This is a genomic window from Bradyrhizobium sp. LTSPM299 (assembly GCF_000938235.1).
Classification (GTDB): Bacteria; Pseudomonadota; Alphaproteobacteria; order Rhizobiales; family Xanthobacteraceae; genus Bradyrhizobium.
In genome coordinates this window covers 1-56,268 of record NZ_JYMU01000030.1, presented here as the reverse complement: position 1 = coordinate 56,268, position 56,268 = coordinate 1, and the positions used below count along the sequence as shown (strand labels likewise).

Annotated in this window: 53 protein-coding genes and 1 pseudogene; 9 read left to right on the top strand and 45 right to left on the bottom strand. The window is 61.2% G+C overall.

What is annotated here, in order from left to right; translation table 11 throughout:
* The 3 genes from UP10_RS45290 to UP10_RS17540 form a co-directional block, all read left to right on the top strand.
* The coding region (locus tag UP10_RS45290; RefSeq protein ID WP_044588569.1) for a hypothetical protein at window positions 1–209 on the top strand (209 nt) is incomplete at its 5' end.
* Between the two features lie 650 nt (window positions 210–859).
* A complete protein-coding gene (locus tag UP10_RS42100) occupies window positions 860–1,099 on the top strand; it encodes a hypothetical protein (RefSeq protein ID WP_156180085.1) in 240 nt (79 codons plus the stop codon).
* A gap of 18 nt (window positions 1,100–1,117) precedes the next feature.
* A complete protein-coding gene (locus tag UP10_RS17540; RefSeq protein ID WP_050043715.1) occupies window positions 1,118–1,948 on the top strand; it encodes a tetratricopeptide repeat protein in 831 nt (276 codons plus the stop codon).
* Here UP10_RS17540 and UP10_RS44340 read toward each other — a convergent pair.
* On the bottom strand, window positions 1,850–2,725 hold the full coding sequence (locus UP10_RS44340) for a zinc-binding metallopeptidase family protein (protein ID WP_156180083.1): 876 nt from the start codon (window positions 2,723–2,725) through the stop codon (window positions 1,850–1,852). The two genes, UP10_RS17540 and UP10_RS44340, sit on opposite strands and share 99 nt — an antisense overlap.
* On the opposite strand from UP10_RS44340, the gene UP10_RS17535 reads away from it, so the two are divergent.
* Window positions 2,724–3,479 carry a GntR family transcriptional regulator gene (locus tag UP10_RS17535; protein ID WP_082077165.1) on the top strand — a complete coding sequence of 252 codons (756 nt, stop codon included), beginning with the start codon at window positions 2,724–2,726 and terminating at the stop codon, window positions 3,477–3,479. The two genes, UP10_RS44340 and UP10_RS17535, sit on opposite strands and share 2 nt — an antisense overlap.
* Before the next feature lie 210 nt (window positions 3,480–3,689).
* Here the strand turns inward: UP10_RS17535 and UP10_RS17530 are convergent, their stop codons facing one another.
* The 37 genes from UP10_RS17530 to UP10_RS17355 all read right to left on the bottom strand — a co-directional run bounded on the left by UP10_RS17530 (window position 3,690) and on the right by UP10_RS17355 (window position 45,646).
* The gene (locus UP10_RS17530; RefSeq protein ID WP_044588568.1) at window positions 3,690–4,865 is read right to left on the bottom strand and encodes a Gfo/Idh/MocA family protein; all 1,176 of its coding nucleotides are present in this window, start codon (window positions 4,863–4,865) and stop codon (window positions 3,690–3,692) included.
* 9 nt (window positions 4,866–4,874) lie between these two features.
* Complete coding sequence (locus UP10_RS17525) at window positions 4,875–5,930, bottom strand: sugar phosphate isomerase/epimerase family protein (protein ID WP_044588575.1); 1,056 nt, start codon at window positions 5,928–5,930, stop codon at window positions 4,875–4,877.
* A gap of 164 nt (window positions 5,931–6,094) precedes the next feature.
* The gene (locus UP10_RS17520) at window positions 6,095–7,030 is read right to left on the bottom strand and encodes a sugar-binding protein (RefSeq protein WP_044588567.1); all 936 of its coding nucleotides are present in this window, start codon (window positions 7,028–7,030) and stop codon (window positions 6,095–6,097) included.
* A 97-nt stretch (window positions 7,031–7,127) separates the two neighbouring features.
* A complete protein-coding gene (locus UP10_RS17515) occupies window positions 7,128–8,210 on the bottom strand; it encodes an ABC transporter permease (protein WP_044588566.1) in 1,083 nt (360 codons plus the stop codon).
* Window positions 8,210–8,974, bottom strand: a complete 765-nt coding sequence (locus UP10_RS17510) for an ATP-binding cassette domain-containing protein (protein WP_044588565.1) — start codon at window positions 8,972–8,974, stop codon at window positions 8,210–8,212. Before UP10_RS17510 ends, UP10_RS17515 begins: the two co-directional genes overlap by 1 nt.
* A 48-nt stretch (window positions 8,975–9,022) precedes the next feature.
* On the bottom strand, window positions 9,023–10,345 hold the full coding sequence (gene xylA / locus UP10_RS17505) for a xylose isomerase (protein WP_044588564.1): 1,323 nt from the start codon (window positions 10,343–10,345) through the stop codon (window positions 9,023–9,025).
* Window positions 10,342–11,799: a xylulokinase gene (xylB, locus tag UP10_RS17500; RefSeq protein ID WP_044588563.1), complete on the bottom strand. Its 1,458-nt coding sequence runs from the start codon at window positions 11,797–11,799 to the stop codon at window positions 10,342–10,344. The genes xylA and xylB overlap by 4 nt, the downstream gene beginning before the upstream one ends.
* A 113-nt stretch (window positions 11,800–11,912) precedes the next feature.
* Complete coding sequence (locus tag UP10_RS17495) at window positions 11,913–12,956, bottom strand: LacI family DNA-binding transcriptional regulator (protein WP_044588562.1); 1,044 nt, start codon at window positions 12,954–12,956, stop codon at window positions 11,913–11,915.
* Between the two features lie 476 nt (window positions 12,957–13,432).
* Window positions 13,433–13,651, bottom strand: coding sequence for an aldehyde dehydrogenase family protein (locus tag UP10_RS17490; protein WP_156180081.1), 219 nt, complete (start codon window positions 13,649–13,651; stop codon window positions 13,433–13,435).
* 67 nt (window positions 13,652–13,718) lie between these two features.
* Entirely contained in the window at window positions 13,719–14,666 is a 948-nt protein-coding gene (locus UP10_RS17485) for an alpha/beta fold hydrolase (protein ID WP_044588561.1), read from the bottom strand.
* A gap of 4 nt (window positions 14,667–14,670) precedes the next feature.
* Window positions 14,671–16,596, bottom strand: coding sequence for an acyl CoA:acetate/3-ketoacid CoA transferase (locus UP10_RS17480; protein ID WP_044588560.1), 1,926 nt, complete (start codon window positions 16,594–16,596; stop codon window positions 14,671–14,673).
* Entirely contained in the window at window positions 16,596–17,714 is a 1,119-nt protein-coding gene (gene phaC, locus UP10_RS17475) for a class III poly(R)-hydroxyalkanoic acid synthase subunit PhaC (protein WP_044588559.1), read from the bottom strand. The genes UP10_RS17480 and phaC overlap by 1 nt, the downstream gene beginning before the upstream one ends.
* A 10-nt stretch (window positions 17,715–17,724) precedes the next feature.
* Window positions 17,725–18,459: a poly(R)-hydroxyalkanoic acid synthase subunit PhaE gene (locus UP10_RS17470; RefSeq protein WP_044588558.1), complete on the bottom strand. Its 735-nt coding sequence runs from the start codon at window positions 18,457–18,459 to the stop codon at window positions 17,725–17,727.
* Window positions 18,460–18,501: 42 nt separating this feature from the next.
* Window positions 18,502–19,674: an iron-containing alcohol dehydrogenase gene (locus UP10_RS17465; RefSeq protein WP_044588557.1), complete on the bottom strand. Its 1,173-nt coding sequence runs from the start codon at window positions 19,672–19,674 to the stop codon at window positions 18,502–18,504.
* Window positions 19,671–20,285 (bottom strand): adenylate kinase, encoded by a 615-nt coding sequence (locus UP10_RS17460; protein WP_044588556.1) that lies wholly within the window; start codon window positions 20,283–20,285, stop codon window positions 19,671–19,673. Before UP10_RS17460 ends, UP10_RS17465 begins: the two co-directional genes overlap by 4 nt.
* A gap of 28 nt (window positions 20,286–20,313) precedes the next feature.
* Complete coding sequence (ppa, locus tag UP10_RS17455; RefSeq protein WP_044588555.1) at window positions 20,314–20,853, bottom strand: inorganic diphosphatase; 540 nt, start codon at window positions 20,851–20,853, stop codon at window positions 20,314–20,316.
* Window positions 20,850–22,823 (bottom strand): acetate--CoA ligase, encoded by a 1,974-nt coding sequence (gene acs / locus UP10_RS17450; protein WP_044588554.1) that lies wholly within the window; start codon window positions 22,821–22,823, stop codon window positions 20,850–20,852. Before acs ends, ppa begins: the two co-directional genes overlap by 4 nt.
* Window positions 22,824–22,937: 114 nt before the next feature.
* The gene (locus UP10_RS17445; protein WP_044588573.1) at window positions 22,938–23,306 is read right to left on the bottom strand and encodes a phasin family protein; all 369 of its coding nucleotides are present in this window, start codon (window positions 23,304–23,306) and stop codon (window positions 22,938–22,940) included.
* A 58-nt stretch (window positions 23,307–23,364) separates the two neighbouring features.
* The gene (locus UP10_RS17440) at window positions 23,365–25,023 is read right to left on the bottom strand and encodes an acetolactate synthase large subunit (RefSeq protein ID WP_044588553.1); all 1,659 of its coding nucleotides are present in this window, start codon (window positions 25,021–25,023) and stop codon (window positions 23,365–23,367) included.
* Between the two features lie 97 nt (window positions 25,024–25,120).
* Window positions 25,121–26,530: a GntP family permease gene (locus UP10_RS17435; protein ID WP_044588552.1), complete on the bottom strand. Its 1,410-nt coding sequence runs from the start codon at window positions 26,528–26,530 to the stop codon at window positions 25,121–25,123.
* A gap of 35 nt (window positions 26,531–26,565) precedes the next feature.
* A complete protein-coding gene (locus UP10_RS17430; protein WP_044588551.1) occupies window positions 26,566–27,597 on the bottom strand; it encodes an isocitrate/isopropylmalate dehydrogenase family protein in 1,032 nt (343 codons plus the stop codon).
* A 33-nt stretch (window positions 27,598–27,630) separates the two neighbouring features.
* Window positions 27,631–30,360, bottom strand: a complete 2,730-nt coding sequence (gene acnA, locus UP10_RS17425; protein ID WP_283807656.1) for an aconitate hydratase AcnA — start codon at window positions 30,358–30,360, stop codon at window positions 27,631–27,633.
* 141 nt (window positions 30,361–30,501) lie between these two features.
* Window positions 30,502–31,809, bottom strand: coding sequence for an MFS transporter (locus UP10_RS17420; RefSeq protein WP_044588550.1), 1,308 nt, complete (start codon window positions 31,807–31,809; stop codon window positions 30,502–30,504).
* Window positions 31,810–32,255: 446 nt separating this feature from the next.
* Window positions 32,256–33,335, bottom strand: a complete 1,080-nt coding sequence (locus UP10_RS17415) for an ABC transporter substrate-binding protein (RefSeq protein WP_044588549.1) — start codon at window positions 33,333–33,335, stop codon at window positions 32,256–32,258.
* Window positions 33,336–33,470: 135 nt separating this feature from the next.
* The gene (locus UP10_RS17410) at window positions 33,471–34,892 is read right to left on the bottom strand and encodes a sensor histidine kinase (RefSeq protein WP_044588548.1); all 1,422 of its coding nucleotides are present in this window, start codon (window positions 34,890–34,892) and stop codon (window positions 33,471–33,473) included.
* Complete coding sequence (locus UP10_RS17405; RefSeq protein WP_044588547.1) at window positions 34,892–35,554, bottom strand: response regulator transcription factor; 663 nt, start codon at window positions 35,552–35,554, stop codon at window positions 34,892–34,894. The genes UP10_RS17410 and UP10_RS17405 overlap by 1 nt, the downstream gene beginning before the upstream one ends.
* Window positions 35,555–35,685: 131 nt before the next feature.
* Window positions 35,686–36,138, bottom strand: coding sequence for an ABC transporter substrate binding protein (locus UP10_RS17400; RefSeq protein WP_044588546.1), 453 nt, complete (start codon window positions 36,136–36,138; stop codon window positions 35,686–35,688).
* 133 nt (window positions 36,139–36,271) lie between these two features.
* Complete coding sequence (locus UP10_RS17395; RefSeq protein WP_044588545.1) at window positions 36,272–36,811, bottom strand: cupin domain-containing protein; 540 nt, start codon at window positions 36,809–36,811, stop codon at window positions 36,272–36,274.
* A gap of 14 nt (window positions 36,812–36,825) precedes the next feature.
* Window positions 36,826–37,317 (bottom strand): zinc-binding dehydrogenase, encoded by a 492-nt coding sequence (locus UP10_RS45845; protein WP_245321773.1) that lies wholly within the window; start codon window positions 37,315–37,317, stop codon window positions 36,826–36,828.
* Window positions 37,318–37,588: 271 nt separating this feature from the next.
* Complete coding sequence (locus UP10_RS45840; RefSeq protein ID WP_245321772.1) at window positions 37,589–37,936, bottom strand: alcohol dehydrogenase catalytic domain-containing protein; 348 nt, start codon at window positions 37,934–37,936, stop codon at window positions 37,589–37,591.
* A gap of 292 nt (window positions 37,937–38,228) precedes the next feature.
* Window positions 38,229–38,981 carry an SDR family NAD(P)-dependent oxidoreductase gene (locus tag UP10_RS17385; RefSeq protein ID WP_044588544.1) on the bottom strand — a complete coding sequence of 251 codons (753 nt, stop codon included), beginning with the start codon at window positions 38,979–38,981 and terminating at the stop codon, window positions 38,229–38,231.
* Complete coding sequence (locus tag UP10_RS17380) at window positions 38,978–39,847, bottom strand: fumarylacetoacetate hydrolase family protein (RefSeq protein ID WP_044588543.1); 870 nt, start codon at window positions 39,845–39,847, stop codon at window positions 38,978–38,980. The genes UP10_RS17385 and UP10_RS17380 overlap by 4 nt, the downstream gene beginning before the upstream one ends.
* Window positions 39,848–39,872: 25 nt before the next feature.
* Complete coding sequence (locus tag UP10_RS17375; RefSeq protein ID WP_044588542.1) at window positions 39,873–40,655, bottom strand: 2-keto-4-pentenoate hydratase; 783 nt, start codon at window positions 40,653–40,655, stop codon at window positions 39,873–39,875.
* Between the two features lie 11 nt (window positions 40,656–40,666).
* Window positions 40,667–41,548, bottom strand: a complete 882-nt coding sequence (locus UP10_RS17370) for an alpha/beta fold hydrolase (RefSeq protein WP_044588541.1) — start codon at window positions 41,546–41,548, stop codon at window positions 40,667–40,669.
* Between the two features lie 24 nt (window positions 41,549–41,572).
* Window positions 41,573–43,366, bottom strand: a complete 1,794-nt coding sequence (locus tag UP10_RS17365; protein ID WP_245321771.1) for an FAD-dependent monooxygenase — start codon at window positions 43,364–43,366, stop codon at window positions 41,573–41,575.
* A 62-nt stretch (window positions 43,367–43,428) separates the two neighbouring features.
* Window positions 43,429–44,379, bottom strand: coding sequence for a 3-carboxyethylcatechol 2,3-dioxygenase (locus UP10_RS17360; RefSeq protein ID WP_044588539.1), 951 nt, complete (start codon window positions 44,377–44,379; stop codon window positions 43,429–43,431).
* Between the two features lie 49 nt (window positions 44,380–44,428).
* A complete protein-coding gene (locus UP10_RS17355) occupies window positions 44,429–45,646 on the bottom strand; it encodes an ABC transporter substrate-binding protein (protein WP_044588538.1) in 1,218 nt (405 codons plus the stop codon).
* Between the two features lie 112 nt (window positions 45,647–45,758).
* Here UP10_RS17355 and UP10_RS17350 point away from each other — a divergent pair, with 112 nt between their 5' ends.
* The 3 genes from UP10_RS17350 (at window position 45,759) to UP10_RS17345 (ending at window position 48,284) form a co-directional block, all read left to right on the top strand.
* Window positions 45,759–46,544 (top strand): helix-turn-helix domain-containing protein, encoded by a 786-nt coding sequence (locus tag UP10_RS17350; RefSeq protein WP_044588571.1) that lies wholly within the window; start codon window positions 45,759–45,761, stop codon window positions 46,542–46,544.
* 115 nt (window positions 46,545–46,659) lie between these two features.
* Entirely contained in the window at window positions 46,660–46,971 is a 312-nt protein-coding gene (locus UP10_RS44335; RefSeq protein ID WP_156180075.1) for a hypothetical protein, read from the top strand.
* Window positions 46,972–47,606: 635 nt separating this feature from the next.
* A complete protein-coding gene (locus tag UP10_RS17345) occupies window positions 47,607–48,284 on the top strand; it encodes a nitroreductase (RefSeq protein WP_044588537.1) in 678 nt (225 codons plus the stop codon).
* A 66-nt stretch (window positions 48,285–48,350) separates the two neighbouring features.
* Here UP10_RS17345 and UP10_RS17340 read toward each other — a convergent pair whose 3' ends face one another.
* The 5 genes and pseudogenes from UP10_RS17340 to UP10_RS17320 all read right to left on the bottom strand — a co-directional run bounded on the left by UP10_RS17340 (window position 48,351) and on the right by UP10_RS17320 (window position 53,510).
* Window positions 48,351–49,337 carry an aldo/keto reductase gene (locus tag UP10_RS17340; protein WP_044588536.1) on the bottom strand — a complete coding sequence of 329 codons (987 nt, stop codon included), beginning with the start codon at window positions 49,335–49,337 and terminating at the stop codon, window positions 48,351–48,353.
* 325 nt (window positions 49,338–49,662) lie between these two features.
* Window positions 49,663–50,235 (bottom strand): annotated as a pseudogene (locus UP10_RS17335) (SDR family oxidoreductase); the annotation flags it as partial.
* Window positions 50,236–50,294: 59 nt separating this feature from the next.
* Window positions 50,295–50,714 (bottom strand): ester cyclase, encoded by a 420-nt coding sequence (locus UP10_RS17330; protein ID WP_044588535.1) that lies wholly within the window; start codon window positions 50,712–50,714, stop codon window positions 50,295–50,297.
* Between the two features lie 71 nt (window positions 50,715–50,785).
* Window positions 50,786–53,029 carry a xanthine dehydrogenase family protein molybdopterin-binding subunit gene (locus tag UP10_RS17325; protein WP_044588534.1) on the bottom strand — a complete coding sequence of 748 codons (2,244 nt, stop codon included), beginning with the start codon at window positions 53,027–53,029 and terminating at the stop codon, window positions 50,786–50,788.
* Window positions 53,030–53,039: 10 nt separating this feature from the next.
* Window positions 53,040–53,510: a (2Fe-2S)-binding protein gene (locus UP10_RS17320; RefSeq protein WP_044588533.1), complete on the bottom strand. Its 471-nt coding sequence runs from the start codon at window positions 53,508–53,510 to the stop codon at window positions 53,040–53,042.
* Window positions 53,511–53,683: 173 nt separating this feature from the next.
* Here UP10_RS17320 and UP10_RS17315 point away from each other — a divergent pair, with 173 nt between their 5' ends.
* Window positions 53,684–54,583 carry a LysR family transcriptional regulator gene (locus tag UP10_RS17315; protein WP_044588532.1) on the top strand — a complete coding sequence of 300 codons (900 nt, stop codon included), beginning with the start codon at window positions 53,684–53,686 and terminating at the stop codon, window positions 54,581–54,583.
* Window positions 54,584–55,052: 469 nt separating this feature from the next.
* On the opposite strand, the gene UP10_RS17310 is transcribed toward UP10_RS17315, so the two are convergent.
* Window positions 55,053–55,289: a helix-turn-helix domain-containing protein gene (locus UP10_RS17310; protein WP_044588531.1), complete on the bottom strand. Its 237-nt coding sequence runs from the start codon at window positions 55,287–55,289 to the stop codon at window positions 55,053–55,055.
* 307 nt (window positions 55,290–55,596) lie between these two features.
* Between UP10_RS17310 and UP10_RS17305 the strand changes: the two genes are divergently transcribed.
* Window positions 55,597–55,875, top strand: coding sequence for a DNA -binding domain-containing protein (locus UP10_RS17305; protein ID WP_044588570.1), 279 nt, complete (start codon window positions 55,597–55,599; stop codon window positions 55,873–55,875).
* Between the two features lie 135 nt (window positions 55,876–56,010).
* Here UP10_RS17305 and UP10_RS17300 read toward each other — a convergent pair.
* On the bottom strand, window positions 56,011–56,268 hold a 258-nt coding region (locus tag UP10_RS17300; protein WP_044588530.1), incomplete at its 5' end, for a DUF3363 domain-containing protein.

Below are 56,268 nucleotides of genomic sequence, written 5' to 3'. Positions count from 1 at the left end.
TGGTCGGCACGCTCTACAGTTTCTGGAACGGTGTCACCGTCGCCGCCGTCACTAGCGGCGTGCTTTGCTTTCTCCTGATCGCTAAGCACTACTTCCCTCAGGTCCAACTGACCAAGGTCAACGACCTGACGTCGCGCGTCGACCGGCGTTGGCCGCCACAGCGGCAACTGCATCCATGCTTCATGCTCGATAGTTACTTCGCCGCCTAGGGCGGCGATCACAACATATCCGGGCGCCCCAAATCGCGGGAACACTGCAGCGCGGCCGTTGTAAGTGCGTACCGCGTCCAATTTATCCATTGGGGCTTCCGCCAAATCTTCGTAAACCGATGTTGATTACGCCGCGCGTGCCCAGGGATCGATCGCCGCCAACTGCCTCTCCAACATAGAGATCGTTCGTGTGAGATTGTCGCGACGCGATCTCAAATGCTCCGTTAGCGTCGAGCAGAAAGCGCCGACCTCATCGAGGTTTGAGGATAATTGCTCCTCTTCCGCGATATCAGAACTTATGAGTTGAACTCTCCAGTTGAGGTCTGCAAGTAGCGCCTGTAGCTGCACTGACCCGGTAATTTCAGAGTGGAACGCTTGGCTCATAACGGTTGCCTCAGGCTGAAACAGACCCGGTCCGGGTCGATGGGCTTGAGGGGCCATGCAAGAGCAGCGCCAAACGGCGATCGTTCCGATCGCAGCCGCTCCTCGGTTCCAGAATTAACCGCCAAGCGCAGTATCAAGCTTAATTAGCGACTTCAGTTGCATGTCGCGCTTCGACAACTACGGTTGCCTGCATCGGACAATTGTCCCCCTGTCTGGGTCCACCATGGCGAAGTCGTCGCGCCAACATACTCGGCGCGGCGGCTTCGTTGGCCAAATGGACGATGAAAAATGCGCAACATCTTGTCGAGGTCACTCGCGACAGTGACGTGGATCGCCCTCCTCTCGCTGGCGGTCGGGAGCTCGGCGCGCGGTACGTACTGGAAGGCAGCGTCCGCAAGGCTCGCGAGCGTGTGCGGGTCAGCGCTCAGCTCGTTGAGGCAGAGACCGGTACTCACCTGTGGGTGGAGCGTTACGACCGCGAGCTCGAAGACATCTTCAAGTTATAGGACGAAATCACGCTGAGCGTGGTCGGAGCGATCGAACCGAACTTGCGCGAGGCGGAAATCGAGCGCGTCAAACGCAAACGGCCAGACAGCCTCGACGCCTATGACCTCGTTCTGCGCGCGATTCCGCATGTCTACCCCGCGACGCCCGAGGAGGCCGTCCAGGGCATCCCGCTATTGGAGAGGGCGCTCGCGTTGCAGGCCGACTTCGCCGGCGCCCACGGTTTGCTCGCGTGGTGCCATAAAACTCTGTTCGTGCGCGCCGGGCACAGCGAAGTAGATCGCGTGGCGGCCATTCGCCATGCCCGTGCAGCCCTTGCTCATGGTCGCGACGATGCGACGGCGCTGGGGCTCGGCGGGTTCGTCGTCGCAATGGTGGAGCACGATCGAGCCACCGCCTTCCAGGCGTTCGAACAGGCCCTTGCACTCAGCCCTTCTTCCGCTTTGACACTCATGGCGGGTGCCGTTGCGTTGGCCTATGGCGGCGAGGCCAAGCGCGCCATTGATTATGGCGAGCGCGCGCTTCGACTGAGCCCCGCTCAAGACCGCGCGAACTACTACTCGCATCACGCCCTCTCCATCGCCTTTTTCCTGACTGGACGATATGAGGTGGCAGCAAACGCCGCCCGTCGTGCCATCCAATCCGGTCCTAACTTCAGCGTCTCGCACTGCTTTCTGGCGGCGCCGCTGGCCAAACTTGGGCGATTGGAGGAAGCAAGCGCGGCCGCGTCGCGCGTCCTTGCGTTGCAGCCCTCATTCAGCTCGGCGGGCTTCTGCGCGGCCCTTGCGCTCCCGGCTGCGTTGGCCGATCCGTTGCAAGAAGCTTGGCGTGGGGCCGGCCTGCCGATGTAGAGGGCTTTCGTGCGAATGTAACCAATTGGGGTCAGGACCCATAAACAGAACGAAAACCCGTTCGACAAGAACGCGTGGCGCCCACGGATGAGAGTGCGAGCGCCGCCGATTTCCTCGCTGGGCCAAGCCACTGCCCTCTCGTGAGCAAACAGCGTTTCCTAGTAGCCCGGCGATGCGCTGCTTTTCGTGTCGCGCCGGCGAGTAGGACAACTCCGTGAGAATGATTTTTCCACGTACGTTCTTGCCTTCGTAGTCAGCAAAATCCCCTGATCCGACATAAACCAATTCACCTGCCAAGCCTTCGGGCATCGTCGCCACGCTGTGACCGAGCGTATTGGCTTGAATGGCGATCTGGACGGGCGCCTCGACCCGAAACTCTGCGTGCTCCGGAAAGCTGACGATTGCGGGGAGCTCCAGCATCTCTGTGCAAGAGACCCCTGCCGAAATGAGCGAGTCGCGGCTGTACTCCGCCATGCGCTTGCCGTTGGCCGAGCCGGCCGCACGATGGGGGATCTGCCAGCAAATGTGCTCGACATGCCTCCGAACGCGCTCGCCTGACATTTCGTCCAGGACATCCTCACGAGACATGACGTTTGAACTCACTACCAGTTCGTTTGACCAACATACTGAATGATTGTATGACAGGATGTCAATATGATGATCGCAGGAGAAATCCGATCGTCGCCACGGCGGCAGACGACGGCGAGGCTGCGGGTGCAACGCGGCGACTTCGAAAACGACGCCCTCCGTCCGCGTGTCGTGATGGAGGTGATACATGATCGGTAATCGCGGAACGACAGCAACCGACGCGCGGTCTTTCTCCAGCGGCGCGAGTGAGCAACCAAATGCGAGAGGGGATGCGCTCCGCGTCCTCGCCCCGCAGACATTGGTGCGAGACGAAGCATTTGATCGGCTGCGCGATGCGATTATTACCGGTCATTTCCCACCCGGCGCACGTCTCGTCGAACGCGAATTGTGCGAAGCGATGGGGGTCAGCCGAACCTCGATCCGTGAAGTACTGAGGCGGCTTGAGGCCGAGAAGCTGGTGCGCGTCGAGCCGCGTCGTGGTCCAGAGGTCGTGCGCTTAAGCCGGAAGCAAGTTGCCGAGATCTACGAGATCCGAGCGACATTGGAAGCAATGGTAGTACGCCGCTTCACCGAGATGGCGAGTGACGAGGATATCGCTCAGCTCCGCGCCATTTTCGAAGAGATCATGAGGGCCGACGAAAATGAGAACGTCTACGATCTGGTCGGCCTCATGAAGAGGTTCATCGAGCACATGATGCGTGTGGTTGATCACGAACTCATTAGCGATATCCATCAGCAGCTGATTGCGCGAATCAGCGTCCTGCGCGTGCTCTCGATGTCCATGCCCGGTCGTATCCAGAGCAGCATGGGCGAGCTTCGCGACGTCATTGAGGCTATCGAGCGGCGTGACGCCGACGCCGCCGCCGAGAGTCTCACTTTTTATGTTCGCAATGCGGCCGATGCAGCACTTGCTCGCTTTGACGCCACCCAGGCTGAATCTTAGGTTCGACCTTCGCGAATGTGACGTTCAATCGAGGCCTTCGCAATTCAGCTCGCGCAGCGTCTTGTCGAACCCAAGACGAATCGTGGGTGCCCGCCTTTATGTTCGCGATCTGCCTTTGCTCGGCCGCGACAGGGCCGAAGGACTTCGACAGCTCGACCACCTTCAGCAGCGGACCTCCGGCAGTGACGAAGAGCTGGGCGGCCTGCGTTTTCATCCGACCTTGGTCCATACGTTTCCGGCTTTCGAAGACGCTATCGCGGCTTCGATGAAGCGCATGCCGGCCAGGCCGTCACGCACGGTCGGATAGATCGTTCCGGCATCGGGTGAAGCGCCGGTCCGCGCGGCGCGGATTGCCCGCGCAGCTTCGGCATAGATCGTGGCAAAACCCTCAAGATAACCCTCAGGGTGTCCACTCGGTACGCGGGAGACTCGGGCGGCTTCCGGCAGCGCCCCAGCGCCGGCGCGAGTGAGCAACTGCTTCGGCTGGCCGAAGCGGGTGAACCATAGATAATTTGGGTCGGCTTGGGTCCATTCGAGCCCACACTTGGTGCCGTAGATGCGCAGCTTGAGGCCATTTTCGTTGCCGACCGCCACCTGGCTCGCCCACAGCATACCACGCGCGCCGCCTTTATAACGCAACAGTATCTGGACGTCGTCGTCGAGCAGTCGGCCAGGCACGAAGGTGGTGAGCTGCGCCAGGAGTGCATCTGTCTCCAGTCCGGTGACGAAAGCAGCGAGATTGTAGGCGTGCGTTCCGATATCGCCGATGGCGCCGCCAGCCCCAGACCGCTTTGGATCGGTGCGCCACTCGGCTTGCTTGCTCCCCGAAAGCTCAGCGCGCTCGGTAAGCCAGTCCTGCGGATATTCTGCCTGTACGACGCGGATGTCGCCCAACTCGCCTTGCGCGATCATGGCACGTGCCTGCCGCATCATCGGATAGCCGGTGTAGTTGTGGGTGAGGACGAAGACCTTACCGCTCTTTTCCACGAGATCGACCAGCCCCTGTGCCTCCGCCACGGTGGTCGTCATCGGCTTATCGCAGATCACGTGGATGCCGGCCTCGAGGAAAGCGTGCGCGACCGGCGCGTGCATATGGTTCGGCGTCACGATCGACACCGCCTCGATCCCATCAGGGCGCCCGGCCTCGACCCTCGCCATCTCCTCGAACGATCCGTAGGATCTTTCGGCCGCAATGCCGAGTTCCACGGCCGACGCCTTGGCCCGGGCAGGTTCTGAAGAGAGCGCGCCCGCGACCAGTTCGAACTGCCCGTCGATACGCGCCGCTATGCGATGAACGGCACCGATGAATGCGCCCTGACCGCCGCCCACCATGCCAAGCCGGATGCGGCCGCCTGTGCTGTCGTACCCGCTTGCTTCGATCGCCATCCGAACCTCCTAAGCCAAGCCGAGCATCCTGCGGTTCGCAATATCGTCGGTGCCTGCCCCGGCAAAATCGTCGAAGGCGCGCTCGGTAACGCGGATGATGTGACGCTTGATGAATTCCGCACCTTCGCGCGCGCCGTCCTCCGGGTGCTTGAGCGCGCATTCCCACTCCAGAACCGCCCAGCTGTCGAAATCACAGGATGTAAGCTTGGAGAAGATGCCGCCGAAATCGACCTGTCCGTCGCCCAACGAGCGGAACCGCCCTGCCCGGTTCGCCCAGCTCTGGAAGCCGCCATAAAGGCCCTGCCGGCCCGTCGGATTGAATTCGGCGTCCTTCACGTGGAAGGCCTTTATACGCTCGCGATAGATGTCGATGTAATCGAGATAGTCGAGCTGTTGCAGCAGGAGGTGCGACGGATCGTAGAGCAGGTTCGCCCGCGCGTGGCTCTTCACCCGTTCGAGAAACATCTCATAGCTGACGCCGTCATGCAGGTCTTCGCCGGGATGAATCTCGTAGCAGACGTCGACGTCGTTCTCGTCGGCATAGTCGAGGAGCGGAGTCCAACGTCTTGCCAGCTCATCGAATGCTGCTTCCACGAGGCCGGCCGGACGCTGCGGCCACGGGTAGACATAGGGCCATGCCAGTGCGCCCGAGAAGGTGGCATGTGCCTTTAAGTCGAGATGTTTCGATGCTCTAAGCGCGCGTTTCACCTGGTCGACCGCCCATTCGGTGCGCGCCGACGGATTGCCGCGCACTTCAGGCGCCGCAAAGCCATCGAAGGCAATATCATAGGCAGGGTGGACCGCGACGAGTTGCCCCTGCAGATGAGTGGAGAGCTCGGTGATCTCCAGTCCGTGCCGTGCGGCAACCCCGTTGATTTCGTCGCAATAGGTCTTTGAATCGGACGCCTTCTTCAAATCGAACAGTCGCGCGTCCCAGGTCGGAATCTGCACACCTTTGTAGCCGAGCGACGATGCCCATTCGCAGATCGCGTCAAACGAGTTGAACGGAGCTGTATCCCCGGCGAACTGCGCCAGGAAAATGGCTGGGCCTTTTATCGACTTCATGAGCTTTCTTCCCTGATCCGGCTTCTTGCCAACACGATACACCCAACTGCGGCAGCGGCGGCATCCACACGCAATGAAACCCGGCGTTCCAACATTCCATCCAGGACAAGGGACGGTCCGGGGATGACCCGGACCGCCAAGGACTCGCCCGGCAGAAAATCTCCTTACTTCAGGAGCTGGTCGACATTGGCCTTGGTGACGAGATCGAGACCCGTGTAGATGATCTCAGGCACCTTCTCCCCCTTCTTGATCGCCAGTAGAACATCCATGGCCTTTTCGCCCATCTCGAACGGCCGCTGGCCGGTCAGAGCGTTGGAATAGCCGTCGCGCAATAGCTCGAGCTGCATCTTGAGCGTATCGGCCACGACCAAGGTGAACTTGCCAGCGTCGATATCCTTCTTGTTCTTGTTGACGAACGCCTTGTAACCCTCCGGCGCGAACATCGGCCAGCCGCCGATCGGCACGATCGCGGCAAGGTCCGGCGTCGCGGTGCGCAGGTCGGACATCTGCTGAACGGCGAGCGCGGAGTCGTCATTGCAGAATGTCGGCGAGCCGGAAACCTCGGCCCATTTCGACCCCTTGAGCGCTTCGCGGACGCCATCGACGCGCTCGGCGAGGTTCTTGGCACCCGGGCCGCCCGAGATCATGGCGTACTTGCCGCCCTCGGGCCGAAGCTGCAGCAACTGCTTGCCGAGCGCGAGGCCAAAATCCTTGTTGTTGGTGCCGATATACGCGATGCGCTTGGAGCCCGGCGCATCCGCATCGAAGGTCACGACCGGGATGCCCGCCGCACTTGCCGCCTCGATCGACTTGGTCATGGCCGCGACGTCGGCAACGGAGATCGCGAGACCGTCCACCTTCTGCGTGACGAAGTCCTGGATAATCTGCGCCTGGGTTGCCGGCTCATGCTCGATTGGCCCCTTGTATATGCACTCGACATTGCCGAGTTCCTTGGCGTGCTTCAAGCAGCCGTCTCGTGCTACATCGAAAAAGGGGTTGTTCATCGCCTTGGGCACGATGACGAAACGGTACTTCGTTTCGGCAATAGCCGGGCTCGCCATCATTGCGGCAATCACGGTAGCAAGAAGAATTTTCTTCATTGATCGCTCCTCCACACATTGTTGCCTATCCTGAAGATCGTCGGTGCCGGGAGACGGATAGACGACGCCGTTGTTGGCGCCTCCCGATCAGTCCCCCTCACGTCATGCGCGAGCGTATTCGGTCGATCAGCACGGCCAGGATGATGATCACGCCCACCAATGTTTGCTGCCAATAGGAATTGACCTGCGCGAGCACGAGGCCATTGCGGATCACCTCGAGCAGGACGCAGCCGATAATGGCGCCGAACGGACCGCCAATCCCGCCTGCCAGGTTGGCGCCGCCGATCACCGCCGCGGCGATCACGTTGAGCTCATAGGAAGTCGCCATGTTCGCGGGCGCCGAACCCAACCAGCCGGAGACAATGATCCCCTGCAGTCCTGCGGCGAGCGCGGCGATCACATAGACCTCGATCTTTACGCGCACGACCGAAATGCCGGTCAATTCGACGGCCTTCTCATTGCCGCCGAGAGCAAAGACGTGCCGACCGAACCTGGTGTGGTGCAAGACGACGGCCATCACCGCCGCGAGGATCACAAGATAGACGAAAGGCGCGGGCATTCCGAACAGGTCGCCCGACGTCAGCGCGTAGAAATAGTCGGCGTCGGGGCCGCTCGGGAAGCTGCCCCGGCCGTTTGATACGACATAGCCGAGACCGCGCACGATCGAGAGCATGCCGAGCGTGGTGACAAAGGGCGACAGCCCAAGCACCGCGATGCAGAAGCCATTGACGAGCCCGACGAGAAGCGCGGTTCCAAGCCCGGCAAGCATCGAGACGAGCAGGATCAGGCCCGGAAAGTTGGCGGCCACGGTCTTGCCGTCCGAGGCCACATGCACGAACAGCGAGGCGCCCGGCATACCCGGCGTCGAGAGACTCGAGATGACCATCGAGGTGATCATGGCCGAAAAGCACATCATCGAGCCGACCGAGAGATCGATGCCGCCCGTGATGATCACGAAGGTGGCGCCGAGGGTGGCGATGGCGATGAACGAGAAATTCTTCGCCACGTTCTGCATGTTGCCTTCGGTGAAGAAGTAGGGGCTCGCGAAGTGCATCACGACGAGCAGCACCAGCAGCGCGAGCGTGACGTAGGCGGTCTGCGAGGTGAAGAAGCCGCGCTGCCACCACCTGGCATGGCCGACATTGGCAAAGGAGACCGGGGATTCCATTGGCAGGGACATTACGCGGCCTCCTTCGCGCCAGTGATAAGGGCGGTCACTTCCTCAGGGCTCGTGTCCTGCACCGGTTTGTCTGCCCTCTTCTCGCCGCGCCGCATGACGACGACGCGATCGCAGACGGCGAAGACGTCAGGCATGCGATGAGAAATCAACATAACGGCAACGCCCTGCTCCTTGAGGCGATGGATCAGGCTCAGCACCTGTTCGACCTGCCGGACCGAGATCGCCGCAGTCGGCTCGTCCATCATGACGAGCTTGGCGTTTGACAGTCGCGTCCGCGCGATGGCGACCGCCTGGCGCTGGCCACCCGACATTTGCTTGACGAGATGGTGCGGCCTCGTCTCGGAGCGCAATTCACCGAAGAGCTCCAGCGCGCGTGCCGCCATCGCCTTGTGGTCAAGGAAGGAGAACGGACCGAATTTCCACGTGAGCTCGCGTCCGAGGAAAACGTTTGCCGCAGCCGTCAGATTGTCGGCGAGCGCGAGGTCCTGGTAGACGACCTCGATCCCTACCTCGCGCGCATCGAGCGGACGGTGGAAATGAACCTTCTTGTCTTCGAAGCGGATCTCTCCGTGGTTTGCCGGAAAATTGCCGGCGATGATCTTCACCAGCGTCGATTTGCCGGCGCCGTTGTCACCCATCAGGCCGACCACTTCTCCCGGGAAAATCTTCATGTCGACGCCATGCAGCGCCCGGATCGCGCCGAAATCCTTGCCGACACCTGTCAATTCCAGGATGGGTTGCCCGGCCGTATCCGCGGTCACCATGGCGATTCCCCTCTAAAATGCTGCTGCGTCAAATCGCATTCGCTCCGATCAGACATACCGGTTGACCAGGGATTCCAGATATTCCTGACGTCCCGAGCGCGGCTGCGGATCCAGTCCGCCGGCAAGCGCCCGGTCGGCAAGCGCGGCGAGCGAGCGCTGCCCAGCGAGGATCGCGCGCCCCTCGTCGCCCACCCATCCAGCATAGCGTTCGGCGATCGGAGCCGTCAGCGCGTCGGCTTCCAGCATGTCGGCGGCGGCAAGCAGCGCACGGGCACAGGCATCCATCGAGCCGACATGGGCATGGATCAAGTCATCGGGTTCGATCGACTGGCGCCTGATCTTGGCGTCGAAGTTGAGACCGCCAGTGGTGAAGCCACCGCGCTTCAGCATCTCGTGAAACACCAGGGCCAGTTCTGGCACATTCATCGCGAACTGGTCGGTGTCCCAGCCAAGCAGATCGTCGCCGCGGTTGATATCGAGCGAGCCGAAGATACCAAGTGCCTCGGCAAGCGCGACCTCATGCTGGAACGAATGGCCGGCGAGGATGGCGTGGTTCTGCTCGATGTTGAGCTTGACGTCCTTGAGGAGGTCGTAGCGTTCAAGGAAGCCGTAGCAGGTGGCGACATCGAAATCGTATTGGTGCTTGGTCGGCTCTTTCGGTTTCGGCTCGATCAGGATCGGCCCCTTGAAACCAATTTTATGCTTGTGCTCGACCACAAGCGAAACGAAACGGCCGAGCTGGTCGAGCTCGCGCCCGATGTCGGTGTTGAGCAGCGTCTCGTAGCCCTCGCGCCCGCCCCAGAGCACGTAATTCTGGCCGCCAAGCCGATGCGTCACCTCGAGCGCCGCCCGAACCTGCCCTGCCGCGTAGACGAACACCTCTGGATCCGGATTGGTCGCCGCCCCCGCCAGGTAGCGGCGGTGCGAGAATAAATTGGCCGTTCCCCAGAGCAGGCGCACTTTGGCGGCCGACATCTTCTGTTCGAACAGATCGGCAATGACGTTGAGGTTCTTGACCGACTCGGCAAGCGACCGGCCTTCCGGCGCAACGTCCGCGTCGTGGAATGTGAAGAATGGCATATCGAGCAGGCGGAACAGCTCGAATGCGACATCGGCCTTGGTGCGGGCAAGCGCCATCGGATCATCGCCATGGTGCCAGGGCCTGAGAAAAGTCTCGCCGCCGAACGGATCGCTCCCGATCCAGCCGAAGGAATGCCAGTAGCAGACCGCGAAGCGCAAATGATCTTCGAGCCGCCGGCCACGGACGATGCGGTCCTTGTCGTACCAGCGGAAGGCAAGCGGTTTGTCCGGCTTAGGACCACCATACGCGACCGGCTCGATGGTTGCAAAAAAGTTCGTTGATGCGTTCACGCGGACAGCTCCTTGAGCGCGGGATAAAGTTTTCGCCACTGCCGATAGGCTTCATCGTAGGCGGCCGTCGTCGAAGCGCGCGGCACGAAGCTCGCGAGCCGTCTCGGACGGGTGCATACTTTCGCTGGCTCTTCTCGGGTGGCAGCCAGCCAGCCGAGCCGCGCGGCTCCCAGCGCCGCACCGACCTCGCCCTCCTCGACGCGGTGGACCGGAATGCCGAGCACGTCGGCGATGATCTGCACCCACAACGCCGAGCGTGATCCGCCGCCCACGAGATCGACCTCCGCGATCGCGGGACTGGAGCCGCCCATCGCAGCGAGATTATCGCGCACGGCGAAGGCCACACCTTCGAGCACCGCCTGAACGATATCACCACGCCCGGTCGCGCTGCGCAGACCGACGAAGGCGCCGGCAGCAGTGGCATCATTGTGCGGCGTGCGCTCGCCGTCGAGATATGGCAGGAATTGTACCGGGCTCGGCCGTTCGACGGCCTTGCCGAGAGGAGCGAGCAATTCGGGTTCAGGCGTCGCCAGAATGCGAGCAAGCCAGCCAAGCGAGGCGGCGGCCGACAACATCACGCCCATCTGGTGCCAAAGGCCGGGAAGCGCGTGGCAGAAGGCGTGGACCGCCGAGCGAGGCGCCGGCGCAAACCGCTCTGTGACGCGGAACAGCACACCCGAAGTCCCGAGCGACAGGAAGGCATCGCCAGGCGCAATGGCGCCGAGTCCGATCGCGCTGGCTGCGTTATCGCCGGCGCCACCGGCGACCACCACGCCGGGGGCCATGCCCCAACGCCGCGCGAAGTCGGCAGATAGAACTGCACTTGGCTGGCTGCCTTCGACCAGCCGCGGCATGTGGTGGAGACCGAGCCCCGTCGCTTCCAGGATCGTCTCGGACCAGCAGCGCCGACCGACGTCGAGCCAGAGCGTTCCGGCCGCATCCGACATCTCCTCGACCATCTCGCCGGTCAAGCGGTAGCGGACATAGGCCTTGGGCAGAAGAATGTGAGCTACCCTCGCGAAGACATCCGGTTCGTGCCGGGCCACCCACATGAGCTTGGGAGCAGTGAAGCCCGCCATCGCCAGATTCCCGGCGATCGCGTGCAGCGACGGGCACCGCCGTTCGAGTTCGGCGCACTCGGCATGAGAGCGGCCGTCATTCCAGAGAATGGCTGGGCGCAGCGGCCGGCCGTCGGCACCGAGCAGCGTGGCGCCATGCATCTGGCCGGCAAGGCCAATGCCGCGAACCTGCGCCGTTTCGCGCGGGTGCGTGGCAGCGAGATGGTCGATCGCATCGATCGCCGCGTCGACCCAGGCATCCGGATCCTGCTCGGACCAGAGCGGCGCAGGATGCGACAGCGCAAGCTCGCGCGAAGCCGCAGCGGCGATCGCGCCTGCGTCGTTCACGAGCACGGCCTTCACACTGGACGTGCCGATGTCCATCCCCAGATACACGAGCCTTCCTCCCTTTCGGCTCTCACACGGCGTGCGAACTGCGTCGCCTTTCCCGCAAAGTGCCGGCTTTTGAACTCGGTCTGCCGCTTGGAAACGCCCTATGGTGGCGGGCCCTACGGCAGATTGTCCCTCATCACGATGTCGATCCGGATATTCTCCTGTTCAGTCAAGATCGCTTCGCCTCGCGCGAGCGCGAGCAGCACGCGAATGGCGGCCCGCGCCTCATGCCCGGGGTTCTGCGAGATGGCCGCATCGATCACACCTTGCAGGAGCAGCTTGCGCGTCACGACAGTCACGTCGTGCCCGACGAAAACCACCTGCTTCGCACGCCCGGAGTCGATCAGCGCCTTGGCAACGCCCGGCGTTCCGGCGCCGACATTATAGAGACCAGCAATGTCAGGATGATCGCCAAGCAACCTCATCATGAGGTGTTCTGAGCGCTCATCCGCGTCCTGCCCCTCAAGAACGGGCAACACATCCAGTTGCGGAAACTCGGAGGCCATCACCTGACTGAAACCGAAGATACGCTCGGCATGGTCCCGCAAGCCTTGCGAACCGGCGACGATAGCGACCTTCCCCCGACGAGGACCGACCAGCCGCCCGACCAGCGTGCCGGCGGTGCGCCCGGCGGCGATGTTGTCGATACCAACATAGTGATGGCGGCGCGAAGACGGCACGTCGGACACCAGCGTCACGACATTGGTGCCGGCATCGACAAGATCGTTGATGGCAGCGCGGACGCTCGGATGATCGAGCGCCACGACCGCCACACCATCGAAGTCGCCGGCGAGGGATTCAAGGGTAGCCGCAAGAACGGCAGGATTGAACACGTCGGTCGCGACCATCTCGACTGCAAGGCGTCGGGCCGAAAGCCAGGTCGACATCTCACCGAGATAGGACTGGATCTGCTGCATGAACAGATTCGGCCCCGACGGCATCACAAAGGCGAAGCGCCGCGCTCGCCCGCGGGCCAATTCCGCCGCAGCGACATGGGGTTGGAATGCGTTCCGCTCGATTGTCTCCTTCACGCGCCGGACGGTGTCCGGTCGCACGCCGGCGCGATTGTGGAGGACACGATCGACGGTTGCGAGGCTGACTCCAGCCTGGCGGGCAATGTCCTTGAGTGTGAACGCTATATTTGCTTCTCGCTTCTCCATCCTGTCACGCTAGCAGAGGCCCTATGAGGTACGCAACTCATTTTGAGGGTATGGCCATCGACTATCGCTTTGCGGAGCCCGCCGCCAAAGGCAGGGCACCGGCCAAATCCCACAAGCGCTCAGATTGGTAAGCGCCAAACGCCAGCCGGGAACTGCACTGAGCCATCGACGGCTAACCCCGGAGAGCAAGCGCCCGGCTAGGACGACGTAGGCCGGACTCGGTGCATCGCCGAAGATGGTGAGGATGCGCACGCGCGCATTGTCGCATAGGGCACTTCCGACATTCTTAGGCCAAAACCCACAACTCGAGCTACGGCCGAAAACTGGCGCTTCGCCTCCGAGTTTTAATGAAAACCATCGCCGGGTCCTCCGGCGCTCCTGTCTGAAGATTTGATCTGAATTCGACTTGCAGACGGATCAGCGACAGGCGCCGGTCGCATCGAGGCGAGCGCCATTGCGATAGTAGAAGCCCAAGATCACCTCCTGGCGCGCCACGCCGGCAACGCCGCATTGGCAAACTCGATCGCACGCCGCGTCTCGGCCACGCCCATTTCCGGAACGGTTCCGATCACGGCACCGGTCGAGGGATTATTGACCACGATGGTGTGGCCGCTATCGGCGACCGCCCACTCACCTTCAATCAGACAGGCGTCACTCAACAAGGTGAGGTCTTTGAGCGCAAGTTTCGAAATCATCGTGAACACAGCCAGGTTGGTGTTGTCGGGAGGAAGTGCGGGTCGATTCGCTGACGGCGAAGACACGTTAGCGCGCGCCGGCGTCTTTGAGATCAAGGAATTGTTTGATAACCTCGATCTGGTCGTCGGCGATCAGGGCCGGCGCATGACCGCAGTTCTGAACTGTGTGGACACTCAGGTTGCGATTACGGCGCATCATATCCTTGAGAACGGCCTCAGGGAGCAGATCCGAATGCTGCCCGCGTATCACTAGAATGGGGATATCGATCGCGTCCCAGTATTTCCAGAGGTCAACGCTGTAATGCCAGGGATTGCGAAAGGCGTGGGCAATATTCGGATCGCAAAGCCGCTTGAAGCAACGTTCCTCAGCACTCCACGCAACACTGTGCTTCGTCAGATGCCGCCAGTGCGCGTCCTCGAGCTGCCCGAAAGGCGCCAGAACTCGCCGGTAGTAGCTCTCGGCCCGCTCGATCGAATCGAACGACCTGGGCGCTTCGTGGAGATTTGCGCCGAGGCGCATTAATCCAGCCCAGGGTAGATAAGGTCCGATATCATTGATGACGATGCGACGGATTGGACTGCCCGGAAGTGCCGCCATAACCATGCCGATCAGTCCGCCAAGCGACGTGCCGATCCAGTCGACTTCTGCCGCGTCAAGCGTGGCCATCAACACGGTCATGTCGCTGCAGTACTGCGGCAATGCATAGTCGCTGCTGTCGCGCAGCCGTTCGCTTTGTCCCCTGCCCGGCAGATCCGGACAGATGACCCGGCGCCCCGTACCTGCGAGAACTGCGGCGAGATGGTCGAAATCACGGCCGTTTCTCGTGAGCCCATGGACGCAGAGCACCGGCCGCACGGCGGACGCTGGGCCCCAATCCGCAAACGCAATGCGATGAAAGCTGCGCCGGGTCAACCCTCGCACCGATCCGGTCCGGTCGGGAGCCATTTGCCGTCCTTCAGGCCAGTCCGCGGACGCTTTCGACGCTCCGCGTAATTCGGGGGATTTCAACTCCATCTGTCTATTCGATGACAAACCGGTGGGCATCAGCCGACGTTTCAAAAATATGCGGAGCAACGTCGCGGCGCGACAGGGCGTCCCCGAGCTTCAGGCGCATGAACGCGCTCGTGGTGTAGCGCGAGCAATGCAAGTAGCAGGCCCGCTCGACGTCGGCAGCCATTGAAAACCAATTGTCCGCCATATGGGGCGCGATATCAGACGAATCGTAATTGATGACAGCGATAAACCGGCGCCCCGCGCGATGGAAGATTTCGAGGATAGCGGCCCGGATCGCCTCGACATCGGCGTCGGTATGGACTCGATAACCGTCGAGACCGAGAAACAGCGTGTTGCGTTCCGCATCGTACGAGAGCCGGTCCGCCAACGGCCGGTTGAGAAGCCGGTCATCCAACCGCATCAGCGCCTCGTTGAAGAGCGACGCATCCATGGCTTTCGGCGAGCGGACAATGGGTCGAAAGCCCATCAGCGCGAGAATGTCCCGCTCGATATCGATGCCGGGAGCGACTTCGATCAGCTCAAGACCTTCCGGAACCAGCCTGAACACGCATCGCTCGGTCACATAAAGCACCGGCTGTTTGTTGGTTGCAGCAAGCTTCCCCGAAAACGTGATCTGATCGACTTTGCTGATGAATTTTGACGACTTTCCTTCCTTGAGGATCTTCAACTCGCCATCCACTACAGCGGCCTTAAAACCGCCGGCGGTGAACGTACCGGCGAAGACCAGCCGGCGTGCATTCTGGGAGATGTTGATAAAGCCGCCGGCCCCAGCAAGACGGCCGTTGAACAGGCTGACATTCACATCGCCGCGGCCATCGACCTGCGCCATGCCGAGGCAGGCCAGATCCAGACCGCCACCGTCGTAAAAATCGAACATCTGGTTCTGGTCGATAATCGATTCGGCGTTGATCGCCGCGCCAAAATCAAGACCTCCCTGTGGAATGCCGCCGATAATGCCGGGCTCGGCCGTCAGGGTCACGAAGTCGAACAGTTTTTCTTCTGCGGCAACCGACGCGATACCCTCGGGCATGCCGATCCCGAGATTGACCACGCCGCCCATCGGCAATTCCAGCGCGCAGCGGCGTGCAATGATCTTGCGGCAATCCAACGGTATCGGGACGTTGCGATCGGCGGGCGCGCGCAATTCGCCCGAGAAAGCGCCGTTGTAGCCGGTGGCATAGGTCTGCACATGGTTTTCAGGCTGGGCGACGACCACGCAATCGATCAAGACGCTCGGAATCTTGACGTGACGCGGATTGAGCGAGCCGGATGCGGCGATGCGTTCGACCTGCGCAATAACAAACCCCTTGCAGTTCTTGGCGGCGGTAGCGAGGGCCAGATTGTCGAGCGTCAACGCCTCTTTCTCCATCGAGATATTCCCGTTGTGGTCGGCCGTGGTGCCTCTGATGATCGCCACGTTGATCGGAAACGCCTTGTAGAACAGCCACGGTTCGCCGTCGATTTCGATCAACCGCACCAGCTCTTCCGTGGTGCGCGCATTTAGCTTTCCACCGCCATTGGCCGGGTCGACGAAGGTTCCGAGTCCGACTTTGGAGAGAAGGCCGGCCTTGCGTCCTGCGATCTCACGAAACAGATGCGAAACGCAACCGAGCGGCAGGTTGTAAGCCTCGACATGGTTGTCGACCGCCATCCGCGCCAGCTTCGGCACCAGACCAAAATGTCCGCCGACCAACCGCTTGATGAGGCCGGGATGCGCGAGGCGATTGAGGCCGCGATCGCCGCCATCCCCCGGCGCCGCCGCAAACACCAGCGAGAGATCCCGGGGCTCTCCGGTTTCGATGAAGCGATGCTCCAGCGCCTTGATGATTTCATCGGGCGTCCCCACGCCGACGAAGCCGGACGAGGCCACGGTGTCGCCGGAGCGAATGATGGCAACCGCCTCGGCGGCATCGACGATCTTGTTGCGCATCAGGCTTCACTTCCCGTCGTAGCATCGCGGGCGACCAGCCAATCGGCGATGCTCTGGCTAAGTTTTCCCTGCGACTTGCTCGAGACAAAGAGACCGACATGGCCTCCAGGCAAGGGGATTTCGGTATAGTCCTGGCTTCCAATCTTCGCACCGAGCGCACGCGAGCAGTCCGGCGGAATGATGTGGTCGTCCAGCGCGAAGACGTTGAGGACGGGCGCCGTAATCGACTTCAAGTCGATCCGACGGCCGGACAGCTCAAAACTACCATCCACCAGGCGGTTCTCCTGATAGAGATCCTTCAACCATTGCTTTGCCGCCTCGCCTGGATGATGTGGCCGGTCTGCCAGCCACTTCTCCATGCGCAGGAAATTCATGAATTTGGCCTCGTCGTCGACGACGTCGATGAGATCGACATTGTATTTCGTCAACGAGCGCATCGGCGTCATCATCGAGAACACCGAACTCATGAACTCACCCGGCACGACGCCGTAAGTATCGACGAGATTGTCGATATCCTCGGGGTCGAGACTGCGGGTCCAGATGTTGAGAAAGCCGTGATGGGCGGCCTTGTCCTTGACGTCGGCGTGAAAATCGATCGGCGTGATCGTGATGACGAGGTTTTTTACCTTCTCCGGATGCAGCGCGGCGTAGCACGTCGTGAAGACGCCACCCTCGCAAATACCGAGCAGCGTCACCTTATCGTGTTCGGTCTCCTGCGAGATGCGGTCGACAGCGGCATCGATGTAATCGTTCACATAATCGTCGATGCTGAGCCAACGTTCGGTTCGGCCCGGCTGGCCCCAGTCGATCAGCCAAAGATCGAGCCCCTTCGACAGCAGGCTGCGCACCAACGACCGATCCGGTTGAAGATCAGCCATGGTGTATCGCCCGATCAAGCCGTAAGCCAGAAGCACCGGCGTCTTGGCCGTTGCTTCCGCCATCGGCTCGTAATGGAACAGTTCCACCTTGTCGCGACGCATGACGAGGTGTTTCGGCGTCGTGCCGATAGCGACGTCCTCGTCTTTGGTTTGCCCGAACATCTGCGTCGCCTTCACCATCTTTTCGGTGTTGGCAACCATGTCGCGGAAGAACCGAGCGGCCCGATCGTCCTCTGTCATGACAGGTCTCTCACTGGGCATTCGGCCGGCTCTCGGAGCTTACGCTGGCGTCACCCACTCCAGGACGCGCCGAACGGGAAGTTCGCTGCTGCGTGTTGACCCGATGGCTGAGCGCGCGAACTTCTCGCCGAAGTTCGGTCAATTGACGCGTCACTTCGTCGAAATCCTTGCGTCCCGGCATACCGAACATCGCTGCCGCGGCCTCTCCGACGTCATCCTGCCGGCTGCGCAATTTCAGCCCCGACTGCAAGAGTTCCTTTTGTGCTTGCAAAAATCCTTCGCCGCGCTGATTTCGGATCAATTCCTCGTTGGAGATTTCGCTCCACTTCGCAAACGCCTCGCGCCATTCCGGAGGCGGCTTGCTGCCGTTGTCGGTGACTGCCGACATCGCCTCGAGGAATCTCTTCGAGGCCTCCGTCCATGGCGCCGCCGCGACGGCGTTGTAGCTCGCCAGTTTCTGGCGCATGTCAATCCACGCGCCGAAAACCAGCGCCATCTTTCGATCGATATCCCAGACGTCGGCCAGCCGCGGCCCCTGCGCCATTTTCTCGATGGCTTCCGACATCTCGTTGCCGGCCGCAAATCCCTGCGGGTGCTCCAGCAGGCGGGCGAGCATGAACGGGGCCATGGAACTCGACCACGCCTCCGCTATCTGCTTCGAAGATTCCGAGAACGACTGCCAAAGGTCAGCCCACCCCGGAGTTGGGTCAGCAGCGGCCGCATTCGGTTCGCTCTTTTCGCTCATCGCATTCCTCGCAACACCGGTATCGATATGGACGCCACATGGTCAGGCGGCAGCTCTGTTTCCGAAGGCTTCCGTGTAGATCGCCAGCGCGTCTTCGAACTTCATTTCACGTGGATTGTTGACGAGAAGCCGCGTCTGCTTCATCGCGTCCTCCGCCAGCTTGTTCAGGTCAGACCGTGCGATACCGACGTCGGCAAGCGACGCCGGCACGTTGCAGTCCCTGCAGATCGCGGCGACGGCATCCACAAAGAGCCGCGCCCGCTGACTGACCCCCATCCCCTGCGACTTGGGATCGACGATCGGCGCCAACTCGGCGTAAAGCTCCTCTGCTTCCGGTAAATTGAACCGCAGCACCTGGGTCAGCACCAAGGCGTTCGACAGTCCATGCGGCACATGGAAGATTGCGCCGATCGGGTAGGCCAGTGCATGGACTGCAGCAACCGGCGAATTGGCGAATGCCATCCCGGCCAGCATCGAGCCCAACAGCATCTGCGAGCGCGCCTCGAGATTGGAGCCATCGGCACAGACCTTGCGTACATTGGCCGACAGCAGCGTAAGCGCCTGGCGAGCGAGCTGATCCGACATCGGGTTCTTCTTGTGCTTGCTGGTATAGGCTTCGATCGCATGCACCATGGCGTCGATCCCGGTCGCGGCCGTGACGTGGGCCGGCAGGCCGAGCGTCAGCTCCGGATCGAGGATCGCCCAGTCCGGCAGCAGCCGCGGGGACACGACACCCTTTTTCTCCGTCGTCGGCGTCGTGACGATCGCAATCGCCGTCACCTCCGAGCCGGTCCCCGCCGTCGTCGGCGCCAGCAGCAGCGGGAGACGCTCACCCTTGGCCAGACCTACGCCGTAAATTTCTTCGAGTCGCTCAGGGGTCTTCGCGAGATAGGCCACGAGCTTCGCGGTATCGAGCGCGCTGCCGCCCCCGATCGAAGCCACCAGTTCGATCCCCTTGTCGCGGCAAAGTGCGACCGCCCGCTCGATGATGTGCGACGGGGGGTCTGCCTCCACGTCATCGAACACGGTCAATTCGCAACCACCCGCGACCAGGCCCGCTTCGGCATTCGCGGTCAGGCCCGCGTTGCGAACACCCTTGTCGGTGACCAGGAGGACACGCTTTGCTCCGTATCCGGCGACCAGCTCAGCCAGCTTCTTCGATGCGCCGACCTCGAACAGAATATTCGGCGGCGCCTGGAACGTGAACGGTTTCATTGGATCTCACTCCTGATCTGAAGGGACGGCAATGCTGCCAGCGCAGCCGCGAGTTGTTCGGTCACGACGACGATCGGCTGCAGACCGTCGACAATGTTGAGTAATCCCTTTGACCGGTAGTATTCGGTGACTGGTGCGGTTTGCTCGCGATAGACGTGCAGCCGGGTCTCGAAGACTTCGGGATTATCGTCGGGGCGCACCGGCTCACCCCTGCTGGCTGCTTCCTCGGCACGGCCGCGGATACGGTCGAGCAGTGCATCCTCGTCGACCTCGAGCTCGAGGACCGCGTCAAGCTTGATGCCCCTTGCGGCAAGCTCCTGATCGAGCGCTTCGGCCTGCACAACCGTGCGGGGAAACCCGTCGAGGATGAAGCCGTTCGCGGCGTCCGAATGATCGATCCGGCCGGCGACCACCGAAACCACGACATCATCGGGCACGAGTTCGCCGCGATCCATGATGTGCTTGACGCGCAACCCCTGCTCGGTGCCTTCCGCGACCGCCTCGCGCAGCATGTCGCCAGTCGACAATTGCGGAATCGAAAAGCGGTCGACAATTCTCGTTGCCTGCGTGCCCTTCCCCGCGCCCGGCGGTCCCAACAGAACCAATCTCATCAACCCGCTCCTCGTGCGTTGCGATTTCTCAGTACCTGCCTTGGTTCTTGGCCCGTGCGATCGCCTCAACGATGAGCCGGCGCGCTTCGGCGCTGTCGCCCCACTCGATCACCTTGACCCACTTCCCCGGCTCCAGGTCCTTGTAGTGCTCGAAGAAGTGCTGGATCTGCTCGATGGTGATTCGCGGCATGTCGGCGATCTCGGCGACATGGGCGTAGCGCATCGTCAGTTTCGAGACCGGCACAGCGATGATCTTCTCGTCGCCCCCGCCCTCGTCATCCATCTTCAGCACTCCGATCGGCCGCACATTGATCACCGCGCCGGGCGCGATGGGCCGAGAGTTTGCCACCAGAACATCGATCGGGTCGCCGTCGTCGGACAAGGTGTGCGGCACGAAGCCGTAATTTCCGGGATATCGCATCGGCGTGTACAGGAAGCGATCGACAAACAGCGCGCCGGCCTCCTTGTTCATCTCGTACTTGATCGGTTCACCCCCGATCGGAACCTCAATGATGACATTGACGTCTTCGGGCGGATTGTCGCCGATCGGAATTGCATCGATGTTCATTTCGATGCCGCCTTCTGGCTGTGCCGGTTCCTGATCAGATCATCGACCACGGCCGGGTCGGCCAGTGTCGAGGTGTCGCCTAGCGCGCCGACTTCGTTCTCGGCGATCTTGCGCAGGATGCGGCGCATGATCTTGCCCGAGCGTGTCTTGGGCAGGCCGGGCGCGAACTGAATAACGTCGGGCGCGGCGATCGGGCCGATCTCCTTGCGCACCCAGACGACAAGTTCCTTCTGCAACTCGCTGGAAGGTTCAATGCCCGTCATCAGGGTGACATAGGCGTAGATACCCTGTCCCTTGATGTCGTGGGGAAAGCCGACGACCGCAGCTTCAGACACCTTCGGGTGCGCGACCAGCGCGCTTTCGACCTCTGCCGTTCCCATGCGATGGCCGGACACGTTGATGACATCGTCGACCCGGCCGGTGATCCAGTAGTACCCGTCGCTATCGCGGCGACAGCCGTCGCCGGTGAAATATTTTCCCGGGTAATTCGAAAAGTAGGTTTGCATGAAGCGCTCGTGGTCACCGTAGATCGTACGCATCTGGCCGGGCCAGGAATCCGCAATGACGAGGTTGCCTTCGCACGCCCCGCTAAGCACCACACCGCTCGCATCGACCACTTCCGGCACGACCCCAAAGAACGGGAGAGTTGCCGAACCAGGCTTGAGCGCCGTCGCGCCCGGAAGCGGCGATATCAGAATGCCGCCGGTCTCGGTCTGCCACCACGTATCCACAATCGGACAGCGCTGATCACCGACGACGCGGTAGTACCATTCCCACGCCTCCGGATTGATCGGCTCGCCGACCGAACCCAGCAACCGCAACGACGCGCGGCTGGTCTGCTTGACCGGTCCTTCGCCCGCGCCCATCAGCGACCGGATCGCGGTCGGCGCGGTATAGAAGATGTTGACCTTGTGCTTGTCGACAATCTCCCAGAAACGCGACATCGACGGATAGTTCGGGACGCCCTCGAACATCAGGGTGGTCGCGCCATTGGCGAGCGGGCCATACACGATATAGCTGTGGCCCGTAACCCAGCCGACATCAGCGGTGCACCAGTAGATATCGCCTTCGTGATAATCGAAGACGTATTGGTGCGTCATCGACGCAAAGACGAGGTAACCCCCTGTCGTATGAACGACACCCTTTGGGGCGCCCGTTGACCCCGAAGTATAGAGGATGAACAGCGGATCCTCGGCGTTCATCTCAGTGGGCGCGCATTCGGTTGACGCCTTCGCAATCTCGTCTTCGTACCAGACGTCGCGGCCGTCGACCCAGTCGATCGGGCCGCCGGTGCGTTTGACCACGATCATCGACTTGACGATACCGGCGGCCTTCCTGACGGCCTCGTCGGCATTGGCTTTCAGCGGCACCTGGCGGCCGCCGCGCAAACCTTCATCGGCCGTGATCACGACCTTCGACCCGCAGCCCTCGATGCGACCCGCCAGCGCATCGGGCGAGAAGCCGCCGAACACAATGGAATGCACCGCGCCGATCCGCGCACAGGCTAGCATCGCGTAGGCAGCTTCCGGGATCATCGGCAGATAGATCGTGACCGTATCGCCTTTCGCTACGCCGTGTTTGCTGAGGACATTTGCGAACCGGCAGACCTGTTCGTGCAACTGGAGGTAGGTAACCTTCTTCGATTCGCCGGGATGGTCGCCCTCCCAGATGATCGCGGTCTGCTCGCCGCGCGTGGCCAAGTGCCGATCGATACAGTTCATCGCCACGTTGGTGGTGCCGTCCTCGAACCATTTGATCGAGACCTTGCCGGGATCGAAGCAGGTGTTCTTCACCTTCGTGAATGGCTTGATCCAGTCGATCCGCCTGCCGTGATAGTCCCAGAACTGCTGCGGTGCCGAGGCGGAGAACTTGTACATCTCGGCGTATTTCGGTGTGTCCGCGTGCGCGCGCGTCGCCCATTTCGCCGGCACGGCGTACACCAGCGCGTTTGAGCTTTTCGACGAATCCATCCAGAGCCTCCTCCTCGCGACACCGCGCAACAGCCTGCAGGCAGGCGCCACGGACGCTGCCTGCCCCCGGCCAAACGCAGACAGATGCTTCCAGTCCTGCCGCGCTGCAATGTCCTACTTGTTCAGATCGACCGGTGCCGGCTTGCTCATCACATTTCCAAGCTCCCGGAACTGCTCGTTCATTTTTTCCATCTGCTCTTTCAGATGAGCTTGATAGACGGCACCCATCTCCTGCGGGCCTTTCGCCTGCAGCAGCCGTTGCGCGAGATCGAAACCGACAACGACATTTGCTTCGGCAAATGCAACCGCCTTTTCGTTCATCTCTTTCACGGCTGAATAGGACGCTCGCACACCGGAGTCGGCTTTCTCGCGCATCTTCTGGGACTCGGTCATGTACTGCGATACGGCCTCTTTCGCCTTATCGAGCGTCGTCTGCGCCATTTTGCGCATCTTTTCAGCCTGTTCATTCAGCTTGTCACTCATTGCACTCTCCACAGGTTGCCGTGCATAGACGTCGTCCATCCCTGCTGACCCCCGGGAGTCATTCCGCGGGTTCAGCGACCGCCTCCAGCTTCTCGCGGAGCTCATCGATCAGCACGCGGGTGTTTTCGGTGTAATCGATGGGAACAGCGACCAGGTGCACGCCGCCACTTTTGAACGCGCGTTCAAGCGTCGGAATAAGGTCGCCCGTGCTTTCGACCCGTGAGCCCTTTGCTCCATAACTCTCGGCGTATTTGACGAAGTCCGGATTGCCGAACGTCAGTCCGAAATCGGGGAAATGATCCACCGCCTGCTTCCAGCGGATCATGCCGTAAGCCGAATCTTCCAGGATCAGGACGACGAGGTTCAGCTTCAGGCGAACCGCGGTTTCCATCTCCTGCGAATTCATCATGAAACCGCCATCGCCGCAGACGGCCATCACCCTGCGCTCCGGATACAGCATGGCTGCCATCATCGCGGACGGCAGGCCTGCACCCATTGTCGCAAGCGCGTTGTCGAGCAGCAGCGTATTCGCTACATAGGTTCGATAGTTTCGCGCGAACCAGATCTTGTACATGCCGTTGTCAAGCGCGACGATGCCGTCCTCGGGAATGACCTTTCGCACGTCGTGCACGATGCGTTGCGGCGTCGGCGGCCAGCGATCTTCCGTGGCGCGATCGGTGACGCGACTCAGAATGCCTTCGCGCAGGCTGAGCAACGCGCCGGCATTATGCAGCCGGCCCTCGACCCGGTCGGCTAGCAGTTCAAGACTCGGCCCGACATCGCCGACCACCTCGCACTGCGGAAAGTAGACCAGTTCGACGTTGGCCGGCGTGTAGCTGACATGGATCACCTGGGGACCTTTCGGGCCCATGATGAAGGGCGGCTTCTCGATGGTGTCGTGACCGATCGCGATGATCAGATCGGCGCGGTCGACCGCCTCGTGAACATAATCGCGCTCGCTGAGCGCGGCTGTGCCCATGTACAGATTGCTGCCGCCGGGAACGGTTCCCTTGCCCATCTGTGTGGTGAAGTACGGAATCTTCGTTCGGCGCACGAAGCCTCCGATTCCCGCCGTGCTGCGTGGACGCGATGCCGCAGCACCCAGCATGATCAACGGCCGCTTGGCTTTCAGGATCAGCTCGGCGGCGCGGTCGAGCGCGGCACGGTGCGCAACCGGAATCTCGATCGGATGCTGCTGGACCATCGCGGTATCTTCGCACTCTTCGCCCGCCACATCCTCGGGCAACTCAAGCAAAACTGGACCTGGCCGTTCCTCCATGGCAATGCGAAAGGCATCGCGCACCAGGGTCGGGATGCTGCTGGTGCTGACGATCTGGCGCGACAGCTTGGTCAGCGGCTTGAACGCCGTGACGACATCCACGATCTGGAATCGCGCCTGCCGGCTGCTCATGATGCCCTTCTGTCCGGTCAACATCACCATGGGCATGGCGCCAAGCAGCGCGTAAGCCGCTCCCGTCGTCAGGTTCAGTGCGCCCGGGCCGAGCGTGGTGATGCACACGCCGGGCTTGCCGGTGAGCCGCCCATAGGTCGCGGCCATGAAGGCCGCACCTTGCTCGTGGCGGGTGAGGATCAGCTTGATCGATGAGCCCCGCAAACTCTCAACGACATCCAGATTCTCTTCGCCGGGAACTCCGAAGATTCGATCGACGCCCTCGTTCTCGAGCGCTGCGACCAACAGATCTGATCCCTTCGGCATGTCGTCCTCCTGACTTTCCTATTAAGCGTCAATAACTGAACTCTGTTTCACGCTGTTAGTGGTTCACGCAGCCCGTGCGTCGCTGGTTTCGGGGAGTTCACGACGGCAGTGCGGGAAACAGATTCAACAGTAGCACCATGCCCAACCCGACCAGCGCGACGATGGACTGGATGACCGATATTGTCTTGGTGGCTTCGCCCATCGTCATCCCGAAGGATTCCTTCACCAGCCAGAACCCGGCGTGATTGGCGTAGTTAAAGAACAACGAACCCGAGCCGATCGAAAGCGCGAGCAGCGGCAGGTTAAGAGACGGGTCGGCAGCTGCCAGCGGCGCGAGCAAGCCGGCCGCGCCGACGATGCCGACGGTCGCCGACCCCGTCGAGACCGACAGCAACATGGCAATCATCCAGCCGAGCAGCAGCGGCGGCAGCGCAAAGTGCTGGGTGAGATGCACGATGGCGTCGCCGACCTTGGCCTTCACCAATATCTGCTGAAACGCGCCGCCGCCGGCAATGATCAGCAGGATGCCCGCAATCGGCTTGAGGCTAGCGCCGAGAGCTTCGCGAAGCTTTTCGGTGCTGCCGCCGCGCAGGTAAACCAGGGTGACCGAGGCGAACAGGACGCCGGCGAGCATCGCAATCAGGGGATCGCCCAGAAACGCGGTGACCTTGGCACCCCAGGAGTTTTTGGGAAGCAGCGTCTCGCCCAGGGTATTGGCCAACATCAGGATCGCCGGCATCAGCACCGCGAGGACTCCGACCCCGATAGGCGCCTTTGTTGCGAGCGGCGCTGCGGAGTCCGACGAGGCTTGCGCGCCGGACGCGGTGAACTGGTCAAGCAACGCCTGGTCGGGGCGCACCGACATTCCCGGCGCAATCAACCGGACATAGAGCGGGCCCGCGAGGATGATCGCGGGGATCGCCGAGATGAAGCCGTAGACCATGGTCGGCCCGACACTCGTCTTCAAGGTGGCGATCGCCGTCAGCGGACCGGGATGCGGCGGCACCATGCCGTGCAAGGATGCCAGGGCCGCGATAACCGGCACGCCAATCAGCACGTAAGGCGAGCCCTTGACCGTCGCGTTACCTTCCAGTTTGCGTGCCACGCTGAAGATCAGCGGCAGCAGCACGACCAGACCGACCTCGAAAAACATCGGGATGCCGACGACAAAGGCCACAAAGGCCATGGCCCATGGCAGCATCCTGTCGGAGGAGCGGGTGAGGATCGCGTCGGCAATCGCCTCGGTGACTCCGGAATCGGCCAGGATCTTGCCGAGCATGGCGCCAAGCGCAATGACGATGCCCACGACGCCCAGGGTATGGCCAGCCCCGGCCACGGTGGCTCCGGCGATCGAACTCATATCCATCCCGGCTGCGATGCCGACGGCGAGGGAGACCACCAGCAATGCGATCAATGGGTGCAGCCGGATGCGGGTGACGATGAGGGCCACCAGCAACGCCACTCCGCCGAGCGCGGTTAGCAGCAGTTGGATATCTGCTTCAGACAATTCGTCCCCTCCCCCTCAATGCGCCACCGCCCCGCCTACTGATTGAGGCGACGAATGATGCTCTGCGTGAAGTCGGTGGTGGATGCCTTGCCACCGAGATCCGGCGTGCGGATCCCATCCTTGCGCAAAACCTGATCGATCGCTGCTCTGAGGCGGTTAGCGAGTTCCGGCCGATCAATATGCTCCAGCATCAGGCCGACCGCCAGCAGCAAGGCGAGCGGATTGGCGATACCCTTGCCGGCAATGTCCGGAGCCGAGCCGTGCACGGCTTCGAATATCGCGGCATCCGGGCCAATATTGGCTCCGGGTGCCATGCCAAGACCGCCCACCAGTCCGGCGAGCTGATCGGACAGGATGTCGCCGAACAGATTGGTGGTGACGATGACGTCGAACTGCCAGGGGTTCATGACGAGCTGCATCGCGGTCGCATCGACGATGCGATCATTCATCTGGATCCTGCCCTCGTATTTCTTCGCGATCTCGTGACCGACCTCGAGAAACACGCCGGTCAAGGCCTTCAGGACATTGGCCTTGTGAACGACCGTAACCTTCTTGCGGCCGTTCTTGAGCGCATAGTCGAATGCGAATTCGATGATCTTGCGCGATCCCTCACGGGTGTTGACGCCGGTCGAAATGGCGACTGCGTGCGGATCGTCCCCGATCGGGATGTAGTGTTCGAAGGCGACATAAAGGCCGCCGAGATTCTCGCGCACCAGCACGATATCGATATCGTCGAATCGTCCCCCGGGAACCATGCTTCGAACCGGACGCACGTTGGCATAAAGGCCGAACTCCTCGCGCAGCCGAACATTGATCGATCTGAATCCGCCGCCGACCGGCGTCGTCAGCGGACCCTTCAATGCCAGCCGCGTGCGCCGGATGCTGTCGAGCGTCGCCTGCGGCAACGGATCGTGACTTTCCTCGATGGCCGCCAACCCGCCTTGCCGGATGTCCCATTCGAACGGGGAACCAAGCGCTTCGAGAATATCGACGGCCGATTTCACGATCTCCGGGCCGATGCCGTCGCCTGGAATGAGTGTCGCGGGAAGCCTTTTGTCAGTGGTCATGTCTGTTCTCTCGATGAAATGATCTGGTGATCGTCAGGCCGCAAGCTGACGCAGGACGTATTGGAGGATTCCACCGTTGCGGAAATATTCGAGCTCATCGAGCGTATCGATGCGGCAGATCAGCGGAACCATGGTTCTGCCGGAACCGTCAGGCCGAACGATCTCGACCGAAAGTTTTTGGCGAGGAACCAGTCCGCTCTCGATCCCGCGCAGTGTGACGATCTCGTCTCCCTTCAGACCCAGGGATTGCCACGAGGCCCCCTCCTCGAACACCAGCGGCATCACGCCCATGCCGACCAGATTGGAACGGTGAATGCGTTCGAAACTCTCGGCGATTACGGCCCGGATGCCGAGAAGGTTGGTGCCTTTAGCAGCCCAATCGCGCGAGGAACCCGTGCCGTATTCCTTGCCGGCGAAGACCACCAACGGCACTTTCTCGGCCTGGTAGCGCATGGCGGCATCGTAGATCGACATTCGCTCGCCGCTCGGCTGATGAATAGCGTAACCACCCTCGACCACCTTGCCAGTCGCGTCCTTCACCATCTGGTTCTTGATGCGGATGTTGGCGAACGTTCCTCGCATCATCACCTGATGGTTGCCGCGCCGCGTGCCGTACTGATTGAAGTCGACTACGCGGATTTGACGGTCGCGCAGGTAATGCCCCGCAGGACTGCTTTCCTTGATCGATCCGGCAGGCGAGATGTGATCCGTGGTGATCGAATCCAGGAATATGCCAAGGATTCGCGCCTTGATGACATCAGTGGGAGGCGTCGGCTCCCTCGTCATCCCGACGAAATAGGGCGGGTTCTGAACATAGGTCGAAACCTCGTCCCACTCGTAGGTCTGCCCTTTGGTGACGCCGATGCTCTTCCAGTTCGCATCGCCGCTGAAGACGTCCGAATAGCGCGACTTGAACAGCTCGCTGCCGATGGTACGGTTGATGCAATCCTGCACCTCCCGGCTCGAGGGCCAGATATCCCTGAGGTACACCGGCTTTCCGTCGCTCCCCATTCCGAGCGGCTCTTTCACCAGATCGAGTGCCATCGAACCGGCGAGCGCGTAGGCAACGACGAGCGGCGGCGATGCGAGATAGTTCGCCCGCACGTCGGGATTGACCCGCCCCTCGAAATTACGATTGCCCGACAGCACTGCGACTGCGACGAGATTGTTGTCAGAGATCGTCTCCGAGATCGCTTCCTGCAGCGGTCCCGAATTACCGATGCAGGTGGTGCAGCCGAAGCCGACGAGATTGAAGCCGAGCTTGTCGAGGTCGGTCTGAAGCCCGGCTTTCTTGAAATATTCCTCGACGATCTGCGAACCCGGCGCGAGCGATGTCTTGACCCATGGCTTCGTACTCAATCCCTTGGCGACAGCGTTGCGCGCCAGCAGACCGGCCGCCAGCATCACGTTGGGGTTGGAGGTGTTGGTACATGACGTAATCGCCGCGATCACGACATCGCCATGGCCGAGGTCGAACGCTTCACCCTCGACGGAATGCCGTTTGCCGATCTGCGCCGCCTGGCGGAATTCCTGATCCATGGCACCCAGAAACGAGGTCTTCGCGCTGTCGAGCGTAACGCGGTCCTGCGGCCGTTTCGGTCCAGCCAGCGAGGGCACCACATCGGTCATGTCGAGCTGCAAACTGTCCGTGAATACCGGATCCGGCGTGTCCGCTGTGCGCCACATGCCTTGGGCTTCGGCATAAGCCTTGACGAGCGCGACTCTGTCGGGCTCGCGACCAGTGGTCGTCAAATAGTCGATGGTTCTCTGGTCGATCGGGAAGAAGCCACACGTTGCGCCATATTCCGGCGCCATATTGGCAATGGTAGCGCGATCCGCCACGGTCATGTCGTCGAGCCCCGAGCCGTAGAATTCGACAAATTTTCCGACCACGCCCCGCTTGCGCAACATCTGCGTCACGGTCAGCACGAGGTCGGTTGCGGTAACGCCTTCCTTCAAACGGCCGGTCAGCTTGAAGCCGATGACTTCTGGCAGCAACATCGAGATTTGCTGGCCGAGCATGACAGCTTCGGCCTCGATGCCTCCAACGCCCCAGCCGAGCACGGCAAGGCCATTGACCATCGTGGTGTGGGAATCGGTGCCGACGAGTGTATCGGGATAGGCCAACTCTACGCCGCCACCTTCAGGTGTGCTGGTCCAGATCGTCTGTGCGAGGAATTCGAGGTTGACCTGATGGCAAATGCCGGTACCGGGAGGAACCACCCGGAAGTTTGAAAATGCGCCCTGCCCCCATTTCAGGAACCGGTATCGCTCGCCGTTGCGCTGGTATTCCAGCTCGACGTTCTTGCTCAGCGCCTGACCATTGCCGAAGACATCGACGATCACCGAATGATCGATGACCAGATCCACCGGCACGAGGGGATTGATCTTCTCTGGATCGCCCCCGAGATTTTTCATGGCGTCCCGCATCGCGGCCAAGTCAACGACTGCCGGGACCCCGGTGAAATCCTGCATCAGCACACGGGCCGGCCGGAACGCGATTTCCTTCTCCGCCGCGCCCTTGTGTTGACTCCACCGCGCCGCATCCTCGATGTCGGCCTTGCTAGTGCTGCGGCCATCTTCATTGCGCAGCATGTTCTCGATGATTACCTTCAGAGAGAACGGCAGCCGCGAGACGTTGGGAAGGCCGTTCTTCTCCGCTGCGTGCAGCGAATAATAGGCGTAGTTCTTTCCACCGACCGTGAGATTTTGGCGGGCGTCAAAGCTGTTGAGATATTGCTTCATCACGAAGTTACCCTTCATTCTGGGATCGGCAAGCAACGACAGGAGACCAGCGGAGCGGAAGAAACGACCGGAGCGGAATGTTTCGCCAAACCGACGGAACGAGCCGCCAGCCTCCCAAACCGGGCGGTTCTCGAGAGGCGATTAGCTGATTTGATGGAGCTACGCCCCGATGATCCTCTCGGCCGCGTTGACCCCGGAAAGCGACTGGCGTTCCTGCGACTTGTAGACGAAGTAGGTGCCGGCCAGACCACAGAGAGCCGCGGCACTCATCCAGTAGCCGGGCGACGCATTGTCTCCGGTGACCGCGATCAACCAGGTACAGATTGCCGCGGTAAAGCCGCCAAAGGTCGTTGCGAGGCTGTAGGCGAGCGAGAACCCGGACGTTCGCACGCCGATCGGCATGACTTCAGTCAATGCGACGATCATCGCGCCGTTGTAGCTGGCGTAGATGAACGACAGCCAGAGCTCGACCATCAGCATTTTCGTAAAGGTCGGGTCTGCGGCCAGCCAGGAAAGCGCGGGATAGGCGGTGATAAATCCCAACGTCGTGAACGCGATCAGGATCGGACGGCGGCCGATCCGGTCGGACAACGCGCCCATGATCGGCAGCCAGATGAAGTTGGACACGCCCACGCAAATTGTCACGATAAGGCTATCGGCCGCGGAAAGTTTGAGGACCGTCTTGCCGAAGGTCGGCGTATAGACCGTGATCAGGTAGAACGACACGGTGGTCATGATCACCATCATCATCCCCGCAAGCACGATGCTCCAGTTGGCGAGGATGGAGCGATAGATTTCTCGGGGCGTGGGATGATGCTTGCGCGCCAGGAACTCGTCGGTTTCCTGCAGGGATCGTCGAATGAAGAACACGAACGGTACGATCAGGCAGCCGATGAAAAATGGAATGCGCCAGCCCCAGTCATCAAGCTGCGCCGGTGCGAGCCATGCGTTCAGGGCAAAACCCAGCGCCGCCGAAACGATGATCGCCGCCTGCTGGCTTGCCGATTGCCAGCTTGCGTAAAAGCCTTTCTTTCCCGGTGTCGCCATTTCCGAAAGGTATACCGAGACGCCACCGAGCTCGACGCCAGCCGAAAATCCCTGCAGCAAACGTCCAATCAGAACCAGCAACGGCGCCAAAAGGCCGATGGTCGCGTAGCTCGGCACGAACGCGATGAGAACCGTGCCGGTCGCCATGATGGACAGCGTAACGATCAAGCCCTTCCGCCGGCCAATGCGATCGACGTAAGCGCCGAGAATGATCGCACCGAGCGGACGCATCAGAAAGCCAGCGCCAAACGCAACAAAGGTCAGCAACAGTGACGCGTATTCATTTTCCAGCGGGAAGAATGCCTTCGCGATGTACGACGCGTAGACACCCGAAAGAAAGAAGTCGAACATCTCGAGAAAATTGCCGCTGGTGACGCGGAGCACCATGCCGAGCTTGGATTGTCCGGTGGTAACCGTCATGCAGTCCTCCCTTTTTTCGTTATGATCTTTTGTCTTTTTCACCCGTCTGGCAGGTGTTTCAAACTTGACCGCACCCAAAGTATCCCCGGGGAGGCGGGCCGCTATCGTCCAAACCGCAATCGCATCCTGGCCGAACCCGATCAGAGAAATGTGCCCGGTTTTGCGCGATAGCGGCTTCAAAGCTGGACCCCGAGCGCTCTCGCTCGGTTGTCCGACAGTTCACCGTATATCAGTTGACCTGTCGTCAACCTGTCGCAGCGACGTCGCCGCAAAACAATCCGATCGAATCCGGGATCAGGAAGGTGTGGTTAGCGCTCAGCTTCGGTATCACAGCGATGGCCGCACCAACGCGCGCTCGACGATCGAGTCGATCGCAAGTTGGACGAATGTCCTGAGAACTTCGTCTTTGCTGTTGTGCGTGCCGTGAAATCCAAATTCTTGGATCTCTATCTATCCTGCAATGCGCGGCGCCATTCCTTCAAAAAGCTGGCCCGCTTCGATTGATCGAGATAGGTAAGCAATTCTGGCCCAATATGGACCGGCCTTACTGCATCAGCGCGGTCCGCCGGTATGACGCCATCCGCGCCCAGATCAAGCCGAACAGGGCCGACCGATCGCGCCAGAAGGAATTTCTGGCCGCGTTCCGAGAGCAGATAATCGAGAAACAGCTTTGCAGATTCCGGATGCCGCGCCGCCACGGGGATGAACGCGATCCGCGACATCAAGGTGATGTAGTCGGCCGGGAAGACGATGCCGATCGAAGCATCTTCCTTGGCCCGCTCGATCGCATAGGACCCGATCATGTTGTAGGCGATCAGATGTTCGCCGGATGAAATTCGATCAAGGATCGTTCCCGTAGTCGAATAGAGCTTGATGCCAGCGTCGCCAAACGCGCGAACCATATCCCACGTCGCCCTGGTGATCCGGGCATCGCGTGTAATGAACAGGAAGCCCGTTCCGCTCCGCTCGGGATCGTAAGATGCAATCTTTCCTCGATAAGTGTCCGGCTTCTGGCTCAGAAGATTTTTCAGCTCCGCGCGGGTTTGCGGTACATCCGACTCTGCAACGAGGTTCTTGTTGTAAACGATGACAATCGGCTCCGCGGTAATCGCGTAAGCTTCGTCCTTCCAGGTCGCCCAGTCCGGGATATGTGCAATTTCTTTCGACTCATACGGTTGGGCATAGCCGTCATTGACGAGCTTGACCTGCAAATCCATCGCCGAACTCCAGATGACGTCACCAGATGCTTCCCTGGAGGACGAGGGATCCACGATGTGATTATAAATATCGTTCGAATTTATCTTGGAATAGACCGTCTCGATACCGGGATAACGTGCCCGAAAATCAGCCAACAAGTCGACCACCTCCGAATCTTCAGTGGTCGAAACGATATTGAGCTGCTCCCTGGCTTCGACAGCAGCGGGCACCTGCTCCCTGGGAGGGGCAACCTCCTGCACCTGCTGGGCCAAGGTCGGCACAGCCAGCAGGATTCCAACGCACAGGGCCAAGGCGTTCGCAGCCCTCATCGTAACGTTTCCCCATCCATGAGCCGCTTCGCGGGCTTCAGGTTATCCGGGCCGTAATCGTCGCGCTCCTACCCTCGTGTCGTTCCCCCAAGGGTCACGCTCATCCGAATGGCCAGCGGTGAATACGGTCCGGCCTCAACTAGAACTTTCACTGTCGTGCTTGGCAAGAGGAAAGCTCACCGAAACCAGAAGGCCCCGCCCCTCTGCGCCGGGTGAAAGCACGATTTGAGCGCCGAGGCGGTCTGACAGCGCTTTCACGATCGCCAGTCCAAGACCACTACCGTCAGGTCCGTTCGTCATGGGGATTCGATAAAAGCGCTCGAAGACGCGCGACAAGTGGGCCGCAGGAATTCCAGGGCCGGTATCCTCGACCTCGACGCGCGCGACCGCCGGGTCAACAACCGTGCGAACCAGCACCATGCCGCCAGCCCGGTTATAGCGGATGGCATTATCGATGAGGTTTGCCAGCAATTCACCGATGAGGACGCTGTTTCCCGGAATCAGGGCCGGTGATTCAAATCGATCGAACTGGACGTCGATATCCCGCGCGAAAGCCTGTGGCGCACGTTCCGACAGGACATTGAAGGCGATCCCGTTCAGATCGACGTTCTCGACCGCCGGCTGGGCAATGCTTTGCTCATCGGCCCGGGCCAGCGTCACGAGTTGCCTGAGCAGCCTTTCAAGGCGGTTGATCGCGTTATCGACTTCGCCAAGGGCAGATTGGCCCGCCGGTGTGTCCGAGCCCAGGCGCCGCACGAGATCGAGATGCGTCCGCAATATCGCCAGGGGCGTTCGCATCTGATGCGACGCATCGGCCGTGAATCGGCGGATCAGTTCGATCGCGAGATCCAGCCGTTGCAGCAGGGAGTTCACCGCGATCGCCGGCGCCAGGGCTTCTTGCGGCACACGAGACAGATCGAGCGGACTGAGATTTGGCCCGCCCTGAATGCCACGCGCGTCGATTTCCTGCTTCAGTTCGCCCAGCGGCCGCAGGCCTCGCTCGACTGCATACCAGCCGAGCAGAGCAACCAAGCCAATCAATCCGGCCTCGAGAACCGCAAGGCCCGCAAGCATTTCGCGCTCGACGGCACGGCGGGCCTGAACGGTCTCGGCGACAGCGACCAGGACCGGACCCGGCCTGCCATAGACCTGCCGCGCCTGCGCGCCAATGCGAACCGGCTTACCCCTGTATTCGCCGTCGCGATGCCCAGTCTCGCCGGCCTTCAAATGATCGAATCCGGACAGTGGAAGGTCCTTGTATCCGGTGACCAATTCGCCGAGGTAAGTCACGCTGTAAAAGATGCTATCGTGAGACTGGCTCTCCAGCATTCCGAGCGCGACCTGGGGCAAGTCAACGGTCAGCTCACCGTCTTCCACGCCGACGCGTTCGGCGATGGCGAGAACCGATCCGTCGAGCAGGCGATCATGGGTTGTCTCGACAACCCTGTGGATCAACACCATGCCGCCGATGCCAAGCACAACGGCGAGAACGATGGCGGGCGCCACCAAATTCGTCAGGAGAGTTCGTCTCAACGACGGCCGCCAGGTGGCGATCACTAGACCTCCAATAAATAGCCTAGACCACGAACCGTCCGAATCCGCGGCCCATCGGGTCCAAGTTTTTGCCTGACACGGCCAACATAGAGCTCCGCGGTGTTCGGCGCCACAGGCTCGTCGAAGCCAAACACCTCCGCAATCAGCCTTTCCTTCGACACGAGTTTTCCGGCGCGGGTCATCAGCACGACAAGCACGGCAAATTCACGCCGCCGTAACTCCAGGGGCCGTCCGCCCAGGGTAATCGTGCCCGCGGCGCGGTCGAGCGCCAGAGAACCACAGATCAAGGTCGGATTAGGCAGCCCCTGCCCTCTTCTCACGAGGGCACGGACACGGGCATCGAATTCAGAGATGTCAAAAGGCTTGGAGAGATAATCGTCCGCGCCGAGATCGAGCCCGCTGACTTTGTCGTCGACCGAATAGCGGGCCGTCAAAATCATGACTGGAACTATTGATCCGGCTTGCCGAATCTTGTGCAGGACGTCGAAGCCCGACAGATTTGGCAGGTTGATGTCCAGAACGATTAGGCTGTAAGGCTCGAGCAGCGCAGTCTGGACCGCCGAAGCGCCGTCGGATTCGATATCGACCGCAAACCCGGACAGCTTGAGCCGTTCGGCCAGGCCCCGCGCCAGGGCGGCATCGTCTTCAACGATCAGAATTCTCACTGAATAGCCTTCGCTTGGTCGCCGCCCCCAGCCGTAAGCGGTAGCCTTTTCCGAAGTTTTCGGACGAGCAGCGCGCTCTGTCAATCTTGGGCTTACTGCATCGGAAGATGCAGCGCACCATCCCGTCGGCGCTACGCTCGAACGACCGTGCGAAGTTTGCGATTAAGACACTGCTTACGGGTGGGATTGAACAGCACACCAAGCCTCCTTAGACCCGGCTTCAATTGCTGGAGCATCCTCAACTGTTGGGATATGCCATCCGGCAGATAGCTGTGCACCCCAACCAAATTTCCGGTCCCGTGCTCGAGCGTCGTCGTCAGCCCCTCTTTGATGGGGCTGTCCTGGACTGAAATGCACAAAACCGGCACAGTTGATGTCGCTTTCTGCGCCGCTGCACATCCGGGAGAGCTGGACACGACTAGATAACCGACCTTTTCCGCCAAGACCTGCGCGATCAGTTCGGGCATGAGACTCATGTTGCCTTCGGCCGTCCGGGAGACGACGGCCATCGTGCTACCGTCCTTGTAGCCCGCATCCGACAGCCCATCGAAAAGGCTTGATTGGTCACCGCCATCTTCGGGCAACCTCCCGCACCGGCCACGAACCCGACGCGCAGCACGGTTTGCGTTTGCGCGAAGGCGCCTTCTAGCAAAAGCACGCCCGCGACTGCTCTCACGATGGCCAAGAGAAGCCTCATGATACATTCCATCTAAGGGGTTACTTGCGCTTGGTCCGCTTCGCTCCGATCAACACGAAGATCAGGGTGGCGGGCTTGGTCCCAGGATTCCGCCATGCATGTCGTGTGCCGTTTTGCACAACGACGTCGCCCGGTTTGAGCGCTACCGTCTTCCCGTCGTCGAGTTCGAGCGAGATCTCTCCCTCAATCAGGACGCCATAATCTACGCTGTCGGTCGTGTGCATGCCCGGGCTATCCGGCTCGAAGCGCTCCGCGAGTCCCGGTATGCGGGACATGTATTCCGCGCCGGCAGCCGCAGGATCGAAGTCTGCCGACATCATCACCGAATCGGGCGGAAAGGTCACCTTCATCAACCGCGTTTCTCCGACGTCGGGTAGCACGCTCTTGTGCCCATCCGCGGCGTTGCGGCCATCCCATGGAATGGATGGATCGGTCGCGGTGCCCCACACCAACGTGGTGTCGAACCCCGGCACCGATTTAAAGGGCATTGCGGGTATGGGTTGGTCCAATCCAACCGAGGATTTCCCGTCCTGATGAGTCGTAACAATCAGGCGCGACATTTGACCTCTCCTGCCTATTCGTGGACGATTACGACGTTGCTGAAGCCGCCGGTCCTGCGATCGACCGCTTCGAGCGCTTTGGAGATATCTCGCAGCGGATATCGTTCGTGCTCGAAGACCGAGAGATCCAAGGTTCCGGCCGCCGCCATCTCGACCATGTCCTGGCCTTCCGCGACATCGAACCAGAGCGAGCCGATGACGCTGATCTGGAAGCACATCAGCCTAAACATCTCCAACGGAAGCGGCTCCGCCATGCCGCCGATGTCAACCATCCGCCCCCCTCGTCTCAGCGCGTTGATGCCGGCGAGCGATGTGGAGCTGGGAGCGCCTGGTCCCACCGCGTCGATGAAGATGTCGGCTCCCAAACCGTCCGTGCGCTCGCGCACCCATTCATCCAGCGGCCGGTCGCCGGCCGAAATTACGTGAATCCGCGAGGGAGCGATTGCACGCAGGCGCTCGAGCAGCTTTTTGTCGCGAGCGACGCCGAAGATCTTGGTAACACCCATCCCCAGCGCGAGGATGACCGCCCCCAGGGCCGAGGGTGCCGGTCGCGCCGCTGACGATGACGCTCGTTCCAGCGCGAGCGCCCGCCTTGCGCAGTGCGGAATAAGCGGTACCTAGATAACCGAGGCGGGCGGCCGTCTCGTAGGAAAGCGATGGGGGAAGCTTCACCAGAGACGTGGCCGGCGCCGTCATGTACTCGGCAAAGCCGGCGTAAGGGTAGTCGACGAAGACCTGGCTCGAGTGCGGGCCGAAGCCAAAATAGCCGAGGAACGTTTAGGCGTCGCAGTTGATCGGCTGCCCGCAGCGGCAGGCGTGGCAGGAACCGCATGAGGTGCCCGGATTGACGTAGACCCGGTCGCCCGTCTTGATGGACTTGACTTGGTTTCCGACCTCGACGACCTCCCCGGAGGCATCCAGACCGTAGATGGCCGGCAACGGCGGCAGCGGCAGGAACGGAAACCACTCCGCGTAGTGCGCCATCACGTTCTTCATGTTCGGGATGATCCCGCACGCCTTCACCTTGACCAGAACATCGTTGGGGCGCGGTTTGGGAACGGCGATCTCGTCTATTGAGAAAGTGGTGCCGACTTGATGCAGCCGCACGGCTTTCATTGTGTCCATGTGGTCTCCCTCCCTGATGGTCTCTGGCGATGGCTAGAATGCAATGCGGCGTCGCCGCTCCGACCGATAAGGTCGTGGCTTGGATCGCCGGTTCATGTCGCGAAATTCGGGTGCGCCATCGGCAGTGCCGATAGCTTCGCCCGTCAACCTGTTTCAGTTCTGCTGTTGGTCATCGTTTCCTCCGAGCGCTCTGCGGCGTCTTTTTCTTCTTATTCCGACTATCGAATGACCCGATCCGGGTCACAACACATTCATGTAAACTGTTCGCCAGGCGAACATGACGAAAGGCTTGTTAGTAAGTCGCCCGTCCACCCGAGAGGTCGAATACGGCGCCCGTGCTGAACGAGCACTCGTCGCTGGCGAGCCAACAGACGAGCGAAGCCGCCTCTTCGATCGTGCCGAATCTCCCGAGCGGAATTTTCGACAGCATGAACTCGATGTGCTGCGCCGTCATTTGATCGAATAGGGGCGTCTTGATCGCCGCCGGCGTAATGCAGTTGACACGTATGCCGGTCGTCGCCGTCTCCTTGCCGAGAGATTTGGTCAGCGAGATCACGGCCGCCTTGGACGCGCTGTAGGCCGACGCATTCGGGTTGCCTTCCTTGCCCGCCACAGAGGCGACGTTGACGATGCGACCGTAGCCGCCCTTCTCCATCGCGCGCACAGCGGCTCGGTTGCAGTAAAAGGCGCCGTTGACGTTGACGTCGAAGACCTTCCGCCAATCGCTGCCCGAATGATCCTTCACGGCTCCGTTTGGCCCCGTGATGCCGGCGCTTGCGACCAGAATGTCGAGCCGTCCGCCCAGCGCCTCAAGGCTCCGCCCCATGGCCGCGTCGACGGCGTCTTCTGCCGCGATGTCGACTGCCTGCGTATTCGCGGCCCCAGCCTCACCCGCCGCGGTGGCGAGGGCTGGGGCGTTCAAGTCCCACATGCAGACGCGGGTACCTTCGGCCACCAGGCGACGCGCGACCTCGCGACCGATGCCGGAGGCTGCGCCGGTCACGATTGCCGTTCGTCCTTTGAACCTTCCGCTATAGACGGTCACGCCCGCGTCCCCGCAGCAGGCGAAAATTCGCGGGTTTGCTGGCGCTGCGCTCCGAGCCCCTCGATCCCGAGAGTCATGACATCGCCCGGATTGAGAAACAGCGCGGTGGGCTTCTTGCCCATGCCGACACCAGGCGGCGTCCCGGTCGCGATGATATCGCCGGGCATGAGTGTCATGAAGTGGCTGACATAGCTGACGATCTCGGCGCAATCGAAGATCATCGTCCGCGTGTTGCCCTGCTGCATGCGTTGTCCGTTGACGTCGAGCCAGAGGTCGAGTGCCTGCGGGTCGGAGACCTCGTCCGTAGTCACCAACCACGGTCCGACCGGGCCGAAGCTGTCGCAGCCCTTCCCTTTGTCCCACGTGCCGCCGCGTTCCATCTGGTACTCGCGCTCGCTGACGTCGTTCACGACGCAATAGCCGGCGACATGGGCGAGAGCATCGGCGCGCTCGACATAGGATGCCCGCGTGCCGATCACGATCCCCAGCTCGACTTCCCAATCCGACTTCTTCGAACCCTTCGGCAAGACGACGACGTCGTTAGGCCCGCTGAGCGAGGTGATCGCCTTCATGAAGACGATTGGCTCGGACGGCAGCGGAAGATTGGCCTCCGCGGCATGATCGGCGTAGTTGAGCCCTATTGCGATGAACTTTCCGACACCGGTGACCGGCACGCCAAGCCGCGGCTCGCCGGTGACGAGCGGCAATTCGGATGGAGTGATGGCTGCGATCTTCTGCAGCGTCGAACGAGACAGGTTGGCTGGCGTGATGTCCGCGACGACATCCGATAGGTCGCGCAGCCTTCCCTGATCGTCGAGGAGTCCCGGCTTTTCGGCGCCTGGGTTGCCAAAGCGGACGAGCTTCATCTGGTGTTCCTTTGGTGCGGGGTGTTTACGCGAATCGCGCCGAAACGGTCCCGAGCCCGGCGATGTTGGCCTCGAATGCGTCGCCCGGATTCACGGGCACCATCGGCCCCAGCGCTCCGGAGAGAACAACGTCGCCGGCGCGCAGCGGCCGCTTGCGACCGGCCAGCTCGCCGGCGAGCCAGGCCATCGCGTTGAGCGGGTTGCCGAGGCAGGCGGCGCCCATCCCCTTGGAGACCACTTCGTCCTTCCTCGTCATCTGCATCTGGAGAGAGCGGAGGTCCAAGCCATCCAGCCGCCGGACGGGTCCTCCAAGAACGAAGAGCCCCGACGAGGCATTGTCGGCGACGGTAACGACGATTCCGATATCCCACTTGATGATACGGCTGCCGACGATCTCGAGGGCGGGCATCGCATAGGCCACTGCCCGCACAACGTCGGCCACGGTCGGCGTTTCGACCTCGATGTCGTGGTCGAGAAGGAAGGCTACTTCCGCCTCGATCTTCGGCTGCAGGACGCGCCCCGCGGCGACAGGCTCGTCTTCTCCCACGATCATGTCAGCGAAGAGTACGCCGAAGTCCGGGCGATCGACGCCGAGCTGCTTCTGGACCGCACGGGAGGTCAATCCGATCTTGCTTCCGACGACGCGCCGCCCCTCCTTTTCCCAGTGCGCAGTGTTCTCCTGCTGGATGGCATAGGCCGCATCGACATCGAGCTCTGCAAGTTGCGTCCGGATGGGCGCGATCGGGCCGCCCACGTAAGCTGCGCGGATCTGGGCGGCGAGCTCGCCGTGCTTGGTTTGCTGGTTCATCTGAAAGATCCTTACTTGCCTGTCCGGAGGAATTCGATGTGGAGGCGATTGAACTGCTCCGCATCTTCGAACTGGGGCCAGTGGCCGCAGCGGTTCATGACGACGAATTTCGAGCCCGGAATCATGTCCGCGATCTGCTTGCCTTCCTCGGGCGTGGCGGTCGGATCATGCGAGGTCCAGACGACCATGGTCGGAGCCTTGATCGATCGGTACTGGTCGGCGGTAATCATGTTCGGTCGGCGGATTTCCATGTCCTGCAGACACATGATCTGCTTCATCGTGTCGGCGAATCCCGACTGCGCGTAGATTGCACGACGGGTCTCGATGAGATCGTCGGAGACCATGCTCTTGTCGCACATCAGGAATTCGAGGCGCGTCTTGATCCGCTCCCATGAGGGATCGGAAGCGGCCTCGTTTGAGAGCTTCTTCAGTCTTTCCATCACCTGCGGGTGCGCGGTCCAGCCGCCGGCGGTGTTGAGGACCAATTTCTCCACCACGGCGGGACGATGTACGGCGAGATAGGTCGCCACCCAACCGCCCAGCGATTCCCCGCTGATCATCGCCTTGTCCCTGCCGAGGGCCTTCAGGACGGCGAGCACGTGGTCGGCGTAGTCCTTGACCTGGTAGTCGATCGCGGGCTTGTCGGTCCAACCGTGTCCCAACATGTCGATGGCGACGAACCAGAAGCTATCGGCATGAGGGCCGAAATTCCTCGAATATGCCTCTGCATGGCCGCCGACACCGTGCAGCGCCAGGACGAGTGGCTTGGACGGGTCGCCCGACTCGATGCAGCGGGTCCGGATTCCAGTGGCGTCAATGTAGTGCTGCTTGAAGGAAACGCCTCGCAGGTCGGCCCAGACGCTGGAAAAGTTCTCTGGTCTTGTGTCGCTCATGATTCGATCTCTTTGGCTTGAGTGTCAGGTGAAGAGCGGGGTGCCGCTGGGCTTCGATGGCTGCTGTGGCTTCTCGCGCGGGATCGCCGAAAGGTCCGAAACATCGAGGACCGTCCGTATCGCAGCGCTCAGCCGGTCCAGGGCTTCTCCGGTATCGGAAGTCCCCTCCATGTCGCGCCAGGCGACCACACCATCGGGGCGGACAAGAAGAACTCCGGCTTCCTCGATCTCGCGAATGCGCTGCCACTCGCAATACAGGTCCTGCGCTTCGGGTGAGCCCGTCACGACAATCCGGAGAAACGGCAGGTCAAGGCGCAGTGCCGCTTCCTTCCATGCGATGCCGGCGAGGCCCGTCACGACGGTAAAGAGGCCCTTACCCGTTAGGTCGAGCGTCGATACCCGCACGCCGTCACGCTCGACGAGCCATGCATGAGGGATCTTGGCACCCGGGCGCGACGTCGGCTGATTGTAGAGGCCGCGATCTCGCCGCCATTTCTCAGGCTCGGCACCGAAGTCCGGAATCACGGCAGATGATTCGTAGCGCTGGTTCATCTCGGTGCCTTGGGCGTTGTATTCCGTCTGTTTGAGATCGAGTGCGGCCTGCGCCGCCTTCCGAGCCGCGACACCATCCGGACCCGGATCGCGGAAACGCGCGATGCCGGCGGCGACCGGATTCTCGGCGCCCGGCACGCGGAAGCACGCGTTCAGCGGGGCATAGTCGAGCCGGGACTGGTTCGCGCGCAGCACGATCTGCTTTCCGACGGGCGCCCGCTCCTGCGAATAACTTTCCAGAAGCTTCGGACCGGCCCAACCCTTCACGGCGTAGGCGAGCTTCCAACCGAGGTTGTGGCCGTCCTGGACGCAAGTGTTGTTGCCGAGCCCGCTCGATGGTGGATGCCGGTGGACCGCGTCGCCGCCGCAGAGCACCTGGCCCTTCGAATACTGGGTCACGTAGGCCTGGTTCACATACCAGATCGACGTTCTCAAGATGTCGATCTCGACCGAAGGATCGCCGATCAGCACCTTGATCTTCGGAATGATCGCTTCCGGCGATAAGTCCGGTTCACCCTTGCTGATGTCGAAGCCCCACCCGGCGATCCATTGCGTCCACGGATGCACGGCCCGCAGCAGCCCCATGCCGATCTCACCGAAACTCGCATCCGGCGTCACGATCCAGTTCAGGATGCTCGGCCGATGTTTGCTGTACCTGGAGAGATCGGCATTGAAGACGGTGTAGACGGTCCCGGCCCGTGCCATCTGACCTTCGATCGGCAGGCCAAGATGGTCCACCACCATCGACCGCACGCCGTCCGCGCCGACCATATAGCGCGCGCGGACGGTGTACTCTCGCCCGTCAAGGCGATCACGCAGCGTAGCTGTCACGCCGTCCGCGTCCTGCTCATGACGGACGTACTCGGTGTTGAACGCAAAGGTCGCGCCCTTCTCGGCCGCCTTCAGGAACAGGATGGGCTCGAGCAGCGGTTGGATGATGTCGACCATGCCGCACGGGCTCGCGCGCAGATAGTCGCCGCGCCGATCGTCGCCGGTTCCCCACGTCCGCATCCGGATCAACTCGGAGCCGGCCAGGCTTGTCGCGAAGGTCGTGTCGCCCATCAGCTCCCACGGGCTCGCGTACCTGGCCACGTCGTCCGCGATCCCAAGGTCGCGGAAGACCTCGTTGGCACGCTGGTTCGTGATGTGGGCCCGCGGGCTGTCGGCCATCCAATTGCCGCGCGACACGATGTGACTTCGAACGCCGCAGTTCGCGAGCGCCAGCGCGGTCGTCGAACCTGTCGGGCCGGCGCCGATGATGAGCACGTCTGTTTCGTATGCCATTTGCCTGCTCCGCGATGCTTCCGCATTCGCGCGGGGTTTCGTGATCAGTGAGTGCCGTCGGCCTGTTTGGCCGCCATCATCGCCATGCCGGCGATCCAGCCCGGAATGGCTTCGTAGAATTCCTGCTCCATCTTGAAGTGGCCGCCGGTTGAGAAGGCGCCGAAGGCAGCGACCCATGCGAGGACTTCATTGGCACCGCGTCCCGCAACTTCGCGGACCTTGCCGGTGTCGAGCGCGTCGGCACGCCAGATCTGACCGCTGCGCAGGATCCCCATGAACTCCGCGTCCCAATCCGGATTGAGCGGCTGGCAGGGCCCCTCTCCCGCCTCTGCGAGAACGCCCGCCTCGAATACCCGCTTCTCGCGGGCTTCCTTGGCTTCCGCGGTCGGATTTCGCCCATTGATCAGCCGCTCCCGGATCTCCGGCGGCGCGTCCTTGATCGATGGCAGCGGCGGATCGTGCGAGAGTCCGCCCGACGCGGCAAACAAGACCCGCTTGCCGGAACGTGCCGCGAACCGCCCTACCGATTCACCAAGTTGCCGGGCGCGGCGGTAGGTCGGAACGGGCGGCGCAGCGGCGTTGACGAAGATCGGCAGGATCGGGATCGACTTGAAGTCCCCGAGCATCGCCTCCCACAACTGGACGAAGCCGTGATCGACCGGCATGCGATACGACACGGCCACGTCGAAGTCCTCGGCCCTCACGTGGTCGAGGAGCTCGAGCGCCGTGTTCTCCGGAACATCCAGCGGTCCCGTCCCGCCTCCCCAGTCGCCCAGGGAGACTGCGCCGGCCCCGACGCAGAACGATGGCATCAGATCGTAGAAGAAGCCGTTGAAGTGATCGGGTGCGAACTGGACGATGTAGTCCGGTGCGAACTCCTTCACGAAATTCCCGAGCCGTCCGAACGCGGTTCGTACGCGTTGCTCGGTTTCGTTGCTGGCCGGCCCCTTGTACATCAGGGGAGTATGGGAAGCGCAGACGATGGCCACTGACATAATTGGATTCCTTCGAACGCGGAGTTGGGTTTCGATCGATTACCGCCGGTTACTTCTTCACCAACGGACACGGGCTCTCGGAAAGAGGCCGGTTCACGGACTCGCCGGGCAACGTCTGGATCACGTTATAGAGATCCCAAGCACCCTTGTTCTCGCCGGGTTTCTTGACCTGAAGCAGGTACATGTCGTGGATCATCTTGCGGTCGGCACGGATGTAGCCGTCGGCCGCGAAGAAGTCGTGCACGCGCTCCTTCTCCATCTGCTTCATGACTGCCGGGGCGTCGTCGGTACCCGTTGCCTTGACCGCCTTCAGGTAGTGCGCGACGGAGGAGTAGACGCCCGCGTGGAATCCGGTCGGCATGATCTTGGCTTTTGCAAAGAAGCGTTCGGCCCAAGCGCGCGTTTCGGGCGTCCTGTCCCAGTAAAACGGCGACACTTCGTAGGCGTCGTGAGCGATCTTTTGCCCTACCGCGTAGACGTCCGTCAGGACCGACTGAAGCGGAACGATCTTGGCTGTGGAGCTCAGACCGAATTCATCCGCCTGCTTCATCGCGGTCACCGTATCGCCGCTCGACGCTGCGATGGCGATCACGTTGGCCCCGCCATTGGATGCGGTCAGAAGGAATGACGCAAAGTCGGACGTGTTCGGCGGAAAAACGGAGTTGCCGACCACCTGGCCGCCGTTGAGCTTGACTTGCTCCGACGTATCGCGCGTCAGGGCATTGCCATATGCCTGATCCACCGTCAGAAAATACCACTTCGTTCCGCCGGCCTCGATCACGGACTTGGCGGCGCCTTTCGCGAGGTTGTAGGTATCGACGGTCCACTGAACCGTAAGCGGCGAGCAAGCCTTGCCGTTGAAGTCCGAGGAGGTCGAACCGGACAGCAACAGGATCTTGCTTTTCTGCGCCGCCATGTTCTGTACTGCGAAGCCAATCGGCGATCCCTGCATGTCGGCGACCACGTCCACGCCTTCGACGTCGAACCAGCGTCCGGCTATCTGCGATCCGACATCGGGCTTGCCCTGATGGTCGGCCGAGATCACCTCGACGTTAAGGCCGGCGCCGAAGTCGGCGACGGCCATTTCAGCCGCGATCACCGAGCCCTTGCCGTTTGCCATGGCCGTGGGCCCAGCAATGTCGGTCAGGACACCCACCTTGACTTTGCCCCCGCTGAGACTCGGGGGGCCGCCGGCGGTCTGCGCGGAGGCCGGCGCCGCGAGGGCCAAGCACACGGCCGCGGACAAATAAAGGTCTGAATGAACCATCGTTTCCTCCCGTCGCCGCTGTTTGAGCGTGCCGGGATGGATTGCCGCCGATTGAACTATGATTCCATCTGAGTCTGTGAAATGTTCGCAGTGCGAACACGCCGGAGGGATCATGCACCGCAGCGTAAGGGCACTTTCCCGCGGGTTGGCGCTGATCAACGAACTCAACGCGAGCGGGCCCTCAAACGTCGTACAGATCGCGAAGCGGACGGGGCTGAACCGGACGACCTGCTATCGCCTGCTCGATACGCTGTGCGAAGACGGCTACGTGACCTTTGATGAAACGAACGCCTTGTTCGGTTTAACGCCCCAGGTGCGCACCTTGAGCGAAGGGGTGTCATCGCGCGATCTGTCGAGCCAGGCTGCCCTTCCCGCGATGTTCAGCCTGCTGGACGACGTGTCTTGGCCAAGCGACTTTGGAGTCTTCGAACTTGGTTCGGTGCTTATCCGCGAGAGTACGCATCCGTTCAGCCCATTCTCGGTTCATCGCTCGATGGTCGGCCGAAGGAGGTCACTGGTCCGCAGCGCGCTTGGGAAAGCTATCTTGGCCGCGTCGGCGCCGGCGCTGCGGCGCGAGATGCTCGAATTAGCCGCTTCACTCGTCGAAGAGGATGCAGGGTTGGCTAAGGACCGTCGCTTCATCGATGACATACTCTTTCAAACGAAAAAGGACGGTTACGCTTCATCGGTCGGCGGATCAGAGGCTGGCATTAGTGCTATCGCGCTGGCAATCCCGGGAGGCGGTCCAGTGCTCGGCAGTCTCAACCTGATCTTCTTCTCGTCGTCAATGACGCCCGAGGTGGCCGCGCGAAAGTATCTGCCAAGTATGAAGGTGGCAGTGAAGGATATCGAGCGTCGGTGGTCAGCCGCGAACAAGGCGCGCGGAAAGGTCGCTTGATCGACAGCCATCGAACCTCTGCTCGATACCAGGGCGGCCTGGAATTATAGCTGAATGGACAATCAATCGCAGTGAGGCGGAAGCTCGAGTTCAGCACCGCACAGGATTTCGAGGCTTGTTTTTTGTCAGCTGTGTATCTGGAGTTCATGATCATGACGGATACGACCTCCTTAGTTTTGAAACGGATCGTGACGAGAAGAAGAATGCGCCGATCGACTACCGAGGCTGGAGCGGGGGCGCGCTATGGCGAGTTTACATCACCCAAGGCAGGGATGGTCAGCCGACCGCAATAGAGAAAAGAATATTTGGGGTGGCCTTTGATCAATCCGAACTTGTTGGAGGCAAACGCACCATCACGTGTCATGGCCCGAAGAGCGTCTATCTAAGTCTATTAGACGAGATAGCGCGCAAGTGGCCATCCACCTAAATTGGCTCGGCTCACACGCGTTGGTGGTTTGATACTGAGAATGCCTCCGATATTGAGTTCGGGTTGCGATCAAACTGGCGGTTGTTCACGCCAGACGTCGAGCGGCTTTAGCTTTGCACGTTATGTTCTTCAACGCGAAATCCGTCCTCCGACCCCACGTTCCGCAGCTACGGTTTGCGCGGTGACTACGGGTGGCATCTCGGAACTAATCGCAACAGCCGTTGTCGCGCGACATCAAATGCATTGCTGTCACTTCGAGCGAGCGGATATGATGGCGAAGTCAGTGGGGCGGAGAGAGTGTCAGTCAATCCCCCTTGAAAGATCAAGAATATTCGACCTTTCCAGACCAGAACCCACGATTTGAGGAACAGCCTGTAGAGCCTGCGCGCCTTCCGGAGGGTGCCGTGCCGGGTCGCCGCGGCTCCCACCAAAAATATCGAAAACAACCCCATGCAAAGTAGCCGGCGGCCGTCGCAACCGACGGTTTGGACCGAATACTTGACACGTCGGGCAACTCAGCGGCACAATTTCATCATTACCAAATCCGCTAAACGACCACGGGCACGCAACGGATGCTGTCCGCTGTAGCGTCAAGCGAAAGCTGGTTCAGGACTTATCCGGGGAATCCCACACAGATGCAGTTTGATGACGTTATCCTCGGTCGCCGGAGTATCCGCGGTTACAAATCTGATCCAGTACCCAAGGCGCTGATTGCGGAAATCATTGGTTTGGCGATGCGCGCTCCGTCGTCGATGAACACCCAGCCCTGGAATTTCTACGTCATATCAGGCGAACCGCTGGATCGGATCCGCGCCGGCAACACCGAGCGGATGATGGCCGGCATTCCGCAGTCGCGCGAATTCCGCACGGGTCAGGCCTTTGCGGGCCAGCACCGCGACAGGCAGGTCGGCGTCGCCAAGCAATTGTTCTCCGCGATGGGGATCGAGCGCGACAACAAGGACAAGCGTCAGGACTGGGTGATGCGCGGCTTTCGTCAATTCGACGCGCCGGTATGCGTGATCATTACCTATGACAAGGTGCTGGACGGCAGCGACGACACGCCCTTCGATTGCGGCGCTGTGGCGACCGCTCTGGTCAATGCCGCCTGGTCCCGCGGGCTGGGCGCCGTGATCAACAGCCAGGGCATCATGCAATCCCCCGTGGTACGCGAGCACGCGGGAATAGCCGACGATCAGGTCATCATGAAAAGCATCGCGCTGGGTTGGCCGGATGAAACCTTTCCGGCAAATGCGGTCGTGTCGGAGCGAAAGTCTGTCGAAGAAGCTACGGTGTTCGTCGGGTTCGATAACTAGGCGCGTGCACGCGCAAAGGATGAAATGCGCGATGGGACCAGAAGCGGACACTGCCGCGTGCTGCCGTTAAAACGTCTGGTCAACCTGCTGCATCTGCGTTTCGTTCATGCGGCCCCCGTGCACGGTGATTTTGGATAACGCGGTCTCCATCGCTTCCACATCAGCAGGCGATAATTTGACATCGACTGCACCTAGGTTCTCGCTTAGGTGATCTTGGTTGCGCGTACCAGGAATCGGAACAATCCACGGCTTCTGCGCGAGCACCCAAGCTAGTCCGATTTGCGCGGGCGTAGCATTCTTCTCTTCTGCGAGACTTTTCAGCAAATCAATGATCGGCTTGTTGGCTACTAGGTTTTCAGAATAGAAGCGATCGAACCCCGTTCGGAGGTCCGTTTTCGATTCAAACCTCGTGCGCACATCAATCTTGCCGGTCAGATAACCCAGTCCAACCGGGCCCCATGGCACAAAGCCGATTTCGAGCTCCTCGCAAGCTTCAAGTACGCCGTTCCGTTCCGCACTTCTTTCCATGAGCGAATATTCGCTCTGAACTGCTGCGATCGGCAAGACAGCATGGGCGCGGCGAATTGTTCGCGGGCTGGCCTCAGAGAGGCCCATGTGCAGAACCTTTCCCTGCTTCACGAGGTCGTTGACCACACCAGCAACGTCTTCGATCGGCACGGAAGGATCGACCCGGTGCTGGTAATAGAGATCAATACGATCCGTTCTCAGGCGCTTGAGCGAGTCCTCAACCACCTTCCTGATGTGATAAGGTCGGCTATTCAGTCCTATTGTTCCATCAATCGCGAAACCAAACTTGCTGGCGATGATAACTTTGTCGCGGAACGGCGCGAGCGCTTCGCCGACAAGCGCTTCGTTCGTATGCGGTCCATATACCTCGTCTGTATCGAAGAACGTGACGCCTTTATCAAACGCGGCGCGAATGGTTCGAATGCCCTGGGGCATGTCTGCGGAAGGCCCGTAGTTGGCGCTGATGCTCATGCAACCAGCTCCAATTTCCGAGACTTCCAAGTTTCCGAGCTTCCGTTTTTTCATCCGGGTTTGTCCTCTTTTCCCCACCGATTTACTTAGGTAGCCGTGTGTGGCTCTCAGACCGATTCAGACAAAGCCGTCTGTCGACTTGGACAGGTCCTCGTATGCTCGCAGTTCCTCAATGCGAGCTTCAAGCGCCGGTTTGACCACCGCTAGCGCGTCGCTGCCGGCCACGAATTGCTTTGGTGGATTATCCATCCTGGCGATCTTCACAAGGATGTTGCCGAGCTTGGCGGGATCGCCCTGCTGGGTGCCGTGATAGCCTGACCACATGGCTTCGGCTTTGCCTTCCGCAGTGTAGTCCTCGATGGTGCTGTCGGCGTATCTAGCGTTGTGCGCATCCAGCAGGTTCGTCCGGAAGAAGCCGGGTTCGACCGTCGTGATCCTGATGCCGAACGGCTCAACCTCCTGGGCCACGGATGCGGACAGGCCGTCGACGGCGAACTTCGCGGCGCTGTAGGCCCCGCAATGCTTGAAGCCGACGATCCCTGCGAGCGAGCTGACGTTGATGATCTGCCCCGACCGCTGCTTGCGGATCACCGGAAGGACCGCACGCATCATACATTACGCCGTAGAAGTTGGTCGCGATCAGTTGCTCGATTTCGGCGGTGCTCAACTCCGCGAAATTGCCGAGCAGGCTATAGCCCGCATTGTTGACGAGCACATCGATGCGTCCAAATGCCTTGATAGCCGCGTCAACTGCCGGCCTCGCCTGCGTCTCACTTGCGACATTCAATTGGACGAATGCAAGATTGTCGCCTGCGACATCGCGCAGCGCATTGCGCAGCTTGTCGGGATTGCGACCGGTTGCGACGACGCGGTCGCCCGCCTTCAATGCCGCCCTGGCCGTTGCAGCGCCGATACCACTGCCGGCACCGGTGATGAACCAGATCTTGCTCATGCTTAATTCCTGTGTTCGATGTTGAAAGGTAGCCGGCGCCGCCGATTGCCGGTCAGCCGCTAATTTGCAGGGACCGCGCCGATTTGCTGAAGCAATCCGAGCAGATCGGGTTGACCCGTTTCTTCGACGATCTGCCCGCCCGAAAGACGATAAATATTCAGCGCCTGGACCGCGATTTTCCTCCCCGTCGACGGGGTGCCAAAGAAGTTGCCGAGGTGAGTGCCTCGCATGGTGAAGCGAGCAGCCACCTTGTCATCCTCGGCGACCATCTCTTCGATCGTCCATTGAATATCCGGGAAACCTCCCCGCATCATCTGGATGATTGCAAGATAGCCAGTTGGGCCCCGCATCGGCTCGCTGCGTCCCGGCACGTGGAAGGTCGCATCCGGTGAAATGAGTTCTGCGGCCAGCGTTTCACTGGCTGTGTTGATGAACTCCGTGAAACGAATCATTATTTGCTTGCTTGCTTCTGGTGTCATGACGTCGCCTCTTCATTCACTGTGTGATGATGTGTGTCGTCGCAAAATCCACCGAACTAGTCGCCACCCGTTCAGGCAAGTTTGAAAGGCAGCTGGCGCAGCGGTTTGCCGGTCAGCCGGGCGATGGCATTGGCGAATGCTGGTGCGAGCGGCGGCAGACCGGGTTCACCCATACCCGTGGGTGGATCGGCGCTGGGCACGATGTGGACAGCAAACTCGGGCATGTCGGTGATTCGCACGACGGTGTAGTCGTCAAAGTTGCTCTGTTCGACGACGCCGTCTTTCAGCGTGATGGCCGACCCCGGCAGGCACATCGACAGACCCGTGACTGCGGCACCCTGCACCTGCGCCTCCACTGTGCGCGGGTTCACTGCCAGATTGCAATGAACTCCGGCCGTCACGCGGTGCAGCACCGGCCGCCCGTCTTTCATCGAGGCTTCCACCACATAGCCCACCACGGAATCGAAGGATTCGTGCACGGCCACGCCCCAAGCGCGGCCTTCTGGCAAGGGCGTCTTGCCGTAGCCGCTCTTGTCGACCGCCAATTGCAGCGCGTCGCTGTGGCGGGGATGCTTGTCGCCGAACAGCTGCATGCGGTAGGCGACCGGATCCTGCTGGGTCGCGCGGGCGATCTCGTCGAGCAGGGTCTCCATCACGAAGGCAGTATGGGTGGAGCCCACACTGCGCCACCACAGCACCGGCACGTTGAGCTTGGGATGATGCACGGTCAGGCGCATCGGCAGGGGATAGGGATCGCGCATGCCTTCGGTTGCTGTATCGTCGATGCCGTTCTTCACCTGGAACTGCTCGAACACGGAACCCGTGGTGATGGATTGGCCGACAATGACGTGGTCCCAGGCCAGAACGTTGCCGTGGTCGTCGAAGCCGATGCGCGCGCGATGCAGGTGCATGGGACGGTAAAAGCCGCCGCGCATGTCGTCCTCGCGGCTCCACAGCGTGCGCACCGGTGCGGTCAGTCCCGCGGCGCGTGCGGCCTTGGCGATTTCGCACGCCTCCACCGCGACATCGCTCGTGCTCGAGAAGCGCCGGCCAAAGCCGCCGCCGGCCATCTGCACGTTCACCGTCACCTTCTCGGGCTTGAGGCCCAGTATGCGCGCCGCTGCGGCTGCGTCCAATCCGGCGCACTGGCTGCCCATCCACAGCTCGGCGTGCTGCTCGCTGAGTGCGACGGTGCAGTTCAACGGCTCCATGGCTGCGTGGGCGAGATAGGGGAACACGAATTCGGCTTCCAGTTGCCGCGGGGCCTTGGCCAGCGGCGCCATGTCAGCGTCGAGCTTGCGCGGGCCGGAGCGGCCGGCCAGCTCGCGGTACTGGGCCAGCTGCCGTTCGCTGTCGACCTTCTCTACCTTCGCGGTGTCCCACGTCAGCTTCAGGGCGTCGCGGCCCTGCGTGGCCTGCCAATATCCGTCCGCCACTACCGCGACGCCTTCGGCGCCGCCATCCAGCAGCACGCGCAGCACGTCCTTCACGCCCATGACGGCGCGCGCGGCGCTGTCGTCCATCGCGGCAAGGCGCGCCCCGAACACCGGTGGACGCGCCACGACAGCGGTCAACTGATCGGGCAGGCGAATATCGATGCCGAAATCCTGCCGCCCGCTGCACTTGGCCGGCGCATCGAGACGCGATGTGGGGCGGCCGATGATGCGGAAATGCTTCGGATCCTTCAGCCCAACTGTCTCAGGAACCGGCTGCGCCATGGCGGCCTCGGCCAGTTCGCCGTAACCAAGCCTGCCGCCTCCGGGACCGAGCACGGTACCGGCCTGCGTGCGTAGGGTGGCCACGTCCACCTTCCAGCGCGCCGCGGCGGCGCGGAGCAGCATGGCCCGTGCGCGTGCGCCGAGTTCGCGATACTGCGAAAAGCTGTTCTTGATCGAATGTGAGCCGCCGGTGAGATGAATGCCGAACAGTGGATCGGCGTAGGCCGGATCGTTGGTGCCGTGCCGGCTGCGTACCAGGCTCCAGTCGGCGTCGAGTTCCTCCGCCAGAATCATTGGCAATGCGGTGTGCACGCCCTGTCCAAATTCAAGCCGGTTGATGGTCACAGTGACCTCGCCGTTGCCGGCGATTTGAACGAACGCTGACGGCTGTTGCGTCGGCTTGAGGGCGCTGGCGGCCTTGCCGCCAGCGGCTGTGTCGCCCATCGCGATGTGAGGAAAGGCGCCGAGCGCCAGCCCGGTAGCTCCGGCCAGTTTCAGGAAGCTGCGGCGCGGCAGTGTTCTCGTCGCGGTCTGGTCCCGTTCCAGCATGTGCTTAAGCGCGCGCGGCAATTCGCTGTAGTCGATGTTGGGCAACATAGCGGCTCCTTCAGGCCAGCGTACGGGCGGCATCAGCCACGGCGGCGCGGATGCGGACGTAAGTGCCGCAGCGACAGATATTGCCGGCCATGGCCGCGTCGATGTTGTCGGCGGTGGGTTGCTGGCCAGGGGGAAGCGACTTGAGCAAGGCGATGGCGCTCATGATCTGGCCACTCTGGCAGTAGCCGCACTGCGCCACGTCGTGCTTGACCCAGGCCGCATGCACGGCCGCACCGACGCGGTCAGCACCATCTGTCGCGGCTTCGATCGTGGTGAGCTTCTTGCCCTCGGCATCGGATATGGGCGTGATGCAGGAGCGGACGGCCTCGCCATCGAGATGCACCGTGCAGGCGCCGCACTGCGCCGCGCCGCAGCCGAACTTCGTGCCTGTCAGCCCGATGACATCGCGCAGCGCCCAAAGCAAGGGCATCGCGGGATCAGCGTCGATCGTGACGTCCCGGTTATTCACGGTAAGCTTCATGACTCTGATCCTTGCGGGTGGCTGGCCTTGAGGCGGCGCCAAGCGTTCTTCGCGGTCGGAACTGCCGAATCGGCACCGTCCCGAAACTTCAGGGCGCTGACAACCAGATAACCCTGGTTGTCGATTTCGATTAGCCGCTATAATTCGCTTAAGCTTATGTATCTGGTGCATAAATGAAGCGAAACGATCTGTACGACCTCGCCGCTTTTGCGGTCGTTGCCGAGCATGGCAGCTTTACCCGGGCGGCGGCGGAGCTCGGCATGTCACAATCAGCGTTGAGCCATGCCATGAAGGCGCTGGAGGAGCGGCTCGGAGTGCGGCTGCTGTCGCGGACCACGCGCTCGGTGTCGACGACCGAAGCAGGCGACACGCTGTTGCACTCGCTGCGTCCCGCACTGGACGAAATCACCACGGGTGTAAACGCGGTGGGCGCTCTGCGAGGCCAGCCATCCGGTACGGTCCGCCTCACGGCAACTAAACACGCCGTCTCGTCCGTCGTGATGCCCGTCCTGCCACGTTTCCTCGCGTCCCATCCCGATATCCGGGTGGACGTGATCATCGATGACAACCTGACCGACATCGTCGCGGAACGGATCGATGCCGGCATCCGTTTCGGCGACATCGTCCAGAAGGACATGATCGCAGTCCGGATCGGTCCGGACATCCGAATGGCCGTGGTCGGCGCGCCGTCGTATTTCGCCGATCACCCGCAGCCCAGGACCCCCCGCGATCTCGCCGCTCACCGCTGCATCAACTACCGGCTCATCAGATCAGGCGGGCTCTATGCCTGGGACTTCGAGGAGAAGGGGCGCCCCTTTGAGGTTCGCGTCGACGGCCCCCTTGTGTTCAACAACGCAGACTTGATCCGCGAGGCAGTCCTGGCGGGCCAAGGCGTCGCGTATGTCTACGAGGATGAGGTGGTGGCTGATATCAAGGCCGGACGTCTCAAGCGGATTCTGGAAAAGTGGTGCCCGACCTTCCCTGGCTACTATCTCTATCACCCCAGTCGGAGGCAGACGCCTCCTGCATTGGCCGCACTTATTGGCGCGCTCTGCTACAAACCAAAAACGTGAGCCGATATTTCCGTGACCGTACGCGGGAATTGAACTGATCGCTGCCGAACGCTAACCGAGCACATTGATCCGAGCCCGTTTCGTTTGAGCGAGAGAGATCCAAACTGCTCGACCAATTAAGGCCTCTTTTTCCCGGAGAATGCCGTACCGTACCAATTCGCGAGGTACTAAGATTCGGAGAAAAATCCATTCTCCAGGCGCTTCCAGGGCTCAAACTGACCGGTGGCGGTTTTCTCCCTGCGTCAAAAACGCAAGAAAATGGCCGGATTTTTGAACCCTTCTCCATTTCGAGGTACGAAATAGCCGGCCCGAGCGGCGGAGAGAGTGTCAGTCAATCCCCATAGAAAGATGATGCATTGTCGACCTTCCGGGGCCAAAACCCACCATTCGAGCTACGGGTCATTTACGGCGGCATTGCTTTACCAACCCGCCAACAGTGGAAATTCTCCTCCTTGCCGGTGCGCTCTGATCAGCGCTTGTTGAGTTTTCGTACGACCTCGGCCGGGTCGAAACCAATGATCCGTCCTAACTCGATCAGTTCGACCACGTCGATTCGACGCTGGCCAGATTCCAAATGGGTTACCCAGGACTGGTAAACTCCCAGCTTTTCGGCCAAGTCGACCTGACGCAAGCCAGCCTCCTTTCTCAACTCAACCAGCATGGCCGCGAGCTTCTTTTGAAGCGGTGAGGTGACCGTTTTGGGCATCCAGCCTCCCGGAGGGGGTCAGAGACTTAGAACTACTTTTCAGATACCGATAAAATCGGTATTTGTACCCCACGTACAAGCAAGCGGCGTTCGGACATTTGTTCACCCGACCATGAGCTAGCGCGAAACATCGGCCACCCCTGGATGAATCAACGACATCCTTGGAACACTAAGAAGGTGAGAAAGCTGAGACAGCAATGAGCAATACGACCGAGGTAGATGGAGTAAACGATAGCGATTGGTATTTCACCGACCGCTGTGCTTTGACGACCAACCCTGAATGCGTGGGTATTCAATGAGGACCCCTATGCGGAAACCGCCGCTCGACCCCGCTATCGCGGACAGCGCTCCAGCCGACCCGACGCTCACAGTCTATGATGAGCGGCACTTGATCACGTATCTGCGTCTACTCGATGCCGACGCCGATGGGGCCGACTGGCGCGAGGTCACGCAGCTCGTGTTAGGCATCGACCCTACTAGAGAGCCAGACCGCGCGCGCCACGCGTTCGACAGCCATTTGGCGCGTGCCAAATGGATGACCGAGCACGGATATCGAGAGTTGCTGCGTGGCGGTGCCTCCAACTAGGCAAACGGGTATACGCCAATTAGGCCTTAGCCGGTCAAGACCCCAAACCTTGAAACGGTGGCCGGGAGCGCGCCAGGCGTTACCGGGTGACGCCGGAACGGCATGCTTATCCTTGACCATAGAGGCTAGCCCCGCTCACAGCTCCGGTCCTCGCGACCGTGCGAATGACCAGTCGACCCCGCCGCCTGGCGTGGCGATGCCCGAGATGTGCTGCCCGATGCGCTTGTCGAGGACGGGCTGCCACGGCACCATGCTGAAGCCAAGGCCGCCGTCTCCACTAAGGCTCTCGATCATCGCAAACCGGCCGGCGGACAGTTGAGTTGAGCCGACAAGCTGCCCGCTGATGCCGTTACCGGGAACCGCGGGCCGCCATTGTAATCCGCGCTCAGTGGC

Excerpts from the sequence above, each read along its gene's own strand:
- UP10_RS17535 (WP_082077165.1), top strand. The coding sequence starts at position 2,724 with ATGATCGGTAATCGCGGAACGACAGCAACCGACGCGCGGTCTTTCTCC.
- UP10_RS44340 (WP_156180083.1), bottom strand. The coding sequence starts at position 2,725 with ATGTATCACCTCCATCACGACACGCGGACGGAGGGCGTCGTTTTCGAA.
- UP10_RS17530 (WP_044588568.1), bottom strand. The coding sequence starts at position 4,865 with ATGGCGATCGAAGCAAGCGGGTACGACAGCACAGGCGGCCGCATCCGG.
- UP10_RS17525 (WP_044588575.1), bottom strand. The coding sequence starts at position 5,930 with ATGAAGTCGATAAAAGGCCCAGCCATTTTCCTGGCGCAGTTCGCCGGG.
- UP10_RS17520 (WP_044588567.1), bottom strand. The coding sequence starts at position 7,030 with ATGAAGAAAATTCTTCTTGCTACCGTGATTGCCGCAATGATGGCGAGC.
- UP10_RS17515 (WP_044588566.1), bottom strand. The coding sequence starts at position 8,210 with ATGTCCCTGCCAATGGAATCCCCGGTCTCCTTTGCCAATGTCGGCCAT.
- UP10_RS17510 (WP_044588565.1), bottom strand. The coding sequence starts at position 8,974 with ATGGTGACCGCGGATACGGCCGGGCAACCCATCCTGGAATTGACAGGT.
- UP10_RS17495 (WP_044588562.1), bottom strand. The coding sequence starts at position 12,956 with ATGGAGAAGCGAGAAGCAAATATAGCGTTCACACTCAAGGACATTGCC.
- UP10_RS17490 (WP_156180081.1), bottom strand. The coding sequence starts at position 13,651 with ATGATTTCGAAACTTGCGCTCAAAGACCTCACCTTGTTGAGTGACGCC.
- UP10_RS17485 (WP_044588561.1), bottom strand. The coding sequence starts at position 14,666 with ATGGAGTTGAAATCCCCCGAATTACGCGGAGCGTCGAAAGCGTCCGCG.
- UP10_RS17480 (WP_044588560.1), bottom strand. The coding sequence starts at position 16,596 with ATGCGCAACAAGATCGTCGATGCCGCCGAGGCGGTTGCCATCATTCGC.
- phaC (WP_044588559.1), bottom strand. The coding sequence starts at position 17,714 with ATGACAGAGGACGATCGGGCCGCTCGGTTCTTCCGCGACATGGTTGCC.
- UP10_RS17470 (WP_044588558.1), bottom strand. The coding sequence starts at position 18,459 with ATGAGCGAAAAGAGCGAACCGAATGCGGCCGCTGCTGACCCAACTCCG.
- UP10_RS17465 (WP_044588557.1), bottom strand. The coding sequence starts at position 19,674 with ATGAAACCGTTCACGTTCCAGGCGCCGCCGAATATTCTGTTCGAGGTC.
- UP10_RS17460 (WP_044588556.1), bottom strand. The coding sequence starts at position 20,285 with ATGAGATTGGTTCTGTTGGGACCGCCGGGCGCGGGGAAGGGCACGCAG.
- ppa (WP_044588555.1), bottom strand. The coding sequence starts at position 20,853 with ATGAACATCGATGCAATTCCGATCGGCGACAATCCGCCCGAAGACGTC.
- acs (WP_044588554.1), bottom strand. The coding sequence starts at position 22,823 with ATGGATTCGTCGAAAAGCTCAAACGCGCTGGTGTACGCCGTGCCGGCG.
- UP10_RS17445 (WP_044588573.1), bottom strand. The coding sequence starts at position 23,306 with ATGAGTGACAAGCTGAATGAACAGGCTGAAAAGATGCGCAAAATGGCG.
- UP10_RS17440 (WP_044588553.1), bottom strand. The coding sequence starts at position 25,023 with ATGCCGAAGGGATCAGATCTGTTGGTCGCAGCGCTCGAGAACGAGGGC.
- UP10_RS17430 (WP_044588551.1), bottom strand. The coding sequence starts at position 27,597 with ATGACCACTGACAAAAGGCTTCCCGCGACACTCATTCCAGGCGACGGC.
- acnA (WP_283807656.1), bottom strand. The coding sequence starts at position 30,360 with ATGAAGGGTAACTTCGTGATGAAGCAATATCTCAACAGCTTTGACGCC.
- UP10_RS17420 (WP_044588550.1), bottom strand. The coding sequence starts at position 31,809 with ATGACGGTTACCACCGGACAATCCAAGCTCGGCATGGTGCTCCGCGTC.
- UP10_RS17415 (WP_044588549.1), bottom strand. The coding sequence starts at position 33,335 with ATGAGGGCTGCGAACGCCTTGGCCCTGTGCGTTGGAATCCTGCTGGCT.
- UP10_RS17395 (WP_044588545.1), bottom strand. The coding sequence starts at position 36,811 with ATGTCGCGCCTGATTGTTACGACTCATCAGGACGGGAAATCCTCGGTT.
- UP10_RS45845 (WP_245321773.1), bottom strand. The coding sequence starts at position 37,317 with ATGGGTGTTACCAAGATCTTCGGCGTCGCTCGCGACAAAAAGCTGCTC.
- UP10_RS45840 (WP_245321772.1), bottom strand. The coding sequence starts at position 37,936 with ATGGACACAATGAAAGCCGTGCGGCTGCATCAAGTCGGCACCACTTTC.
- UP10_RS17380 (WP_044588543.1), bottom strand. The coding sequence starts at position 39,847 with ATGAAGCTCGTCCGCTTTGGCAACCCAGGCGCCGAAAAGCCGGGACTC.
- UP10_RS17375 (WP_044588542.1), bottom strand. The coding sequence starts at position 40,655 with ATGAACCAGCAAACCAAGCACGGCGAGCTCGCCGCCCAGATCCGCGCA.
- UP10_RS17370 (WP_044588541.1), bottom strand. The coding sequence starts at position 41,548 with ATGAGCGACACAAGACCAGAGAACTTTTCCAGCGTCTGGGCCGACCTG.
- UP10_RS17360 (WP_044588539.1), bottom strand. The coding sequence starts at position 44,379 with ATGTCAGTGGCCATCGTCTGCGCTTCCCATACTCCCCTGATGTACAAG.
- UP10_RS17355 (WP_044588538.1), bottom strand. The coding sequence starts at position 45,646 with ATGGTTCATTCAGACCTTTATTTGTCCGCGGCCGTGTGCTTGGCCCTC.
- UP10_RS17350 (WP_044588571.1), top strand. The coding sequence starts at position 45,759 with ATGCACCGCAGCGTAAGGGCACTTTCCCGCGGGTTGGCGCTGATCAAC.
- UP10_RS17345 (WP_044588537.1), top strand. The coding sequence starts at position 47,607 with ATGCAGTTTGATGACGTTATCCTCGGTCGCCGGAGTATCCGCGGTTAC.
- UP10_RS17340 (WP_044588536.1), bottom strand. The coding sequence starts at position 49,337 with ATGAAAAAACGGAAGCTCGGAAACTTGGAAGTCTCGGAAATTGGAGCT.
- UP10_RS17330 (WP_044588535.1), bottom strand. The coding sequence starts at position 50,714 with ATGACACCAGAAGCAAGCAAGCAAATAATGATTCGTTTCACGGAGTTC.
- UP10_RS17325 (WP_044588534.1), bottom strand. The coding sequence starts at position 53,029 with ATGTTGCCCAACATCGACTACAGCGAATTGCCGCGCGCGCTTAAGCAC.
- UP10_RS17320 (WP_044588533.1), bottom strand. The coding sequence starts at position 53,510 with ATGAAGCTTACCGTGAATAACCGGGACGTCACGATCGACGCTGATCCC.
- UP10_RS17315 (WP_044588532.1), top strand. The coding sequence starts at position 53,684 with ATGAAGCGAAACGATCTGTACGACCTCGCCGCTTTTGCGGTCGTTGCC.
- UP10_RS17310 (WP_044588531.1), bottom strand. The coding sequence starts at position 55,289 with ATGCCCAAAACGGTCACCTCACCGCTTCAAAAGAAGCTCGCGGCCATG.
- UP10_RS17305 (WP_044588570.1), top strand. The coding sequence starts at position 55,597 with ATGCGGAAACCGCCGCTCGACCCCGCTATCGCGGACAGCGCTCCAGCC.